This is a genomic window from Neoaquamicrobium sediminum, assembly GCF_013240295.1.
Classification (GTDB): Bacteria; Pseudomonadota; Alphaproteobacteria; order Rhizobiales; family Rhizobiaceae; genus Aerobium; species Aerobium sediminum.
Map to the genome: position 1 here is coordinate 170,028 of NZ_JABETK010000004.1, position 57,671 is coordinate 227,698.

Annotated in this window: 42 protein-coding genes, 1 tRNA gene and 10 pseudogenes (2 of these 53 cut by a window edge); 21 read left to right on the plus strand and 32 right to left on the minus strand. The window is 63.7% G+C overall.

The features are described 5' to 3' along the window. From HK436_RS26765 to HK436_RS26780, 4 genes and pseudogenes are all read left to right on the plus strand, one after another. Window positions 1–1,033 (plus strand): annotated as a pseudogene (locus HK436_RS26765) (chemotaxis protein CheA) (it extends 1,198 nt beyond the left edge of the window). Next, on the plus strand, window positions 1,030–1,506 hold the full coding sequence (locus HK436_RS26770; protein ID WP_173194701.1) for a chemotaxis protein CheW: 477 nt from the start codon (window positions 1,030–1,032) through the stop codon (window positions 1,504–1,506). The pseudogene HK436_RS26765 and the gene HK436_RS26770 overlap by 4 nt, the downstream one beginning before the upstream one ends. 95 nt (window positions 1,507–1,601) lie before the next feature. Continuing rightward, window positions 1,602–1,991: a response regulator gene (locus HK436_RS26775; protein WP_173194702.1), complete on the plus strand. Its 390-nt coding sequence runs from the start codon at window positions 1,602–1,604 to the stop codon at window positions 1,989–1,991. 90 nt (window positions 1,992–2,081) lie between these two features. After that, the gene (locus HK436_RS26780; RefSeq protein WP_173194703.1) at window positions 2,082–2,468 is read left to right on the plus strand and encodes a DUF8776 family protein; all 387 of its coding nucleotides are present in this window, start codon (window positions 2,082–2,084) and stop codon (window positions 2,466–2,468) included. 6 nt (window positions 2,469–2,474) lie between these two features. Here HK436_RS26780 and HK436_RS26785 read toward each other — a convergent pair whose 3' ends face one another. The 9 genes and pseudogenes from HK436_RS26785 to HK436_RS26825 form a co-directional block, all read right to left on the minus strand. Next, on the minus strand, window positions 2,475–2,804 hold the full coding sequence (locus HK436_RS26785) for a hypothetical protein (RefSeq protein WP_173194704.1): 330 nt from the start codon (window positions 2,802–2,804) through the stop codon (window positions 2,475–2,477). An 84-nt stretch (window positions 2,805–2,888) separates the two neighbouring features. Then, window positions 2,889–3,466, minus strand: a pseudogene (locus HK436_RS26790) (chemotaxis protein CheD). Between the two features lie 100 nt (window positions 3,467–3,566). Continuing rightward, a complete protein-coding gene (locus tag HK436_RS26795) occupies window positions 3,567–4,607 on the minus strand; it encodes a protein-glutamate methylesterase/protein-glutamine glutaminase (RefSeq protein ID WP_173194705.1) in 1,041 nt (346 codons plus the stop codon). Next, window positions 4,604–5,491, minus strand: coding sequence for a CheR family methyltransferase (locus HK436_RS26800; RefSeq protein WP_173194706.1), 888 nt, complete (start codon window positions 5,489–5,491; stop codon window positions 4,604–4,606). Before HK436_RS26800 ends, HK436_RS26795 begins: the two co-directional genes overlap by 4 nt. Then, window positions 5,488–5,958, minus strand: coding sequence for a chemotaxis protein CheW (locus HK436_RS26805; protein WP_173194707.1), 471 nt, complete (start codon window positions 5,956–5,958; stop codon window positions 5,488–5,490). Before HK436_RS26805 ends, HK436_RS26800 begins: the two co-directional genes overlap by 4 nt. Window positions 5,959–6,116: 158 nt before the next feature. Beyond that, window positions 6,117–8,099, minus strand: a complete 1,983-nt coding sequence (locus tag HK436_RS26810; protein WP_173194708.1) for a methyl-accepting chemotaxis protein — start codon at window positions 8,097–8,099, stop codon at window positions 6,117–6,119. A gap of 185 nt (window positions 8,100–8,284) precedes the next feature. Next, entirely contained in the window at window positions 8,285–9,544 is a 1,260-nt protein-coding gene (locus HK436_RS26815; protein WP_173194709.1) for an RNA polymerase sigma factor, read from the minus strand. Next, on the minus strand, window positions 9,541–9,909 hold the full coding sequence (locus HK436_RS26820; protein ID WP_173194710.1) for a YciI family protein: 369 nt from the start codon (window positions 9,907–9,909) through the stop codon (window positions 9,541–9,543). Before HK436_RS26820 ends, HK436_RS26815 begins: the two co-directional genes overlap by 4 nt. Window positions 9,910–10,005: 96 nt before the next feature. After that, window positions 10,006–13,431 (minus strand): indolepyruvate ferredoxin oxidoreductase family protein, encoded by a 3,426-nt coding sequence (locus tag HK436_RS26825; RefSeq protein ID WP_173194711.1) that lies wholly within the window; start codon window positions 13,429–13,431, stop codon window positions 10,006–10,008. 145 nt (window positions 13,432–13,576) lie between these two features. Here HK436_RS26825 and HK436_RS26830 point away from each other — a divergent pair, with 145 nt between their 5' ends. Both HK436_RS26830 and HK436_RS26835 read left to right on the plus strand, forming a co-directional pair. Beyond that, the gene (locus tag HK436_RS26830) at window positions 13,577–14,038 is read left to right on the plus strand and encodes an Lrp/AsnC family transcriptional regulator (protein ID WP_173194712.1); all 462 of its coding nucleotides are present in this window, start codon (window positions 13,577–13,579) and stop codon (window positions 14,036–14,038) included. Window positions 14,039–14,112: 74 nt separating this feature from the next. Next, window positions 14,113–15,288 (plus strand): GGDEF domain-containing protein, encoded by a 1,176-nt coding sequence (locus tag HK436_RS26835; protein WP_173194713.1) that lies wholly within the window; start codon window positions 14,113–14,115, stop codon window positions 15,286–15,288. A 13-nt stretch (window positions 15,289–15,301) separates the two neighbouring features. Here the strand turns inward: HK436_RS26835 and HK436_RS26840 are convergent, their stop codons facing one another. After that, on the minus strand, window positions 15,302–16,129 hold the full coding sequence (locus HK436_RS26840; RefSeq protein ID WP_173194714.1) for a ferredoxin--NADP reductase: 828 nt from the start codon (window positions 16,127–16,129) through the stop codon (window positions 15,302–15,304). Between the two features lie 176 nt (window positions 16,130–16,305). Here HK436_RS26840 and HK436_RS26845 point away from each other — a divergent pair. Then, window positions 16,306–18,367: pseudogene (locus tag HK436_RS26845) on the plus strand (hydantoinase/oxoprolinase family protein). Then, entirely contained in the window at window positions 18,364–20,070 is a 1,707-nt protein-coding gene (locus HK436_RS26850) for a hydantoinase B/oxoprolinase family protein (protein WP_173194715.1), read from the plus strand. Before HK436_RS26845 ends, HK436_RS26850 begins: the two are co-directional and overlap by 4 nt. Before the next feature lie 33 nt (window positions 20,071–20,103). On the opposite strand, the gene HK436_RS26855 is transcribed toward HK436_RS26850, so the two are convergent. Beyond that, window positions 20,104–20,661: a TetR/AcrR family transcriptional regulator gene (locus HK436_RS26855; RefSeq protein WP_173194716.1), complete on the minus strand. Its 558-nt coding sequence runs from the start codon at window positions 20,659–20,661 to the stop codon at window positions 20,104–20,106. A gap of 93 nt (window positions 20,662–20,754) precedes the next feature. Between HK436_RS26855 and HK436_RS26860 the strand changes: the two genes are divergently transcribed. Next, window positions 20,755–22,263 carry an MFS transporter gene (locus tag HK436_RS26860; protein WP_173194717.1) on the plus strand — a complete coding sequence of 503 codons (1,509 nt, stop codon included), beginning with the start codon at window positions 20,755–20,757 and terminating at the stop codon, window positions 22,261–22,263. On the opposite strand, the gene HK436_RS26865 is transcribed toward HK436_RS26860, so the two are convergent. The 6 genes and pseudogenes from HK436_RS26865 to HK436_RS31920 form a co-directional block, all read right to left on the minus strand. After that, the gene (locus HK436_RS26865; RefSeq protein ID WP_312860772.1) at window positions 22,256–22,675 is read right to left on the minus strand and encodes a MarR family winged helix-turn-helix transcriptional regulator; all 420 of its coding nucleotides are present in this window, start codon (window positions 22,673–22,675) and stop codon (window positions 22,256–22,258) included. The two genes, HK436_RS26860 and HK436_RS26865, sit on opposite strands and share 8 nt — an antisense overlap. Beyond that, window positions 22,672–23,256 (minus strand): amino acid synthesis family protein, encoded by a 585-nt coding sequence (locus tag HK436_RS26870; RefSeq protein ID WP_173194719.1) that lies wholly within the window; start codon window positions 23,254–23,256, stop codon window positions 22,672–22,674. The genes HK436_RS26865 and HK436_RS26870 overlap by 4 nt, the downstream gene beginning before the upstream one ends. After that, window positions 23,249–24,124 carry a UPF0280 family protein gene (locus HK436_RS26875; protein ID WP_173194720.1) on the minus strand — a complete coding sequence of 292 codons (876 nt, stop codon included), beginning with the start codon at window positions 24,122–24,124 and terminating at the stop codon, window positions 23,249–23,251. The genes HK436_RS26870 and HK436_RS26875 overlap by 8 nt, the downstream gene beginning before the upstream one ends. Next, window positions 24,121–25,645: pseudogene (locus tag HK436_RS26880) on the minus strand (6-hydroxynicotinate reductase). The gene HK436_RS26875 and the pseudogene HK436_RS26880 overlap by 4 nt, the downstream one beginning before the upstream one ends. A 242-nt stretch (window positions 25,646–25,887) precedes the next feature. Further along, window positions 25,888–28,914: a molybdopterin cofactor-binding domain-containing protein gene (locus HK436_RS26885; RefSeq protein WP_244649462.1), complete on the minus strand. Its 3,027-nt coding sequence runs from the start codon at window positions 28,912–28,914 to the stop codon at window positions 25,888–25,890. 128 nt (window positions 28,915–29,042) lie between these two features. Continuing rightward, window positions 29,043–29,477 (minus strand): annotated as a pseudogene (locus HK436_RS31920) (FAD binding domain-containing protein); the annotation flags it as partial. Between the two features lie 124 nt (window positions 29,478–29,601). Here HK436_RS31920 and pncA point away from each other — a divergent pair. Beyond that, complete coding sequence (pncA, locus tag HK436_RS26895; RefSeq protein ID WP_173194721.1) at window positions 29,602–30,201, plus strand: bifunctional nicotinamidase/pyrazinamidase; 600 nt, start codon at window positions 29,602–29,604, stop codon at window positions 30,199–30,201. A 4-nt stretch (window positions 30,202–30,205) separates the two neighbouring features. On the opposite strand, the gene HK436_RS31925 is transcribed toward pncA, so the two are convergent. From HK436_RS31925 to HK436_RS33275, 7 genes and pseudogenes are all read right to left on the minus strand, one after another. Next, on the minus strand, window positions 30,206–30,913 hold the full coding sequence (locus HK436_RS31925) for an ABC transporter ATP-binding protein (RefSeq protein ID WP_244649481.1): 708 nt from the start codon (window positions 30,911–30,913) through the stop codon (window positions 30,206–30,208). A gap of 228 nt (window positions 30,914–31,141) precedes the next feature. After that, window positions 31,142–31,651: pseudogene (locus HK436_RS31930) on the minus strand (ABC transporter ATP-binding protein); the annotation flags it as partial. Beyond that, window positions 31,639–32,593 (minus strand): annotated as a pseudogene (locus HK436_RS26905) (branched-chain amino acid ABC transporter permease). The pseudogenes HK436_RS26905 and HK436_RS31930, both read right to left, overlap by 13 nt. Next, window positions 32,590–33,471, minus strand: a complete 882-nt coding sequence (locus HK436_RS26910; protein ID WP_173194723.1) for a branched-chain amino acid ABC transporter permease — start codon at window positions 33,469–33,471, stop codon at window positions 32,590–32,592. Before HK436_RS26910 ends, HK436_RS26905 begins: the two are co-directional and overlap by 4 nt. A 229-nt stretch (window positions 33,472–33,700) precedes the next feature. Continuing rightward, window positions 33,701–35,005, minus strand: coding sequence for an ABC transporter substrate-binding protein (locus tag HK436_RS26915; RefSeq protein WP_173194724.1), 1,305 nt, complete (start codon window positions 35,003–35,005; stop codon window positions 33,701–33,703). A 159-nt stretch (window positions 35,006–35,164) separates the two neighbouring features. Further along, window positions 35,165–36,004, minus strand: a complete 840-nt coding sequence (locus HK436_RS33270; RefSeq protein WP_312860774.1) for a hypothetical protein — start codon at window positions 36,002–36,004, stop codon at window positions 35,165–35,167. Then, window positions 35,992–36,609, minus strand: a complete 618-nt coding sequence (locus HK436_RS33275) for a hypothetical protein (RefSeq protein ID WP_312860775.1) — start codon at window positions 36,607–36,609, stop codon at window positions 35,992–35,994. Before HK436_RS33275 ends, HK436_RS33270 begins: the two co-directional genes overlap by 13 nt. A gap of 222 nt (window positions 36,610–36,831) precedes the next feature. On the opposite strand from HK436_RS33275, the gene HK436_RS26925 reads away from it, so the two are divergent. Continuing rightward, window positions 36,832–36,921, plus strand: a tRNA-Ser gene (locus tag HK436_RS26925). 193 nt (window positions 36,922–37,114) lie between these two features. Here the strand turns inward: HK436_RS26925 and HK436_RS26930 are convergent. Together HK436_RS26930 and HK436_RS26935 are read right to left on the minus strand one after the other, a co-directional pair. Further along, window positions 37,115–38,482 (minus strand): amidohydrolase family protein, encoded by a 1,368-nt coding sequence (locus tag HK436_RS26930; protein WP_173194725.1) that lies wholly within the window; start codon window positions 38,480–38,482, stop codon window positions 37,115–37,117. A 9-nt stretch (window positions 38,483–38,491) separates the two neighbouring features. Continuing rightward, complete coding sequence (locus HK436_RS26935; RefSeq protein WP_173194726.1) at window positions 38,492–39,865, minus strand: amidohydrolase family protein; 1,374 nt, start codon at window positions 39,863–39,865, stop codon at window positions 38,492–38,494. 309 nt (window positions 39,866–40,174) lie between these two features. Here HK436_RS26935 and HK436_RS26940 point away from each other — a divergent pair, with 309 nt between their 5' ends. The 9 genes and pseudogenes from HK436_RS26940 to HK436_RS26980 all read left to right on the plus strand — a co-directional run bounded on the left by HK436_RS26940 (window position 40,175) and on the right by HK436_RS26980 (window position 49,468). Next, window positions 40,175–41,050: a dioxygenase family protein gene (locus HK436_RS26940; protein WP_173194727.1), complete on the plus strand. Its 876-nt coding sequence runs from the start codon at window positions 40,175–40,177 to the stop codon at window positions 41,048–41,050. 9 nt (window positions 41,051–41,059) lie between these two features. Then, window positions 41,060–41,812, plus strand: a complete 753-nt coding sequence (locus tag HK436_RS26945; protein WP_173194728.1) for an SDR family NAD(P)-dependent oxidoreductase — start codon at window positions 41,060–41,062, stop codon at window positions 41,810–41,812. Beyond that, the gene (locus HK436_RS26950; protein WP_173194729.1) at window positions 41,809–42,750 is read left to right on the plus strand and encodes a beta-keto acid cleavage family enzyme; all 942 of its coding nucleotides are present in this window, start codon (window positions 41,809–41,811) and stop codon (window positions 42,748–42,750) included. Before HK436_RS26945 ends, HK436_RS26950 begins: the two co-directional genes overlap by 4 nt. 20 nt (window positions 42,751–42,770) lie before the next feature. Next, window positions 42,771–43,777 (plus strand): annotated as a pseudogene (locus HK436_RS26955) (quinone oxidoreductase family protein). Then, window positions 43,774–44,118 carry a cupin domain-containing protein gene (locus HK436_RS26960; protein ID WP_173194730.1) on the plus strand — a complete coding sequence of 115 codons (345 nt, stop codon included), beginning with the start codon at window positions 43,774–43,776 and terminating at the stop codon, window positions 44,116–44,118. Before HK436_RS26955 ends, HK436_RS26960 begins: the two are co-directional and overlap by 4 nt. 186 nt (window positions 44,119–44,304) lie before the next feature. Then, a complete protein-coding gene (locus HK436_RS26965; protein ID WP_173194731.1) occupies window positions 44,305–45,810 on the plus strand; it encodes an ABC transporter substrate-binding protein in 1,506 nt (501 codons plus the stop codon). A gap of 80 nt (window positions 45,811–45,890) precedes the next feature. Continuing rightward, on the plus strand, window positions 45,891–46,835 hold the full coding sequence (locus tag HK436_RS26970; RefSeq protein ID WP_173194732.1) for an ABC transporter permease: 945 nt from the start codon (window positions 45,891–45,893) through the stop codon (window positions 46,833–46,835). Window positions 46,836–46,871: 36 nt separating this feature from the next. After that, the gene (locus HK436_RS26975) at window positions 46,872–48,665 is read left to right on the plus strand and encodes a dipeptide/oligopeptide/nickel ABC transporter permease/ATP-binding protein (RefSeq protein ID WP_173194733.1); all 1,794 of its coding nucleotides are present in this window, start codon (window positions 46,872–46,874) and stop codon (window positions 48,663–48,665) included. After that, window positions 48,662–49,468 carry an ABC transporter ATP-binding protein gene (locus HK436_RS26980; RefSeq protein WP_173194734.1) on the plus strand — a complete coding sequence of 269 codons (807 nt, stop codon included), beginning with the start codon at window positions 48,662–48,664 and terminating at the stop codon, window positions 49,466–49,468. Before HK436_RS26975 ends, HK436_RS26980 begins: the two co-directional genes overlap by 4 nt. Window positions 49,469–49,471: 3 nt before the next feature. Here HK436_RS26980 and HK436_RS26985 read toward each other — a convergent pair whose 3' ends face one another. The 5 genes and pseudogenes from HK436_RS26985 to relB all read right to left on the minus strand — a co-directional run bounded on the left by HK436_RS26985 (window position 49,472) and on the right by relB (window position 55,726). Continuing rightward, complete coding sequence (locus HK436_RS26985; protein WP_173194735.1) at window positions 49,472–50,539, minus strand: LacI family DNA-binding transcriptional regulator; 1,068 nt, start codon at window positions 50,537–50,539, stop codon at window positions 49,472–49,474. Between the two features lie 82 nt (window positions 50,540–50,621). Continuing rightward, window positions 50,622–52,169 (minus strand): acetolactate synthase large subunit, encoded by a 1,548-nt coding sequence (locus tag HK436_RS26990; protein ID WP_173194845.1) that lies wholly within the window; start codon window positions 52,167–52,169, stop codon window positions 50,622–50,624. An 87-nt stretch (window positions 52,170–52,256) separates the two neighbouring features. Then, window positions 52,257–53,704, minus strand: a pseudogene (locus HK436_RS26995) (NAD-dependent succinate-semialdehyde dehydrogenase). A 68-nt stretch (window positions 53,705–53,772) separates the two neighbouring features. Next, window positions 53,773–55,068 (minus strand): 4-aminobutyrate--2-oxoglutarate transaminase, encoded by a 1,296-nt coding sequence (gene gabT, locus HK436_RS27000; RefSeq protein WP_173194736.1) that lies wholly within the window; start codon window positions 55,066–55,068, stop codon window positions 53,773–53,775. 76 nt (window positions 55,069–55,144) lie between these two features. Next, on the minus strand, window positions 55,145–55,726 hold the full coding sequence (gene relB, locus HK436_RS27005; RefSeq protein ID WP_173194737.1) for a type II toxin-antitoxin system RelB family anti-toxin: 582 nt from the start codon (window positions 55,724–55,726) through the stop codon (window positions 55,145–55,147). A 665-nt stretch (window positions 55,727–56,391) separates the two neighbouring features. On the opposite strand from relB, the pseudogene HK436_RS27010 reads away from it, so the two are divergent. Next, window positions 56,392–57,044, plus strand: a pseudogene (locus HK436_RS27010) (LssY C-terminal domain-containing protein). 141 nt (window positions 57,045–57,185) lie between these two features. On the opposite strand, the gene HK436_RS27015 reads toward HK436_RS27010, so the two are convergent. Next, window positions 57,186–57,671, minus strand: partial view of a sensor histidine kinase gene (locus tag HK436_RS27015; RefSeq protein ID WP_173194738.1) — the 3' portion only. 891 nt of this gene lie beyond the right edge of the window; 486 of the gene's 1,377 nt are visible here — the last part of the coding sequence; its start codon lies off the right edge, out of view — the gene reads right to left on this strand; the stop codon is at window positions 57,186–57,188.

The following is a 57,671-nucleotide window of genomic DNA, read 5'->3' on the forward strand; positions in this document are numbered from 1 at the left end:
TTCGGTGATGGCTATCCGCGCCCAGCCGGTGCGACCGATCTTCCAGCGCATGGCCCGCGTGGTACGTGAGGTCGCCGACATGACGGGCAAGTCGGTCCGCCTCGTCACCGAAGGCGAGAATTGCGAGGTCGACAAGACCGTTATCGAACGGCTGGCCGATCCGCTGACGCACATGATCCGCAACGCGATCGACCATGGCCTCGAAAAGCCGGAGGATCGCGTGAAGGCCGGCAAGCCCGAGCAGGGTGTGGTCAAGATGGTCGCGGCACACCGCTCCGGCCGCGTGGTGATCGAGGTGTCTGACGACGGCGCCGGCATCAACCGCGCCAAAGTGCGCGAGATCGCGGTCAACAAGGGCATCATCGATGCCGACGCCCAGCTCACCGATGCGGAGATCGACGATCTGATTTTCGCACCGGGCTTCTCGACTGCGGCAACCATCTCGGACGTTTCCGGTCGCGGCGTCGGCATGGATGTCGTGCGCCGCTCCATCCAAGCGCTCGGCGGACGCATCACCATTTCCTCACGTCCCGGAAACGGCACAACCTTCTCCCTGTCGCTGCCGCTGACGCTGGCCGTGCTCGACGGCATGGTGGTCACGGTTGCCGGGCAGACGCTGGTCGTGCCGCTGTCGGCCATCGTCGAGACCCTTCAGCCGAAAGCCACCGATGTTCACGGGCTTGGCGAAAAGGCACGCGTGATCGCCATCCGCGGGTCTTTCATCCCGCTTGTCGATGTCGGCAGCGTGCTCAGCTACCGCGACGAGGAGGCCGATCCGCTGCAGGGCGTGGCGGTGATGGTGGAGACCGAGAACCAGTCGCAATGCGCGCTGATGGTCGACGGCATCATCGGCCAGCAGCAGGTCGTCATCAAAAGCCTGGAAACCAACTACGGCCATGTCTTCGGCGTGGCGGCAGCCACCATTCTCGGCGATGGCCGCGTGGCTGTCATTCTTGACGTCGATGCAATTGTTGCCGGCTCTCGCAGCGATGTCGCGCGAGCCGACGCAAACCGAAAGAGGAGCGCAGCATGATCCAGGTCAGGGAACAGGACGCCACGGCGAGCAACGAGCTGATCGCTTTCCGCCTCGGCGAGCAGGAGTTCTGCGTCGACATCATGTCGGTGCGCGACATTCGCGGCTGGACGCAGACGACGCCGCTGCCCCATTCGTCGGCCTATGTGAAGGGCGTGATAAACCTGCGCGGCGCTGTGCTGCCGGTTGTCGACCTGGCCGCCAGGCTGGGTTTCGAGCCGGCGGAGCCGAGTGCCCGCCACGTCATCATCATCACGCAGGTGGGACACCAGACGATCGGTCTGCTGGTCGATGCCGTCTCGGACATCCTGACCGTCGATTCCGGCGCGATCCAGGCGACCCCCAACGTCGCCTCGGATCTGGCACGCACCTTCATGAAGGGCGTGATCGCGATGGAAGGCCGCATGATCAGCCTGATCGCGCTCGACAACGTGCTGACACAGAACCAGGCAGGACAGGGCCTGCTGAACTGACAACCCAGCCGCGCGGGGACCGGGAACGCGGCGACACACAGGGAAATCCCGCGCGAGCCGGCATTCGCCTCGGCGGGCAATAAGGAAAACGAGCTATGTCACTTCTTGCTCAGTTGAAAATCCTCGTCGTCGACGACACGACAACCAGCAGGCTTCTCGTCAGGGATGCGCTCGAAACGCTCGGCTTCCGCAACATCCAGGTGGCGGCCGACGGCGAACAGGCGATGAAGATGATGATGACGACACCGTCGCATCTCATCATCTCCGACATGAACATGCCCAAGATGAACGGGCTTCAGCTCCTGCATGCGATCCGGACGTACAAGCCGACGTCGCGTACGCCCTTCATGATTCTCACCGGCAGCCCAGACCGGGCTGTATTGGACGAGGGGCGCAAGCTCGGCCTCAACAACTATCTGACGAAGCCTTTCAACCCCGACCAGCTTCGCAGGGCGCTGGAAGCGATCGTGGGCAAGCTTCACTGAGGATCTTCTTGCGGGCAGTCCGCACGCAAGGGGCAGAATGCCGGTCGCGGTTTTGGCCGGAAGTGCGAGTAAAGCGTAGGGTTGAGTATCATGAGCCATGCACAGCGCGAAGACGCGGCAGAAACGGCCGAGCTTGTGGCCGACGTTCTTGCCCGCATCCAGTCCGAGCTTGAAGATATCGCGCGCCGTATCGACCGCAACCAGGCCGCCATCGCACGGTCGACCTGGGATGTAGGGGCGGCAGACGCTGCATACGTTCAGGCCATGCAGGATGCCGACCTCAGCGCCCAGCGTATTGCCGGCGTGGCGGATTTCCTGCGCGCCATTGGCGATGCCGCGCATCCACAATGGCGGATCGATACAAGCGCCGCGACAGGTGCCCTCAAGCTGACTGAGCTGGCGCGCTCGATCGGGCAGACAGGTTCCTCTGTCCAGGCTAAGGACGAAGCCGCTGCCGGCGAAGTCGACCTGTTCTGACAGGTTTCAGCCGAACACGGGCGTCCCTTCTACAAAGACCCTCATAGACGCTCCAAAAAGCAGGGTTGCACCCGTTACCGACATCGCGGCCGACGTTGCAATGTCGACACGATGCAACGGGTTTAGGACGATGCCGGCCGACGCCTCGTCAGAAACGCGTTTCATGGCGCGGACGCGCCACCACTGCAGCAACGACACTACCGCCAACGGCATTGCCCCGACCGAGTTGATAGGCAACGTCGAGGGCATGATCAGTCCGCTGGCCGCAACAAGGGCGGCAAGCAGCAGCCGCGTCACCGCCGACAGCAGACCAAGCCAATGCGCAATATTCTTCACGCCGCGACTCTAGCGGGCTGCAGTCGCGAACGCTATCGCAGCTCGACGCGCCTGCGTTGCTGCCCGCGACAACAACGCTTCAACCTAGAACAGCTCGACTGAGCCCTCGCTTTCGACCGGCGGCACCGGCCGGGTACGGCGCTCGACATCGAACACCTGGATGCTCTCGCGTTCCATCAGCGATTGCCGGGCACGCCCGGAGACTGGCCAGAACTGCACCTTTCGCCCATGCTCGCCAAGCAGGCTTCCGCCCACATGACGAATGCGTTCGGCAGCGAGAAAGCGCTCCGCAAACTCCGCGTTCTGCCGGCCGACGTCGGTGAGACCGTCGATAAGCCGCGCTCCCCCAAAAGCTTGGCTTCGAGCCGCTCGCGCCGCGCTCCGCGCGACAGAAGCGCGTTGACGAGCAACTCCATGGCATGAACGCCGTGGCGCTGCGCCTGGGAATCCGTGCCTTGCGATCGATTGCCCGGCAGAAGAAAGTGATTCATGCCGCCGACACCGGCGACGGGGTCACGCATGCATGCGGCCACGCAGCTTCCCAGCAGCGTCGTCAGCACGGCTTCAGGATCGTCGGTAACGAACTGCTCGCCCTGCACGACATGGACGCGGAGCCCGCCGGTGACGGAAGACGGTACGCCGGGCGGGCTTCGCTCGATCATGCCGCGTGTCATCGCCATGCACTCCGCAGGCGAAGTCCGGTCGATCCCGACCCATCAGGTGGTGTTTCGGTGATTGCGTGCATATGGCCCCCTCTGCACATCAAGCTGTTTCCCTAGTCGCGTTGCACCGGTTGATGATTTCCGCACCGATGCGTTCCAGCGGCAATTGCCGCTCGACCGCCCCTACCTCGAATGCAACCCTCGGCATGCCGTAGACCACCGATGTCTGTTCATTCTGGCCGATTGTCGCCGCGCCCGCATTGCGCATGGACAAAAGCCCATTGGCCCCGTCGCGCCCCATGCCCGTAAGGATGACGCCGACAGCGCCCTTGCCGGCAACGCGGGCGACAGAATCGAACAGAACATCCACAGAGGGGCGGTGCCCGTTGACCGCAGGCTCAGGAACCAGCCTGCATCGAAGCTGCGTCGATCCGACGACCTGGAGATGGTTGTCGCCTCCTGGCGCCAGATAAATCTGGCCGACGCGGAGCTGTGCGCCTTCGCTTGCTTCCTCGACATGGGCGGCGCAGGTCCGGTTGAGGCGCTCCGCGAAGCTTCTGGTGAAGGTGCCCGGCATATGCTGGGTGATGACAGTCGGCGGACAGTTGGCCGGAAAGGCCGACAGGACAGACAGTAGCGCTTCCACGCCACCGGTCGACGAACCGATCGCGACGATCCGACCGTCGGGTTTGAAATCGCCACCGGCGGCATGGCTGGGTGCGCGATCGGAACCTGGACGCACCCTTGCCCGCGCGGCCGCCTTCACTTTGGCCGCCAAACTGGCAAACGCCTGCTCGGCGGGCACGCCGGCGGATGGCTTACCGACACAATCGATGGCGCCGATTTCCAGCGCCGCAAGGCTTACGTCGGCTCCGACCTGCGTCAGAGTGGAGACCATGACCACCGGCATTGGCCGCAGGCGCATGATCTTTTCCAGGAACGCCAGGCCGTTCATGTTCGGCATCTCGACGTCGAGCGTGATGACGTCCGGATTGAGCTGCTTGATCGCCGCCTCTCGCGCTTCGAGCGGGTCGCCGGCCTGCCCGACCACGGAAATCTCCGGATCCCGACGGAGCACGGCGGAAATGAGGCTGCGCATCGTCGCACTGTCGTCGACGACGAGAACCCTCACCGAACTCATCGAGCACCGTCCTTGAGACGATATGTCGTGAGACCATCGGTTTCAAACTTGACCATGTCGGTGACGCGCTCCGAATGGCCGACATAGAGCCGTCCGCCCGGGTTCAGCAGCGGCCCGAAGCGCCCCCAGATCCGCGCCTGTGTCGCCTCATCGAAATAGATGACCACGTTGCGGCAGAAGATGGCGTCGAACCTGCCCTTCATAGGCCAGTTGCCCATCAGGTTCAGCTCGCGGAACGAGACCAGACGCCGCATTTCCTCGCCGGCACCCCAGGCATCTCGTGCCCCGTCCTTGACCCTGACCATCCAGCGATCGCGCAGGGCCGAAGGCACCGGCTGTACGGCTTCGTCGGAATAGACGCCGGCACGTCCCGTCGCGACCACGTTGGGGTCGATGTCGGTCGCGAGAATGCGCACGTCGTATTGTGCCGCATCCGGCAGCATGTCGAGTAGTGTCAGCGCGATCGAATAAGGCTCCTGCCCGGTCGAGCAACCCGCCGACCAGATGCGCACACGCCCCCGCGCCTTGGCACGGCTGACGAGTTCCGGCAGAACCCGGCTTTTCAGATGCTCGAAATGATGCGGCTCACGGAAATAGCGTGTCACGTTGGTCGTTAGCGCGGCCAGCATGTTCTGGCGCTCGCTGGTTCCTTCGGAGCCGCCGACGAATTTGCAGTAATCGCGGAAGCTCTCCAGCCCCAGCGCCCGCAACCGCTTCGCGAGCCTGGAATAGACCAGCGAGGCCTTGCTTTCGGTCAGCGCAATGCCGGCGTCGTCGTACAGCATCCGCGCGATGGAGAGGAAATCATCGTTGGTGAAGAGGAACTCGCCCTCGACCAACGCCTGCTGGCGTGCACCCGTCGCAGGCCTGATGGCGGTCGTCATGCTGCCTCGGCTTCCTTTTCGGGCAGAATGCGCTCCAGGCCGATCTCGCCGATCATGCGCCCTTCGACGGCAAGGATGCCGCGAATGAAAGAGCGTACCGTTTCGCTCGCAACATTTGGCGTGGGCTGAAGCATGTCTTCCGTTACGCTGAGAATGTCGCAGACGGCATCGACCAACAGTCCAGTCTCCTGCTCGCCGACGCGCACAACGATGATGACGTGGCGAGCTTCCGGCGTTGTGAAGCCGAAGCCAAGGCGGGCCGAGAGGTCGATGATCGGCAACACGGTCCCCCGCAGGTTGATGACGCCGCGCATGAACTTCTGCGCATGCGGCAGCGGGGTTGCCGGTGTCCAGCCGCGGATTTCGCGCACCGACATGATGTCGACGCAGAATTCCTGCGCGCCCACACGAAATGCGATCAGTTCGCGGCGGCGGTCGGACGCCCTTCTATTCAGATGTTCGCTCATTTTTTGTCCTGAGACTCCGCCGGTACACGAAGCAACAGCAGAAACTGCACGTGCCGAGAATGTGCTGGACGGCGTTAATTTCACGTTTAGTGCAGCCAGCACGTTCGGTTGCCGAAAGATGAGACCGCCGCTGTTCCAGCGACGGTCTGATTGTCTGGTCAGAACTCTTCCCAACCGTCGTCCTGCGGCTGCGCCGCAAGCAGGGCGGCGGCGTGGCCGCCACCGGCAGAGACTGTCTTGAGAGCAGGCCGCGCCGACTGAGGCTTTGGCGTCACCGCAGCAACAGGGGCCGAGTTGTTTGCAGCCACGGCAACCTTGCGGGGTGCTGTCTGTGCTCCGGCCTGGGTGCCGAGGCGGAACTTCGACACCAGTCGTGCCAGTTCGTCGGCTTCCTGTGCCAGATGGTGGCTGGCGGCTGTCGACTGTTCGACCATCGCCGCGTTCTGCTGGGTAACCTGGTCCATCTGGTTGACGGCCGTGTTCACTTCGCCGAGCCCGGTCGACTGCTCGCGTGCCGAAGCAGCGATCTCCGTCACCAGACCGGTGATCTCTCCCACCTGTGCCACGATCTTCTCCAACGCCGAGCCTGTCTGGCCGACGAGGTCGACACCCTGATCCACCTGCTGGGTAGAGGTCGAGATCAGATCCTTGATCTCCTTGGCGGCCTCTGCCGAACGCTGGGCCAGCGCGCGCACTTCCGACGCGACCACAGCGAAGCCCTTGCCAGCGTCGCCCGCACGCGCTGCCTCCACGCCGGCATTGAGCGCCAGCAAGTTGGTCTGGAAGGCGATCTCGTCGATCACACCGATGATCTGGCCTATCTGCTGGGACGATTTCTCGATCTGCGCCATCGCCTCGACCGCCTCGCGCACCACCGCGCCGGACTTCTCGGCGCCGACACGCGCCTGATCGGTCACCTGCGATGCCTGATGGGCGCCTTCGGCGGTCTTCTTGACCGTTGCGGTGATCTCGTCCAGCGCCGCCGCGGTCTCCTCCAGGCTTGCAGCCTGCTGTTCGGTGCGCCGTGACAGGTCGTCCGCTGCCTGGCTGATTTCGCCGGTGCCGGAGCGCATTCCCTCGATCGCCCCGGTGATCGTCACCATCGTGTCCTGAAGCTGCTGCGCGGTGGCGTTGAAATCGTCCTTCAAACGCTGCGCTTCCGGGGAGAAGGTATCGGTGATGCGATAGGTCAGGTCGCCATTTGCAAGCGCCGACAGACCGGTCGCCAGCGCCGAGATCGCGACGTGATCTTCCTCGGCTTTGCGGGCCTTTTCGCTCTCATTGCGCGACCGCTCGGCCTCCGCCGTGCCGCGCGCGTGCTCCGTTTCGCCTTCGAGCCGAATCTTCTCGATCGCCGCGTCCTTGAACACAAGCACAGCGCGAGCCATCTCGCCCACCTCGTCCTTGCGCTCCACGGCGGGCACTTCCACCGAATGATTGCCCGAAGCCAGTTCGCCCATCACGCCCGTCAGGGCATTGACTGGCGCCGCAATCATACGCGAAAGCAGCCAGCCAAGCGCGACAGCGATGAGAACCGACAAAGCCAGGCCGACGATGATGGCCATCTCGGTCTGGCTCATCGCTCTGGAACTTATAGAGGCAACCTCGGCAAGCTCGAGCCGCTCGCCTTCGGAAAGCCCCGCAAGGATGTTTTCAACGGCTTCCATGTAGCCGTCGGCAGGACCGCTCTGGCCAATCATCTCGATGGCCCTGAACCGGTTGATCGGATCCGCGTAATACTTCAGGCCGACATCGACGATATTCGTCTGCCATGCCTGCATCGCCGCCTCGGCGGTCTGGATCGCTCCGAGCATGTCTGCTTCGTTGCCATGACCGGCCTGCGATGCCTTCATCTTGTCAAGTGCTTCGTAAAAGCCCTTGCGGTGCTTATCGAGAAGACCCAGGTAGAAATCGTCGCCCGACACCAAAAACCCGCGATAGCTATTTTCCTGACGGGCCAGCTTGAATTCGGCCTGCGTGATGAGGTCGATCGCGGTCCGCGCGCCGTTCTCCTCGGCTGTTGCTTGCCTAAGTGTCTGAAGGTTCAGGTAAACCGCCGCACTCATACCGATGATGGTTGCGATAACCGCGAAGAAGCCGATCGCCAGCTTCCGTGAAATTTTCAGATTCTTGAACGACACGGTGACCCCCAAAATCTCGTGCAATCGCCCCGGCCCCGCGCCGGGCACAGCACCTGTCGCCCCAAGCAGAGGTGCTTTGGTAGTCATGTCCGCACAAGATTAATAAGCCGCTAATACAAGCGCGCCCAGTCGGCTAAAAGTTAAGGCAACGACCGCTACGTTTCGCCCAAGGCAGGCCCCGTCCCTCAGGCCGGCATACCCTCGGCACCCTTCTGCAACCTGTCGAGATGCCGTCGGATGTGGCTCGCCTCGGCGGTCGTATTGGCGCATGAAATCGCCTTCTCGAATGCAGCCCTTGCTTCACGCGACCGACCGAGCTCAAGCAGCAGCGCGCCCCGCACGCCGTGGAAATGGAAGTAACCCTCGAGTGAGCCGGACAGGGGCTCGATCAACTGAAGCGCGTCAGTCGCTCCGGCATGCTTGGAAACCGCCACAGCGCGGTTCAGAGTGATGACCGGTGAAGGCTGCAGGGTCTCGAGCATCTGGTAATATTGATCGATCGCGCGCCAGTCGGTGTCGACAGCCTGCTTCGCCTTGGCGTGCTCGTAGGCGATAGCCGCCTGAAGCTGGTAAGTGCCGGGCCGGTTATGGCGTGCCGCCTTCTCGATCAACGCCGCTGCTTCCGCCATAAGCGAGCCGCGCCACAGGCTGCGGTCCTGCTCGTCGAGCAGCACGATCTCGCCCTCCGCGTCCAGACGCGCAGGCACACGGGCATGCTGGAAAAGCATCAGCGCCACCAGACCCATCAGCTCCGGCTCGCCGGGGTACATTCTCAGGAGCAGGTAGCCGAGCCTTATCGCCTCGTCGCACAGCGGCTCGCGGATGTGGGCCTCGCCGCCGCTGGCGGAATAGCCTTCGTTGAAAAGCAGATAGACCATCGCCGTCACGGTCGCGATGCGTTCGACACGGTCGACCGCGGAAGGCGTCTCGAATTCGACCCCGGCGGCAGCCACCTTGCGCTTGGCGCGGGTGATGCGCTGCTCCATCGCGGCTTCGGAAACGAGGAAGGCCCTTGCGATCTCCGGCACGGTGAGGCCGGATACGATCCGCAGCGCCATGGCAATCTGCTGCGTGGCCGGCAGGTCCGGATGGCAGCAGATGAACAGCAGCCGCAGCACGTCGTCGCGGTAGTCGGCATTGTCGAGGCGTTCCGCCATCGACGGCTCGGTATCGTCAAGATCGGACAGCGTTTCTTCGTCAGGCAGCGCCTGCTGCCGGCCGCGCTTCCTGATGTCGTCCACACCGGCATTGCGTCCGACGAAGATCAGCCAGGCCGCGGGGTCGCGCGGAGGGCCCTTCTGCGGCCAGTTCTTCAGCGCGCGCAGGCACGCCTCCTGAAAGGCCTCTTCTGCCGTGTCGAGGTCGCGGAAATACCGCATCAGCGCGCCCACAACCTGCGGCCGTGCCGCCGAAAGGGCCTGATCTATCCAGGAAAGGTCGTTCACGTTGCCTCCGCAGGGGGTACATAGGCCGAGATGGGTCTCACCTCGACACCGCCGAATTCGCGTTCTCGCGCCAGATGCTTCCCGGCCTCGATGGCATCTTCGAGCGAGGCGCAGTCGACGATCCAGAACCCCAGCAGCTGCTCCTTGGTCTCGGCAAAGGGACCGTCAATGACCAAAGGATCCTGCCCCGCCTTGACGAAGGTGGCGGCGGTGGTCGGCATCAGCCGCAACCGTGGACCGAATTTGCTCTTGGCAACGATCTTCTCCTCGGCTGCGCGGACGCGGCTCATCATGGCCTCGTCGTCTTCCTTGGAAAGGCCGCAGACGGCTGCCTCGTTGTTGTAGCAGAGAAGGGCATAAAGCATGACGCTTCCTCATCGTTCGGTTCAAAGGACGCGCGACTATGCTACCGACCGACAGTCGGGTTCAATTTCTTTCGGAATAAACGTCGAGGTCGGGGCCTATCCCGCCAAGGCGGTGTCGACCTCGGCACGGATACGATTGGCCGCCTGTTCCTTGACTGGGCCGTAGCCGCGAATCTGCATCGGCTTTTCCATGGTCGAGCAAAGCGCGTCGTGGCTTTCAGATGAAAGGCGTGAAAGGCAGTGCTTCACCGCCTCCTCGTACCAGCCGATCAGTTCGCGTTCCATGCGGCGCTCGGCAGTGTAGCCGAACAGGTCGAAGTGCGTGCCCCGCAGCCGCTTCATCCGCGCCAGCGCGGTGAAAGGCAGCCTGATCCAGGGGCCGAATTCCCGCTTCAGCGGGCGCCCGCGCGCATCCTTTTCGGAGGCAAGGAATGGCGGCGCGAGGTGATGGACAATGCGGAAGTCGCCGTCGAACAGCTCCTTCAAGCCGTCGGCAAAGCCAGTCTGCGTGTGCAGGCGCGCCACCTCGTACTCGTCCTTGTAGGCCATCAGCTTGAACAGCGAGCGCGCCACGGCCGTGGTCAGTCGGTCGGATCCGAGCGATGCCTCCGCTTCGCGTACCCTGTCGACAACTTCTCGGTATCGCACAGCATAGGCGGCATCCTGATACTGCGTGAGGAAATCGGCGCGGCGGCCGATCATCTCGTCAAGCGTTTCGGGCTTCGGCTTTTCCGGGCGTAAAAGAGCGACCAGCCGTTCCGGGTTGGCGGCAGCAACCCGACCTACCAGAAACGCGCGATGGTTGGCCTCGACGGCGACGCCGTTCAGCTCGATGGCCTGTGCAAGCGCAGCAGCGCCGACGGGCACGAGCCCCTTCTGCCAGGCAAAGCCAAGCATCATGACGTTGGCGAAGACCGCGTCGCCCATAAGCGTCTCGGCAAGCTGGTTGGCATCGACTGCCGACAACCGCTCGGCACCGATGACATTGGTGATCGCCGCGACGCGTCGGTCGACCGCGAGGTCGGCGTCGCGCCGGCGCACTATGTCGCCGGTCGGCATCTTGGCGAGGTTCACCGCAGCCCGCATTTCGGGCCGGTAGCTGGCCGAAGCCTTGGGCGACGAGGAGACAACGATATCGCATCCGATGAGCGCGTCCGCTGCGCCACGGTCGATGCGAACCTGGTTGATCGCGGCGGGTTTCGAGGCGATGCGCACAAAGGACAGCACAGGGCCGAATTTCTGCGCAAAGCCGGTGAAGTCGAGCACCGACGAGCCTTTGGCCTCCAGATGCGCCGCCATGGTGACGAGCGCGCCGATGGTCACGACTCCGGTTCCGCCGACGCCGGTGATCAGCAGGTCATAGGGCTTGCCCAGGCCCGGAAGTTCCGGCTGTTCGAGATCGCTTGCCAATGTCGCGAGATCGAGCTCCCGCCCGGTCCGCTTACGCCGAACCGCCCCTTCCAGCGTCACGAAGCTGGGGCAGAAGCCGTTCACGCACGAGAAGTCCTTGTTGCAGGACGACTGGTTGATGCGTCGCTTGGTCCCGAACTCCGTTTCGACCGGTTCGACGGACAGGCAGTTGGATTCTACCGAGCAATCGCCGCAGCCTTCGCAAACCAGTTCGTTGATGACGACCACCTTGCCGGGGTCGGCCATCGTGCCGCGCTTGCGCCGCCGGCGCTTTTCCGTGGCGCAGGTCTGCTCGTAGATGAGTACGGATACGCCCTCGACGTCGCGCAGTTCGCGCTGCACCGCATCGAGTTCGCGGCGATGATGAATGGTCACCCCGTGCGGGAAGTCGCCCGAATGAAACTTGGCCGGATCGTCGCTGACCAGCGCGATGCGCTCCACGCCTTCGGCACGCACCTCCTGCGCGATCGCCTGCACGCTGACCGGCCCGTCAACCGGCTGGCCACCGGTCATTGCGACGGCATCATTGTACAGGATCTTGTAGGTGATGTTGGCCTTTGCCGCGATGGCCTGCCGGATCGCCATCGAACCGGAGTGGTAATAGGTCCCCTCGCCCAGATTCTGGAAGATGTGCCCCTTGCCGGTAAACAGCGACGAAGCCGCCCAGTTGACGCCCTCGCCACCCATCTGGATCAGCGAACTCGTTTCGCGATCCATCCAGCTCGCCATGAAATGACAACCGATCCCGGCCAGCGCCTTTGAACCCTCGGGGACCTTGGTCGAGGTGTTGTGCGGGCAGCCGGAACAGAAATAGGGCGTGCGCGTCGCACCCTCGACGCTGATGGAAATCGCTGGCTCGCCGGCGATGCGCGCCGCGCGTTCGGCAAAGCCCTGCCCCGGAAAGATCCCGTCCAGCCGCTTTGCCACCAGAGGCACGAGCTGGCGCGGCGATAGTTCGCCGGTCCACGGGATCAGCCTTTCGCCGTTCTCGTCGCGCTTGCCGACCATGCGCTTCGGCTTGTCGCCCGGCCAGTCGTAGAAATATTCCTTGAACTGGCTTTCGATGATGCCGCGCTTTTCCTCAACGACCAGCACTTCCTCCTTGCCGCGCACGAAGTCGAGCGCGTCGCGCCTGGCCAGCGGCCACACCATGCCGACCTTGTAGATGTCGATGCCGAGTTCGCGGCATTCGCTTTCACCAATTCCGAGCAGGCGCAGCGCCTCCATCAGGTCGAGATGCCCCTTGCCGGCGGTGACGATGCCGAAACGGGCGTGCTTCACGTCGTAGATGTGACGGTCGATCGGGTTGGCCTCGGCAAAGGCGAATACCGCCTGCTTCTTGGCCTCCATGCGCTCCTCTATCTGCGGTCCGGGCAGATCCGGCCAGCGATAATGGAGCCCGCCGGGCGGCGGCATGAAATCGGGCGTATTGAACAATCGGTGGGGTTTCAGCTCGAACGACGCGGCCGATTCCACCGTTTCAGATACGGCCTTGAAGCCGACCCACATGCCGGAAAAGCGCGACAGCGCGTAGCCGTATTCGCCGAACTCCAGATATTCGGCAACGCTCGCCGGGTTCAGCGTCGGCATGAACCACGCCATGAAAGCGACGTCGGACTGATGCGGCATGGATGACGAGACGCAGCCATGATCGTCGCCGGCAACAACGAGCACCCCGCCATTCGGCGACGAGCCATAGGCGTTGCCGTGCTTGAGCGCATCGCCCGCCCGGTCGACACCGGGTCCCTTGCCGTACCACATGGCGAACACGCCATCGACCTGCCGGTCCGGGTTGGTCTCGACCTGCTGCGAGCCCAGCACGGCTGTGGCCGCGAGGTCCTCATTGACGGCAGGCAGGAATTCGATTCCGGCGTCGGCCACCAGGCGCTTGTTGCGCCATATTTCCAGATCAAGCCCGCCCAGCGGCGAGCCGCGATAACCGGAGATGAAACCGCCCGTCTTGCGGCCCTGCGCACGGTCGCGTCGCGCCTGGTCCAGCGCGATCCGCACAAGCGCCTGCGTTCCGGTCATGAAGACGCTGCCATCTGTCTGCGTATAGCGATCTTCGAGGCGATAGCGTGTGAGTTCATGAAGCGGCGCGTGCGCGGTCATGGGTGCCTCCCTGAGGTGCCTTTCCCCATTCTAACGCGGCTGAAGCGGTAGAACTTGCCAGTTTTCTGGAAAAAGGCCACAAATCCGGCAAGAATGACCAAATCGATATAAAAATCGAAAGAATCTGCCGACAAAAGGAAATGATATGGAGGAACTGACGGAACAGGATCGCCGTCTCCTGCGCATTCTCCAGGACAATGCGCGTATCTCCAACCAGGACATGGCGGAGCAGGCTGGCATGTCGCCATCAGCTTGCTGGCGGCGTGTGAGGGCCCTGGAAGATGCTGGCGTTATCAGGCGCTATGCGGCGATCCTCGACGCCGCGCGCGCCGGCCAGAAGTTCCACGCAATTGCCCATGTGTCTCTGACCCGGCACGACCACAGCCACGTCGACACTTTCATCGCCGAGGTGCGCAGGCGTCCGGAAGTGCTCGACTGCTTTGCCACCACAGGCGAGGCCGACTATCACCTTCGCGTGGCCTGCGAGAACCTCGACGCCTATAACCGGTTCCTGGAAGGCTTCCTGTTTCGCCTGCCGGGCATCGCCAATGTCCGCACCAACCTCGTGCTCAAGGACATCAAGCAGGAGACCGCGCTGCCGCTTTAGCTTGGCTATGGATAAGACATTTTTCACCACGCGGCGAGCTTTCGCATGGCCGATACCCTTTGGCAGGCAACCGCATGGTAGAAGCGCCGAAATCCGTGGGGTGTGCGAAGTTGATCGACCGGGATTCGCTTTTCATTGCCGCAGGCCTCTGTGCTGCGGCGCTGGCTCTGCCCATGCTGAGCGTCTGGATTCACAATCGCTCCGACCGCTTTCTGGTAGGCTGGGCGGCGGGAATGCTCCTGCTCGCAACCGGCGTGATCCTTTATTCGACGCTGCCGCCGGACAATATGGCGATCGCCGCCACCGCCTTCACCATGGAAGCAGTCGGCTTTGTGATCGTGTTCATCGCCGCAAGGCAGTTCGCAGGCGCGGCGACATCGTTCTTGCAAATCGTGCTGCTACTGCTGATGGCCGTCCCCGTCGGATTGCCGATCGCGCTCGGCTATGACGGCTTCGGCATCATGGTCTACAATTTTCTCGCAGGCTGGTTTCTGGTCGCGAGCGCAGCCCAGTATTGGAAGACCCGTTCCGAAGCGCCATCGTCCATGGCCCTCCTTTGCCTCCTCTATATCCTCGCAGCTATTTCGTTCTTCGCGTGCGGCGCCGTTCTCCTGCATGAGGCCGAGTGGAGCATGGGCCGCAGGCCGGACAACTGGGCAGAACAGTTCAACGCCATCATGTGCATAATCGGCATAACCGGGGTCGGCGCGCTTTCCCTCGGCCTCAACCATGCGCGCGCAGCGCGGCGGCACAGGCAGGAGGCCCGCACCGACATTCTGACCGGCCTGCTCAACCGCCGCGCCCTGTTCGACAGCATGTCGGCACAGGACCTTCAACCCGGACACGCCGTGGTGGCTTTCGACCTTGATGACTTCAAGGCCATCAACGACCGCCACGGTCATGCGATTGGCGACGAAGTGCTGCGCCGTTTCGCCGACGCGATGCGCATGAACCTGCGAGATGGCGACCTGGCCGCCCGGATCGGCGGAGAGGAGTTCGTCCTCGTATTAAGGAATGCATCTTGCCTGCTTGCCACCAGCACGGCGGAGCGCATTCGCGCCATCTTCGCGCAGAGCCGGGTCGAAACAGCGAACGGATTGATTTCCGGCACCGCCAGCGCCGGTGTCGCGCTTGTCCAGATCCAAAGCGAAAGCTTCGAAAGCGTGCTTCACCGCGCGGACACGTCGCTCTACAGAGCCAAGGACAGCGGACGCGACAAGGTGGTGGCCGAGCTTCAGGCTGTCGCCTGAAAACCCGACAAGGTCAGCCGACGAAGGCGCGTTCGACCACGAATTCCGCAGGCTTGTTGTTGGCCCCTTCGGTGAGCCCGAAGGCTTCCACGAGCGCCTTGACGTCCCGGATCATATCCATCGAGCCGCAGATCATCACGCGGTCGACAGCCGGATCGAAGGGCTGCACTTCGAGATCGGTGAAGAGCTGCCCGCTTTCGATCAGCGTGGTGATACGGCCCATCTTGGGGTGGTTCTCACGCGTCGTCGTTGCGTAGTGCGTGAAGCGGCCGGCCGCCAGTTCGCCGATCAGCGGGTCGTCGACCAGTCCTTGGGCGAGGTCGTTACCGTAGACGAGTTCGGCCACGTCGCGACAGGTGTGGGTCAGGATGACCTGATCGAACTTCTCGTAGGTCTCGGGATCACGCATCAGGCTGGCGAACGGCGCGATGCCCGTGCCCGTCGAGATCATCCACAGCCGCTTGGCGGGCGTCAGCGCGTCGAGCACCAGCGTGCCCGTCGACTTCTGGCGCATCAACACCGTGTCGCCAGGCTGGATCTTCTGCAGGTGCTGGGTCAGCGGACCGTCCGGAACCTTGATCGAGAAGAACTCGATCTCCTCGTCCCATGCAGGGCTGGAGATGGAGTAGGCGCGGAACACCGGCTTCTCGGCGTTGGGCAGGCCGATCATGACAAATTCGCCAGATCGGAAACGGAAGGCCTGGGGACGTGTGATCCGGAACGAGAACAGCCGGTCGGTGTAATGGCGGACCGACACCACGCGCTCGGCATAGACACCGGCGGGAATGGGAAACTCGGTCGGCCGTGCTGAACCGACTTCCTGGCGCGCGGCTGTGTTCATTCCTTTGATCCTGCTGCTTGAAATGGTGCCGGAGAAAAGAGGTCGCGGCTGTTGCAAGGTCTGTGCTTGCCAGTCAAGTTTATTAGTATACAAATGATTATTACGTCAAGGCAGCACAGTAGGGCGGCTTTCCAAATTGCGCGTCTTCAGCAGATTCTCTATCCCGGAATTGCGCCATGATTGAGAAAGATGCCGCAGCAGGCACGGTTGCGGGGATCGACGTCGGCGGAACCTTCACGGACCTGCTCCTAATCGACGGCGCCGAAGACGGCCGGGTGCGCATCGCCAAGGTGCCCACCACCGTCGACAACCAGGCGTTCGGCGTGGTCGCGGCGCTCGAGGCCACCGGCAAGGCCGTTTCCGACATCGACCTCATCGTCCATGGGACGACCACGACGACCAATGCGGTTCTGGAGCGGCGCCTTGCCAGGACCGGCATGATCACCACAGCCGGCTTCCGCGACGTGATCGAGCTCGGCCGGCGTACCCGCCCGCAGCCCTACGGCATGACGGGTGTGTTCGTGCCTGTCATCCCGCGCGACCTTCGGCTGGAGGTTCCAGAGCGGATGGAGGCGTCCGGCAACGTGCGCATTCCGCTGGATGAGCAGGCCGTGCGCAAAACAGTCCAACACCTGCTGGACGCTGGCTGCGAGTCGCTGGTGATCCATTTCCTTCACGCCTATGCCAATCCGGCGCATGAGCTGCGCGCAGCCGAAATCGCGCGCTCGATGTGGCCGAACGAACACGTTACGACGGGTCATTCGCTGTTGTCGGAGGCCCGCGAGTTCGAGCGCGGCGTGACCGCCGCCGTCAATGCCTCGGTACAACCGATCCTGAAACGCTACATCGGCAGGCTTGCCGATGAACTGGACGCGCGGGGCTACGCGCGCGACTTCCTCGTCATGAACGGCAATGGCGGCATGATCTCGGCGCGTTTCGTCACCGAGGAGGCGGCAAAGACCGTCATGTCGGGGCCGGCCTCCGGCGTCATGGCCGCCGCCTATACGGCGCGCCGCGCCGGTTTCCCGCATGTTGTCACTTACGACATGGGCGGCACCTCCACCGACGTCGCGCTGATCCGCAACGCCCGTCCGGCGGTCTCCAATGAGATCGAGATCGAATATGCGATGCCGATCCATGTCCCGATGGTCGACGTGCATACGGTCGGTGCCGGGGGCGGTTCGATCGCACGCATCGATGACGCAGGCCTCATCCGCGTGGGGCCGGAGAGCGCAGGCGCGACCCCGGTCCGATCTGCTACGGCCGTGGAGGCACGGAGCCGACCGTTTCGGACGCAAATCTGGTGCTCGGGCGGCTGAACCCGAACCGGCTGCTGGCGGTCGACAAGCCGGTTTCGGTCGAAGCCGTCACCGATATCTTCGCTGAACGGATCGGTCGCAGGGCCGGCCTCGACGGCGTCGGCGCCGCAGGAGCGGTGTTAAAACTTGGCAACCTGAAAATGGCCGGCGCGATCCGCATGGTCTCGGTCGCCAAAGGGCACGACCCGCGCGACTTCGCGCTCTTTGCTTTCGGCGGCGCCGGGCCGCTGCATGCGGCCGCCCTCGCACGCGAACTCTCGATCCCGAAGGTGATCGTACCGGCGCGCCCGGGTATCACCAATGCGCTCGGCTGCGTGGTGGCGGACATGCGGCACGATTTCGTGCGCACGGTAAACGTTCCCGTGGCCGAAATCGATGAAGCCGAGCTTGCCGCCATTCTCGCAACACAGGCCGACGAAGGCCGCGCACTGATCGCGAAGGAGGCGGTGAAGCCGCAGACGCTACGCTTCGTGCACTCCGCCGACATGCAGTTCGTCGGCCAGACACATCTCATCAACGTCGCGCTCCCGAGCGCGTCAGTGTCGGCCGCCGAGTTGCAATCACTGTTCGAGACCGCCTATTTCGCCCGGTTCAGGGTGTCGTTGCCGGAAATCCGCGCCAATCTCGTCAACCTCAACACCTCGGTCATCGGCGAGCGCCGCCAGATCGACCTGTCGCTGCTGATCGACCCGCGGGCCGGAAAGCAACGCTCACTGAGGCGCAGACGGGAACGCGACCCGTCTGGTTCGACGGAAGCTGGATCGAGACCCCGGTCTACGCCCGCGAAAAGCTGCCGCTCGACGCAACAATCACAGGACCTGCGATCCTTGAACAGCTCGATGCCACCACGGTTGTGGAACCCGGCGACCGTGTCACCCAGGACGCCGACGGCAATCTGATTATCGAGGTGGGAGCATGACCCTCGACGCCATCACGCTTTCGGTCATCGAGGCCGCGCTGCAGCAGGCGTGCGACGAGATGGACCTCGCCTTTTCCCGCTCCGCCTTCTCGCCGATCATCGCCGAGGCGAACGACCGGTCCGACGGCATCTATGCGGCAGACGATGGATCGCTGATCGCACAAGGTGTCGGCGGCCTGCCGGTGTTCGTCGGCGTCATGCAGTATTCCACCCGGACGCTCATCGAGATGATCCGCGACGGCCGCTGCCTGCCGCCGGAGGAAGGCGACATCTATATCGTCAACGACCCCTATCTTGGCGGCACCCACCTTATGGACGTGCGTTTCGCCATGCCGGTATGGCGAAACGGCGAGATTTTCTGCTGGCTGTCCAATACGGGCCATTGGCCCGACATCGGCGGTGCGGTGCCGGGCGGCTTCTCCGCCTCAGCCACTGCGGTCGAACAGGAGGGCCTGCGCCTGCCGCCGGTCAAGCTATTCAAGAAAGGCGCGCTCGACCCCGAGATCTACGCGATCATTACGTCCAACATCCGGATTGCCGAACAGCGCATCGGCGACATCAAGGCCCAGGCCGCCGCTCTCCAGGTCGGCCAGTCGCGGCTGTGTGAAATCCTCGACCGTTACGGCGACGAAACTGTCAACGAGGCCATTGCCGAACTGCGCCGCCGCGCTGCCGTACAGATGCGTGCCAGGATCGCGGCCATCGAAGACGGCGTCTATCATGGTGTCGCTTTCGTCGATTCCGACGGCGTGGTGGATGAACCGCTGGAGATCAGGCTCGCGGTCGAGAAGCAGGGCGATACGCTCACCTTCGACTTCGCCGGCTCCAGCCCGCCCTGCATCGGCCCGATGAACTCGGTGCTGGCAACGACACATTCCTCCGTCTACCTCGCCATGCGCCACATCTTTCCCGATGTTCCGATCAGCGCCGGCGCGTTCGAGCCGCTGGTGATCCGCCGGCCCGAAGGCACATTCCTCGACGCGCAGTACCCCCGCCCCGTGTCGGGCTGTGCGGCGGAAGTCTCGCAGCGCATCGCGGAAGCGGTTTTTTCCGCGATGGTACAGGCACTACCGGAACAGGTGACGGCTGCACCCGCAGGCTCGAGCGGCAATTTCGGACTTGGCGGGTTCGACCCGGTGCGCGGCCGACCCTTCGTGCTCTACCAGCTCTCCGGCGGCGGCTATGGCGGCAACGCCGACCATGACGGCCTATCCAACGGCTGCTCGACCATCGGCATCTCCAAGTCGCCGCCAGTCGAGATCATGGAGCAGTCCTATCCCATCCTCTACAACCACTATCGGCTCCGGGAAGGCTCGGGCGGCGCCGGCAGGCATCGCGGCGGCATGGGCCTCGACTACGAGATCGAGCTCTTGCGCGGCGAGGCGCGGGCGTCCTTCGTCATGGATCACGGCCGCTATGGCCCTCAGGGCGCACTGGGCGGTCAGGACGGCGCGGTCAACACCGTGACCGTGTATCGCGACGGACAGGCCCACGTGCCGAAGCACCTTTCCAAGGAGCAGGACATTCCGATGAAGGCGGGCGATCGCGTCCGCGTCGGCACGCCTGGCGGCGGCGGCTACGGCCTTCCGTCGGAGCGCGATCCCGGGACGGTGCGCCGCGACGTGCGGCTGGGCTACTACACCGCCGAAGAGGCCGAGCAACTCTTCGGCGTTGCCGCGGGCGACAATGAGGTCGGCAAGTAGCGGTCCCTGTCGCCGGCGCGACTACTTTCGCGGCTACTTTTCAGCGCTATCCGGCCCTGCCAGCGCCAGAATGTCACCGAACACCTCCTCCCACGCCTCGTCGTCGAGGTCGATGAGGTTGAAGGACTTCAGGAAGAACACCCCTTCGCTGGCCAGAAAGGCGAGACGCGCCCTGCGCGCGTGTTCGCTCGACGGATCGAGCCCTTGCAGCCTGCTATTATACCATTCGCGGCTCTCGGCGACCTGATCCGGCTGCTGCAGCAGCGCTGTCATCATCACCGCCGAACGTGAAGCCTCGTCCTTGTCGGTGCGCCGCGACGCTTCTATATGCCCGAGGATCACCGTTTCCGGCGTCGGGTTCTCGCCGGCAAAGGCCATCACTTCCTCCTCAAAGGTTTCGCCCCACCGCCGGATCATCGCGCGGATGAGGTTCTCCTTGGAGCCGAAGGCGTATTGCACGCCACCCTTGGTGATACCGGCCTCTTTGGCGACGGCATCGATGGTCAGCCCGGAAGCACCCTCGCGCGTCACCACGGCCTCCGCTGCATCGAGCACCTTGTCGCGATCGATCGTTCTCGGTCGGCCTGCCATTGTTACCTCTTTAATTTCAATACGAATGTATTTATATAGGTCGCTCGATATGTCCAAACTGCCATTTGCGGCAGCAAGACCGAGGCCACACCAATGACTTCCAACAACCGCTGGTTCGTTCTGGCGATCGTATCGAGCGCTCTTTTCCTCATCGTTATCGACATGACGGTGCTTTACACCGCACTTCCCCGGCTGACACACGACCTTGGCGCCACCGCGTCGGAAAAGCTCTGGATTGTCAACGCCTATCCGCTCGTCGTGGCAGGGCTGCTGCCCGGTCTCGGCGCCCTGGGCGACCGTCTCGGGCACCGGCGCCTCTTCATGGCGGGTCTGGTCGTCTTCGGCGCCGCATCGTTGATGGCCGCATTTTCGTCAACACCCGCCATTCTCATCGCTGCCCGTGCGCTGCTTGCGGTCGGCGCCGCGATGATGATGCCCGCCACACTCTCGATCATCCGGTTGACCTTCACGGACGAGAAGGAACGCGCCTTCGCGATCGGCATCTGGGCGGCGGTCGCCTCGGGTGGCGCGGCGCTCGGCCCGGTGATCGGCGGCGTGCTGCTCGAATATTTCTGGTGGGGCTCGGTCTTTCTCATCAACGTGCCGATCGTCGTCGCGGCCTTCTTTTTCGCGGCCCTGCTGCTGCCCTCGCGGCCCGGCGACGCCAGCAGGCCGTGGGACCTGATCGGCTCGCTGCAGATCATGGTCGGCCTCATCGGCCTTGCCTATGCGATCAAGGAAGTGAGCAAGCGCGAAGCATCCATCGAGGCCGCGCTGGTTGCCGCAGCGGTCGGCATTGTCGCGACAGTTCTGTTCGTCAAGCGTCAGCGCACAAGCGCCGCACCGCTCGTCGATTTCTCGTTGTTCCGAAACAGGCGCTTTTCCTCGGGCGTTGCGACTGCTTTGGTCGCTTCGGCCGCGCTCATGGGTGTCGAACTGGTCTTCAGCCAACGGCTGCAGCTCGTTTCGGGCTTCTCGCCGCTGGAAGCCGGCCTGCTCATCCTTCCGATCCCACTCGCATCGTTCGTCGCCGGCCCTCTCACCGGTCTCGCCCTGCCCCGGCTGGGCAGCGAGCGCATCCTTTCGGGCTCGCTGGCGATCTCAGGTGTCGGCTTGGCGGCATTTCTTCTTTGCTACGACGCCGATCCTGCGATCTGGCTGGCCGCAATGGGTGTCATGGGCTTCGGCATCGGCTCGGCCATGACGGCAGCTTCGAGTGCGATCATGTTGAGCGCGCCGGAAAACCGGGCCGGCATGGCGGCTTCGGCGGAGGAGGTTTCCTACGAACTCGGCGGCGCGATGGGCATTGCCGTTCTTGGCAGCGTGATGTCGGCACTCTATTCGGCCACCCTTGTGCTGCCGACCGACGCCAGCGTGAGGCCGACTGCGCGTGACAGCCTCGACGAGGCGCTGCTGGCTGCCGAAAGCCTCGATCCAGCGCTGGCCGAGCAACTCGTCATGATGGCGCGCACGGCTTTCGACAATGCCTTTGTCGGGGTCGTTGGACTGGCGGTGATAATGCTGCTTGCAACGGCCGGAACCGTGTGGTGGGCGACGCGACACGCCGTCGCGACCGATCCCGCGCCCGCGCCGCTCAGGTAAGCTTCGACAGAAGCCGCATCAGCGTAGCCAGTTCGCGGTCGTTGAGCGGGGAGGCCGTCTCGATCGTGATGTCCTGCGCAAGCGGCAGCAGGCGTTCCACGGTCGCCTGCCCCTCGGAGGTCAGGCTGACCACCAGCCGCCGCCTGTCCCCGTCATGCCGGGTGAGTGCCACAAGGCCCCGCGCCTTCAGGCGGTCGATCACGCCCTTGATGGTCGCCGCATCCATCGCCACCAGCGTGCCGAGCTGGTTCTGCGAGGTGTCGCCAACCTCGGCAAGCTTGGCGAGCGCTGCGAACTGCGGCGGCGTCAGCTCGCCGATATGGCGGGCAAAGATCGCGATATGCCGCTGGCTGGCCTTGCGCAGGACGAAGCCGATCTGGTCTTCCAGATGATAGGGCGGTTCCCCGCTCACCTTAGCCCGTCCTCGCCCTTGACTTGCCACGCTTCCAGCCCGCCCATGCGGGAATGGATGCGTCCGCCGCAGGCCATGGCCAGGCAGAACAGGATCTCGTTCGGTCGCGGCCCGTCCGGCATGCCCACCACCATCGCGTCGAAGTGGCTGCGCACATAGGCGGCGTTGGTGTGTCCGAGTGGCACGTCGAGGCTGGAGCCGAACGCGCCGACCTTCATCGCCGATGGCACGATCGCCTTGGAAGCGCCCAGTCGCTCGCGCATCGCATAGCCGCCCGGCACGTGCCAGAGCGCGCCGTGCTCGATCTCGCCGTCGCTGCCGACGATCGCACCTTTGCCGTAGCTGTCGATGACCGACACGTCGCCACCAAGCGCGGCAACCAGCCGGTCGGTCAGCTCCAGGCCCAGCGGCTTCAGATCGTCCATCGCGGGCTGAATAGTCTCGACGAAAGTGCCGGCGAACGGGTTCTTCACCAACGCCAGCGCAGCAGCCCTGCGCCGAGGCTCTTCCGGCACCGGCCCGCCATCATGATGGATCTCTTCGGTCAGCACCGCGATCTTGCGGATGGTGAAATCAGCCATATGCCGGCTCCTCAATGCTGGTGTTTTGTTCGAGAGCAAGCGCGGCGACGACCCGGCTCCGGCCGTTCAGAAACAGCGCCGCGGAAACGATCAGGCCAGCGGCAACGAACTCGTCGGCGACCCGCACGCCCCCGCGCAGTGCCTCATCCGTATCCGCCGAAGACAATCGCCCCACGGCAACGGTTACCGGTCTATCTCCGAGATCGCTGTCGGGCGCCAGTTGGCTGGCCGGTTGCCGCTCGATTGCCGGGTGGCCGGGCAGGTCGACGGCGTTGGCGATCAGGGTTGCGGCGACATCCGCCGCCGCCGCGGTGCGTGCCAGCACAGTGACCGCATCGGCGATGCCGAGCGAATGGCTGCGGCCCCGCCAGCCACTGGTTGCGATGCCGCGCACTGGATCGGAGGCAGCGATGGTCACACGGTCGACGACACCATGGCGCGTACCGGCGATGGCCGCCTTCATCGCCGTTCCGGGTGCAAGGTGCATGGCGATGTCACCACCATCGTTGACATAGGCACGCGCAAGCCGCCGCCCCTTCACCATTGCCGCCAGCATCTCATCGGCCACCGCCCCTGCCACCGCCGCCATGGGCGTTACAAACCTATCTGAGAACGGTAAAGCTGCCGTCTCCATGCGCCGTGCCGTCGCGCCGCGAAACCCGCGTGGCGCGACTGTGGTCGGCTGTCGCAGTTCCGCCAGTTCGGAAACCAGTTCTTCCAGAACGGTATCGAAACGATCCTTCGCCTGCGCGTATGCAGCCGACACCTCGTTAGGTTCGCCGAAGGCTTCGACGATCAGGTCTATCGGACCTTGGTTGAGGTGCAGCCGCCGCCCATCGGGCAGCATTGCCGCCTGTGCGCCGCTCATGTCGACCGCTCGCGCCGAAGCTGCTGAAGCAGGGGCCACGGATTGTCTGGCATCGCGCCATGAACGGCGCGTTCGTTGAAATACTCGCCGCCTGCACGCTGCACGTCGTCGACCGAACGCACGTGTTCGGCATAGCCGCCCAGCGCCTCATAATGCTCGCGCCGCAAGGTGAACTCGATCGGCGCGACGAGCGCCGGCGTCGGCACATAGCCGAAGGCGTTTTCCGGCAGGCGCGTCACGTCGACCATGAGCGTGATGCCGCCCCCGGCCACACATAGGCCGGTGCACCGCCACAAGTGACGTAGGTCTGCAGGCGCTGCACGGAGCGCGTCAGGTTCACCGGGTTCTCGGTCACGCCCGCGCGCAGGCTCCCGCCGGCACCGCCCATGAAAAGCACCGTGCACAGCGCCGGCTCGCAATTCTCCTCGATCAGTTCGACCGACCGCCGCAGCCTGTCCGGAAACGGCTTTTCCACCGGCGTCAGCGTCTCGTCGAGCTCATAATAGGCGAATTGCTCGCCCGTGGTAGAGACCATCAGCAACGACAGGCCGGGGCGCGCGCCTTTCTTTTCGTTCCAGGGTCCGAGGATTTCAAGCGGATCTGAGATGGTCGTGCCACCCCATCCAAGCCCCGGCTCGGAAACCTTGAAATAGCGCCCAGGCGTCGAACGGCGGCCGAGGATCTTGATGCCGGTGTCGGGCCAGTCAATCACCTTGCCCGCCTGATGCTCGGAAACGACGCCGGTGATGTGATCGTCGACGACAACGACCTCGTCGACCAGACCTTTCCACTGCGTGGCGAACATGCCGATCGTCGCAGAGCCGCAGCCGACCCGCATCCGGTGCTCAACCGCGCCGTCGATCACCGGCGGCTTTCCCGCCTGCACAACAATCGTCGAGCCTTCATCGATCGTCAGTTCGACCGGCTGGCGATTGCACAGCGCCAGCAGCGTATCGCAGGTGATCCGGCCCTCCGGCTTCGAACCGCCCGTCAGGTGCCGCACGCCGCCCAGCGACAGCATCTGCGACCCGTATTCGGCGGTGGTGACATGGCCGACCGGCTCACCCTGCGCGCGAACGGTCGCGGTCTCCGGGCCGAGATGGCGGTCGGTGTCGATCTTCACCTTGACGCCGCAATAAGAGAAGATGCCTTCCGTGACGACCGTCACCAGATCGACGCCCTCAACCTCCTGGCTGACGATGAAAGGCGCGGGCTTGTAGTCCGGATAAGTCGTACCAGCCCCGATGCCGGTCACGAAGCGTCGGGCGCGGTTGACGGGATTGCCATCCCATTCTTCGCCGGCGAAGGACACGACCTCGCCACCGCTTTCGGCCCGGTGTTCGAGGTCGTCACCGGATCGCACCGCACGATCCGGCCGCCGAAATTGCCGTAGCGATCGCAGGCACCGGTGCGCCCCTCGGCGATGTAGCACATTACCGGGCAGGCATCGCAGCGCAGCTTCTCGCCAACCTTCGGCTCGCCGGGATCGTGTGTTTCGAAACGTTCGGACAGCTCGCTCATGACGCGACCGGCGCTGTTGCTGTGCTTGCATGGCAGAGAGACGATGATGCCCTACGTTGCCCCCTCTGTCCTGCCGGACGTCTCCCCACGAGGGGGAGATTGGCAAGTTCGCCGCTGGCATTCGTACTGCCGCGTTGGCTATTGGCGAAAACTGCTAGGCCGCCTGATCTCCCCCTCGTGGGGGAGATGTCCGGCAGGACAGAGGGGGCGCGAAGGAACGCAAGGTTCTTTGCCGAAAGCTCTCATCCTCTTGCCGCCTTGATCGCCGCCAGAACCCGGTCGGGGGTGGCCGGTACTTTGGTGATCTTCGCGCCCGAAGCATCGCGGATCGCGTTGAGTATCGCCGGTGCGGTGGGTATCAGCACATGCTCGCCAAGCCCCTTCGCCCCGTAGGGACCTTCGGCATCGGGCACCTCTACCAGGATCGTCTCGATCGGCGGCACGTCGCCGATGGTCGGGATAAGATAGTCATGCAGGTTCTCGGTGCGGCCTGGAACATATTCTTCCATCAGCGCCAGGCCGATGCCCTGCGCGATGCCGCCCTCGACCTGCCCCTCGGCGAGCAGCGGGTTGATTGCCCGGCCAACATCGTGCGCGGCAGTAATCTTGACGAGCTTCACCGTGCCGAGGCGCATGTCGACTTCCAGTTCCGCCATCTGCGCACCCCAGCCATAGACGGCGTAAGGCTTGCCCTGCCCCTTGGCGTCGAGCGGCACCGTCGGCGGATCGTAGCTTTCGCAGGCAGCAAAGACGAAGCCGTCGGCATCCGTGGGCAGATCGCCAAGCGCGATGGTGCGGCTCGCCTCGCCTTCACGAACCGTCAGCTTTCCATCCTTCAGCGACAGCTCGGCTGCATCGGATACATTGGCATAGCGCAAAACCCTCTCGCGTAGCGCCTTGCCCGAAAGTTCAGCCGCGCGGCCGGAAATGTAGGTCTGCCGCGAACCCGAGGTCTTGCCGGCATCAGGCGTCAGCGCGGTGTCGCCATAGATGAAGTCGAACGCGTCGAGCGGCAGGCCAAGCGCCTCGGCCGCGATCTGCGGGATGACGGTGTTGGAGCCCTGGCCGATATCCACGGCGCCCTGATGCATGACCACGCGGCCATCGGCGGCAATCCCCATCTTGATGGTCGACGGGTTGGCGATGCCGGTATTGCCGCAACCGTACCAGCATGACGCCACGCCGACGCCCCGCCGGCGATGTCGGTTTTCGGCGTTGAAGGCGTCGGCGTCGTTCATCGCCCGCGCCCAATGCGGTTCCAGCGCTTCCAGACAGGCCGCAATACCGATGCCGCTGTCCATCACGTGGCCGCAGACCGTCGGCTGGCCGTCGCGCAGAGCATTCCGCAGCCGGAATTCGAGCCGGTCGATGCCGAGCTGCAAGGCAAGTTCGTCGTAGAGCGTTTCCTGCATCAAGGCGGCCTGAGGCACGCCGAATCCCCGGAACGCACCTGAGATCGGACCGTTCGTGTGGATTGCGCGCCCGAGCGCGCGGTAGCTCGGCGTGTAGTAGGGTCCCGAGGCGTGCACGGGCACGCGGGTGGCAACGGTCGGCCCCCAGCTTGCGTAGGCGCCGGTGTTGAAGTCGCCCTCGAACACCATGCCGACCACGCGGCCCTCCGCGTCCGCACCGATGGTTGCCGACATCACTGCCGGGTGCCGCTTGGTCGTCGATGCCATCGACTCCTGCCGCGTATAGGTGAGCCCCGCCGGGCGACCGGTTTTCAGCGCAACGAGCCCGATCAGCGGCTGCACCGAAAGATCTAGCTTCGAGCCGAAGCCACCGCCGGTAGCGGTCGGGATGATACGGACTTTTTCTGCTGGCAGGCCGAGGATAGCGGCGGTGTCGTCGCGATCCATGATCGGCGACTGCGTGCACGCCTTGATGACCAGCACATCGCCATCCATGAATGCATAGCCGGCTTCCGGCTCGATATAGGCGTGTTCGACATAGGAGGTCTCGAGCGAACCGGCCGCGGTAACCGCAGCCGACGCGAGCGCCGCATCCGCGTCGCCGCGTTCCACGGTGCCTTCGAGCAGCACATTGCCCTTGCGATCTTCATGCAGCGCCGCGAACCCGTTCCGGGCCTCGGCAACCGTCAGCGCATGCGGCAGTTCCTCCCAGGCAATCGGAAACGCAGACAAGTCCAGGGACGCGATGGCGTCCCGTTCCCCGGCAATCGTGGCAACCGCCTCGCCGCGGAACAGCGCGGTGCCGTCTGCGAGCGCCGGCTGGTCGGCAAAGGGCGGGATGACGCCGAAGCGGTTACGGCCGGGAATGTCGGCTGCGGTGAAGACACCAATTATGCCGGGATGCGCTTTCACGAATGCGTCGAGGTCGCCGAAGGTGAAGCGTGCATGCCAGTAAGGCGAGCGCACCACCGCGACCGAGAGAGCGTCGTCGGGCCGCTCATCGGCCCCGAAAAGATCGTCGCCGCGCACCTTGGGCTCGCCGTCGAGCCGGGGGATCGCTGCCCCGACGCCAGCGAGCGCGACCGGTGGCGGTGCCCCGGCAGTGCCCACATCCATCACCGCCTTGACGATCTTGCGATAGCCTGTGCAGCGGCACAGCACCCCGCCCAACGCGTCCTGCACTTCAGCTTCGCTGGGCCTCGGGTTGGCTTCAAGCAGCGCCGTGGCGGTGACCAGCAAACCTGGCGTGCAGATCCCGCATTGCGCCGCACCATGGCGCAGGAACGAGTCCTGCAAGGCGGAAAGCCGGCCATTGGCCAGCCCCTCCACCGTGCGCACGCTAGCGCCTTCCATACCGGCCGCAGGCACCAGGCAGGCGCAGACCGGTGCGCCATCCACCAGCACGGTGCAGGCGCCGCAATCGCCGGCGTCGCAACCGACCTTCGTGCCGGTCAAACGAAGTTCGTCGCGCAGCACCGACGACAGCCGCGCAAGCGGCGGCACCTGAACCTGCCGCGCTTCGTCATTGACCGTGAAGCTGACGGAAAGACGGTCCATGCTCATGCCGCGACATCCTCGGTCTTGCCGCTGGCGGCGAGCGCCCCCTAGCGCGCGCAGGACGATCTCGCGCGCTGCTTGTCGGCGATATTCGGCACTGCCGCGCACATCGTCGATCGGCGTCAGCTCCGCAAAATCGTGAGCCTCGATCACGCGGGCGACATCACCCGGAGCACCAGCTTCGCGCAGCCGTTCTTCGAGCGCCTGAAGCCGCGTCGCCACGGCCGAACAGGCGCCGACCGACAGCACGACATCCGACAGCTTGCCTGCCTCGTCGACGACGACGCGGGCCGCCGCCATGGCGATCGAGATGACGAGATAGCGCCGCGCGCCAAGCTTGACGAAATACGAATTGCCGGTGGCGGCCTCCTGGGCACCCGCACGGCCGTCAGCAATTCGCCCGGTGCACGCGCCGTCCGCCGGTTGCCAAGGATGAAGTCGGCCAGCCCGACCACGCGCTCGCCGCTGGCCGAGCGCAGCACCACCTCGGCTGAAAGCGTGAGCAGCGGCGGCACACCGTCCGCGGCCGGCGAGGCGTTGCAGAGATTGCCGGCAATCGTGCCGCTGTTCTGGATCTGGATGGAGCCGACTTCCCGCGCCGCGAGCTTCAGCGCGTCGAAGGCGGGCGGCAGGTCGGCACGTATGATGTCCGTCCAGGTCGCGCGCGCGCCAAAGACGAAATGGCTGTCGGTCTGCGAGATATGCCGCAGTTGCTGCAGCCCGTTGAGATCGAGCACATCGTCGCGGACGGGGCGATTGCCTTGTGTTGGATAAAAGTCCGTCCCCCCGGCCAGAAGCGTCCAGCTTCCATCGGCCAGTAGCGCGAGTGCCTCGTCAATCGACTTCGGTTTCGCGTATCGCATCGTTCCTGCTCCCGGTGGTAGAATGCGCCGAAATTAGTTCGTATGCAAACGATATCGAGAAGCCGCCCTTGCCATTCCATCATTTCGTCGCCAGCTTGTGCCGCCAGGCAAACGGAGAGAGGCCATGAGTGAGAAGGCGCTGATCGTCATCGACGTCCAGAACGATTTTTGTCCCGGCGGCGCGCTGGCGGTGACGGGCGGCGACGAGATCGTGCCGATGGTCAACCAGCTGATCGGCGAGTTCGATCACGTGGTGCTCACCCAGGACTGGCATCCCGCCGGCCACTCGAGTTTCGCATCCGTCCATCCCGGCAAAAAGCCGTTCGAAACGACAGAAATGCCTTACGGCACGCAGACATTGTGGCCGGACCACTGCGTGCAGGGCGCGGATGGGGCGGCATTCCACGCGGACCTCGAGTGGACCAAAGCCGAGCTAGTCATTCGCAAGGGGTTTCGCCCTGCGATCGATTCCTATTCGGCCTTCTTCGAGAACGACCGGAGGACGCCGACGGGCCTCGCTGGTTACCTGCGCGAGCGCGGCATTTCCGACCTGACCCTCGTCGGCCTCGCCACCGATTTCTGCGTTGCCTATTCCGCCCTCGACGCCGTCCGCTCGGGTTTCAAGGCAACCGTGCTGCTCGATGCCTGCCGGGCGATCGATCTCGGCGGTTCACTGGCGGCGATGAAGGACGAGATGGCCAAGGCCGGCGTGACGCTCGCCTGAGCGATCAACTGACGCCCACATAGCGATGCACATAGGCGGGATCGGCGCGCACTTTTTCCACGTCGACGGTCTCGCGGTTCTTGCCATTCTCGATAAAGGCCACGCGGTCGGCGAGCGACAGCACCGCATCGACACGCTGCTCGACAAGGATGGTGGATACCCCGCGTTCGCGCAGCCCGGCCACCGTCTCGCGGATGCGCGCGATCATCGACGGCATCAGCCCTTCCGTCGGCTCGTCGAGCAAAAGCACGTCGGGCTCGATGCACAGCGCCCGCGCCATCGCCAGCATCTGCTGTTCCCCGCCTGAAAGCGTGCCCGAGCGTTGCGACAGGCGTTCGCGCAAGACCGGAAAAAGGTCGAGCACGGCTTCGCGCGTGGCGCGGCCCTTGCCCCGCGCCATCAGGCCAATCTCGAGATTTTCGGCAACCGTCAGCTCGGAGAAGAGCCGCCTGCCCTGCGGTACATAGGCGACACCTGCCTTGGGCACCTCGTGGGGAGCGAGCTTCGACAGGTCGGTCCCGTCCTTCATGATCGTCCCGCCGCGCACCGCGACCAGCCCCATGATCGCCTTGAGCGCGGTAGTCTTGCCGGCGCCGTTGCGCCCGAGCAGGCACAAAACCTCGCCCTTGGCCAGCGCCAGGTCGAAGCCGCGCAACACCTGCACCTCGCCGTAATAGGCATCGACCGCGGAAAGCGTGAGCACGTCAGCCATCGCTGCCGGTCCCCAGATAAGCGTCCTGGACGGCCTTGTTGGCGCGATCTCGTCCGGCGATCCTTCGGCAAGCACCTGGCCGAAATTCATCACCGTTATCCTGCGCGCAAGATCCATAACCACCTGCATGTTGTGCTCGATCAGCAGCACGGTGGCGTCGGCGGCGATCTCGCGAACCAGCGCAATGAAGCCCTCGACCTCGCCGTCCGATAGTCCCTGCGTCGGCTCGTCCAGGATCAGCAGCTTCGGTTCCAGCGCCAGCCCCATCGCGATTTCGACGAGCCGCTGGTGGCCGTAGGCGAGGTTGCCGGCAAGCGTACCGGCCCGCTCGGTGAGGCCAACGCGCTCCAGCGCTTCGCCGACACCCGCCTTCAGCGCAGATGGCTTCGGTCGCCCGGCCGAAAGCAGCCGACGCTGCACCGACAGGGCGACATTGTCGAAGACCGTCAGCCGCGGAAAGATGCTGGTGATCTGGAACGTATAGGCGATACCGGCGCGCACGCGCCTGTGCGCCGGCAGCGCGGTGATGTCGCGTCCCTCGAACACGATCGCGCCGGAGCTTGGCGCGATGCGTCCGCAGATCAGGCTCACGAAGGTGGTCTTGCCGGCGCCGTTCGGCCCGATGATCGCCCGGATCTCACCCTTGTCGAGCCTGAAGTCGACGCCCTCGACGGCCTTGAGCCCGCCGAAATGGCGCGTCAGCGCGCGTGTCTCGACAAGCGCCGTCACGGCAGCCACCTCAGCCAGCGCTCGCGGACCGACCCGAGCAAGCCCTTTGGGAAGAACAGGACCAGCAGGATCAGCGCCACGCCGACGACAAGCAGATAGGCGGCGGTGTACCCCGAGCTGTAGTCGATGATATAGAACATGAAGAGCGTGCCGAGCAGCGGGCCCAGCGTAGTCGCCGCGCCCCCAGCAGCACCCACAACAGCGGGAGGATCGAGTACTGGATCGAGGCGAAGCCGGAACCGACATAGCCGAACAGCAGAGCGTAAGCCGCACCTGCCGCCGCGCAGAACAGCCCGGACACAACCACCGCCGTCAGCTTGGCGCGGAACACGTCGTAACCAAGCATGCGCATGCGTTCCTCGTTCTCGCGGATCGCCACCAGCGTGCGTCCGAATGGAGAGCGCACGAGCCGCAGCATGGCAAGCAGCACGACTGTGAAAAGCGCCAGCGCCAGGATGTAGCGTGTCGACGGGTCGGAGAGATTGAGGCTCCACCCGCCGAATTCCACACTGCGCATTGCCTGTGACAGCACCACCCCTCCTCGCCCCGTGTCCATGTGGTGAAGTAGAGCGTGCCCAGATAGAACACCTGCGCGAACATCATGGTGACGATCATGAAGGCGACGCCGGTGGTGCGCAGCGCCAGCACGCCGACGACGGCCGCGACGGCTATTCCAGCCAACAGACCGGTGCCGAAGGAGACGGGCACGCTCCAGCCAAGATGATAAAGTGGCAGCCCCGCCCCATAGAGCCCGGCGGCGAAGAACATCGCATGGCCGAGGCTGAGAAGGCCCGTATAGCCGAAGAGCAGGTTGTAGCCCATCGCGAACACCGCCAGCACCAGCACGCGGGAGAAGACGCCGCGGTGATACTCCGGCAGCAGGAAGTTAGCTGCAAGCAGAAGCGCGATCACGCCGAGATGCAGCGCCCAGTCGCGCGTCGTGATGGTCATCGCGCCGGCACTCCGAACAGGCCCTGCGGCCGGAAGACGAGCACCATGGCGACCAGTCCCGTCGCCAGCATCTTGGCGAGCGTCGGCGAGAAGAACACGGAAATGATGCCGTCCGAGAGGCCGATCAGCAGCGCCGCGATGACAGTGCCGCGCAGCGAGCCGAGCCCGCCGATGATAACGACGATGAAGGAGAGCAATAGCGGATCGCGCCCCATCAGGTAGTGCGCCTGCTGGATCGGCACGATCAGCACGGCGGCAACCGCTGCAAGCATCGCACCGAGCGCGAAGACGCCTGCATAGACGCGGTCCACCGGGATGCCGAACGCCTGCGCCGTCTCCCTGTCGTATTGCGTGGCGCGCATCACCAGGCCGATCTTCGTTCGCGTCAGCACGAACCAGGCCGCGAGTATCAGCACGATCGCCGCGACGATCACGAAAAGCTTGTAACCAGAATAGCCGAACCACGGGAGCTGGATACGGACGTTGAAGGGTGCCTGCACCGGCCGCGCATCCGCACCGTAGAAGGTCAGCGCGAGCTGCTGGATGATGTAGAGCATGCCGATCGTCGCGACGATGGTCGCCTCGGGATCGTAACCAAGCCTTCGCAGCACCAGCCGCTCGGACAGGAGCGCCGCGCCACCCACGACCAGTGGCGCGACGAACAGCGCGGCGACGAACCCCACCGACGGATGGCCCGCAAAGGCGGTCGAAACCGCCCAGGCCAGCACCGCGCCGAGCATGAAGAACTCGCCATGCGCGACGTTGACGACGCGCATCACCCCGAACACCAGCGAAAGGCCTAGTGCCGTCAGCGCCAGCACCGCCGCTGTGACGAGCCCCTCAAGCGAGGCGAGCAGGAAATAGGGTCCGAAGGCCATTCAGAGGTAACCGGCTGGCAAGGAAGGTTCTCCACGTTGCCCCCTCTGGCCTGCCGGCCATCTCCCCCACGAGGGAGGAAATCAGCACTTGGCATGTCTCGTCCACAAGACAACGTTAGCAATTGGGCTTCCGGTGGAAGGGATCCGATCTCCCCCTTGTGGGGGAGATGGCCGGCAGGCCAGAGGGGGCAACGTAGAACGCCACGCTGACATCACGACCGGCCGAGGATCAAAGCGGCTGCGTGGTGTAGTCGGCTTCCGGCTCGTAGCGACCGTCCTCGATGGAGGTGCGGTGCACGACGTTCAGCCGCCCGTTCTCCACGACGGAGATGTTCTGGCTGCCGAAGACCTGATGGACCTTGCCGTCGAAGACCTTCGCGCCCTGCGGATGCTCCGCTCCTTCCGGAAACTCCGTCATCGCCTCGGTCGCCTCGACCAGCTTGGCACGGTCCTCGGGACCACGGTAGCCGGCAGCTTCCATCGCTGCCTTGATGATGTAGAGCGTCTCCCAGCAGCCGAACATGTGGGCCGCCGTGGACACGTCCTTGGCATCGTTCACCGAAGCGCCGTTCTCGTCGAGGCCGACAGCTTCGCGATAGGCTTTTTCATGCTCCGATGCGCCATCCTGCAGATAGCGCGGCATGCCTTCCCAGAAATGGCTGCCCTCCAGGAATTCGAGGCCGGGGCTGTTGATGTCGACTGCCTCGAGGCTGTCGATGAAACCGAACAGCTTCGGCCCGCTGCCGCCGTAGAACTCGCCGAGTTCCTTGACGAAGGTCAGCACGGCCGGCCCCACCATCACATGATAGATCACGTCCGTGTCCGGCGGAATCTGCGGCAGGTAGCGCGTGAACGACGACTCTGTCGGCGGGATCGGGATCTGCGCGATCACGTCGCCGCCCTGCTCGGCGGCTGCCGGCGCAAAGAAGTCGCGGTGGTCGTGGCCGAAGGCGTAGTCGGGATAGATCATGGTGATCTTCTTGCCGACATTCGACGTGATCCAGGGCGCCACGGAGCGGCATTGCGCGCGTACATCGGTGATGCCGGGCTGGAGCACGTAGCGGTTCATCTTGCCGGAAGCGACGTGGTAGCCCTCGCTGACCACGTAATACGGCATCTTGAGTTCGCCGGCCGCCGGCGCGGAACCGACCACCACATGGCTGAACAGCGTTCCGTAGACGATGTCGGTCTTGTGCTGGTTGGCGAATTTCTCGACCACCTCGGCGCCGCGCGCCGCATCCGTGCCGTCATCCTCGGTGATTATCTCCACCGGACGCCCGTTGATGCCGCCGGCATCGTTGATGCGCTTGATGGCGGCAGCGGTCGTCCGCTCGTACCAGCGCCCGTAAGCCGCGCCGATGCCGGTGCGATGCGCCTGGAAGCCGATCCTGATCGGCTCCGACGATTGCGACTGCGCATAGCGCACGAAGCCCGGCGCCGTGCCGAGCGCGGCGGCAGCACCGAGCCCTTTCAATGCGCCACGTCTGGAAATGCCGGTCGTGAGAAGGCTGGAAGGCTTGGTTCGATCGTTCATCTGGGTTCCCCTTGACGATAAGCCTGCTGGCGCAGCGTTCCGCCATTATCTGCTGCAGTTTCCGATGCTGAAATTGCATGTGTACAAACTAAATCACCAATCCCGGGGACTGGCAACCGGACAATTCCGTTGCGGAAGGATGCGTATCTTGGACAGGGCTCACGCCCCGGTTGGGGACGACAACAACCATAGGCCGAAAACAGTGTATGCCACCATCAATACGGCCAGCGGCACCTGGCTGCGCGCCGTGGCCCTCGCACTTCCGTGCAGGCGAAAGGCGATCGTGTGCGCGACCAGCACCGCCAGCACATGGCCGCCGATGATTGCGGCCGCCTGCATGTTCCAGAGCATCCACGCCCGCTCAGCGCCCATCAGCACGCCCGCCTGCACATGCAACCCGGCTGTCCCGAAAAGATCCGCGCCATTCATCAGCGGGTCGGAGAGCGCGGCCAGCGCATACTGCCCATTCACCACCAGCGCGGCGAGATAGTGGGAGAAATGGTAGGCCATGGAGATCGGGATGATCGACCAGACCAGCGCGCCGGCGGCTGGCAGCATGTTGCCCGCCGCGCCCGCCAGCCGCTCGCCGAACCCGATGGATGTGAAGAATGCAATTGCGAGCACGGCAAAGGTCGCGACCAGCCCGAACGTACCGAGCCCCATCACGGCGCTGCGGCCGGGAAACTCGAGCGGGTTGATGCCGAACAGCCCGAGCCAGAAGAAAGTGCGCATCAACCCGTCGAACGAGACCGAACCCAGCGCCAACAGCAGAAAGAGCGTGCCGCTTGGCGGCAACGGTTCCGCGTTCACCAGCTTCGCCCCCGGCAGGCAGAGCGCGACACCTTTGCGGGCATCGACGGTGGGGCCGGCCTCCACAACGCCGAGCCGGGCTATCATGCGCATGAAGACGGACAGGCACTCGCCCCGCCGCGACCATTGCTCGTGGCCGAAAACCAACATCGCGGCGAGGTTCGTCAGAAAATACCCTATAAGAGCCACCGCCAGCCGTTCCGGTCGTCAGGCGCCGGATAGATGAGCTCGAACCACGCATAAGCGAAGAACAGAACGACCGCGGGCCAGTAGCCCAGCCACGCCGGCAGCGCGACGAAACCGTGTTCTCGCCCGGTGACCGCCGTCAGAGCGCGCCAGGGCGCATACCAGGGATCGATCCACCACCAGAGATTTCCGAACATGCCCTGGATAAGCGTCAGGCCGACCCAGAAGACGGTCCACACCATCAGCGGCAGCGGATTGGAAAGCGGGTCGCGACTGCCGAGGAAGCCTGCGGCCACCAGCGCGCAGACCAGCAGCAGGCAGGCGGCACTGCCCACAAGTCGCGGCCACACCGGCACGCTTCCAAGCGGCAGCCTTTGCCGCGCCAGCCGGTCGAGCGCGGGCAGCGGTGCGAAGGCCAGCAGGATGAAGGTCAGGATGACGGCTGCAGCACCACCGACAAGGTAATGCCCGGTCGGCAACAAAAGCACGTGACCGCGGTCCGCCGCATGCGCGAACGCCTGACCAGGCATCAGAGCGAGTAAGGCGAGCGTATAACCAGCCGCGGCAGGACCGCGCCGGGACAGTCGCCCAAGCCGCTCAATCGCCATCGTCGTCGCTATCCCCTCATAAGTGTCCGATGCCAGCGGACACTAAGCGAGCCGGGGCGGGGCTTGCAATCGCGCACCCTGCCGATCGTAACTCGGAGCGCTTTGGGACCGTGCGCCTGCATTCACGTAAGGCGTAGGAAAACTTCGTCCAGTTTGCTCTTGTCGCACGCCCCGACAATCGCTATGTGTGCGCCCGCGCCGGCAACGGCCCACGCGCCCCGCGGAGAGGTGGCAGAGTGGTTGAATGCACCGCACTCGAAATGCGGCATGGGTGCAAGCCCATCGGGGGTTCGAATCCCTCCCTCTCCGCCAGCTATTTTCACCCCATATTTTGTTATATATCCCAGATAATGCGCCGCGATTGCCGAGCAAGGCGCGTGGACCATTATCCGTCCTATTCCAAGACGACAACCGCCCCGCATCCATCCAACTTGCCACAGTTCGCATATGGATGAGAATTTACGAGGCGGTCACCCAGGCGACAGCCGGAACCGGTTGCGCTGCCTTACGTGGTAACCGAAAAGCCCGATTCGCGGATGATGCGTTCCGAGGATTCGAACAGGCGCGTGCGCACCGACCTCACCTTGTCCCTGCCATAGAGTAGGGAACCGCCGCTCTTGCGCATTTGTCCGGCCACCATAACCGTGTCGACGTTACCCGAATGGGCAAACTCGACCACCGAGAACAGCGGATTGCGCACCGGAAACAGGTTGAGGTCTGTAGCGCGCAAAAGCACGATGTCGGCCTGCTTGCCCGGTGTCAGAGAGCCTATGCGGTGGCCAAGGCCAAGTGCTTCGGCGCCGCCCATGGTAGCCCATTTCAGCGCGTCAATCGCGTAGATCGGCTTGTTATCGACCGGGCTTTCCGGCTTCACGATGTCCTCGCGCACGCGCTCGTTGAGCGCATAGGCCAGCGCCAGCTGCATCTCGCGAAACATGTCGCCTGGGATCTTCGGCTCGACATCGACGCCAAGCGAAGGCAGACCGCCGAAATTCACCACGCGACTCACTGCCGGCGGGCGGCCATAGCCGCGGATTTCCGTCTGTACTGTCGAGGTCACGGTGATGCCCGCATCCACCATCAGCTTCAGCTCGTCGTCCGGCAGGTAGTTGCCGTGGACGATGTTGTGCTCCGGCCCCAATAGCCCCTCGTTCGTCAGGGCCGTATAGCCGTCCGGCATCAGCTCCTGATTCTTGCGCATCGTCGCATGCGAAGATGTGCGCAGACCCAGCTCCTTCGCCAGCTTGAGGTTGGCGCGGATCGACGGCTCCTCCGCCCAGTGCGGTCCAGGGATCGCAAGCGACATGGTGACGAGACGTTCTTCGTTCGAAAGCCGGTTCCGGATCGCCATCGCCCGGTCGCGGGGGTGGATGCGCTGCAATTCCGAATCGGTCGGCTTTTGGTCCTCTCTGTAGACGCCGGTGCCGAGGCAAAAGACGGCGCGGATGCCGGAATCCTCCAGAGCATCCACCGAACGCTCCGCCTGCTCCGTAGAACGCACGTTGTGGCAATAGTCGAGTAGCGTTGTGACACCTGCATCGAGGCGGCTTAGCGAACCCGCCAGCGTCGCGATATAGTTGTCCTCCGGCTCGAAATAGGTGCTCATGCCGGCGAACACATCGCGCAGATATTCGCGTCCGCGCCAGTCGCAGCCGATCGCCTTGAGCCCGGTCTCCCAGGTGTGGAGATGAGCATCGACCAAGCCGGGGATCGCGATCATCTCGCTGGCGTCGATCACCTGGTCGGCGGGGCCGAGGTCCTTGCCGATAGCGACGATCTTTTCGCCCTCGATCAAAATGTCCTCGCCGGCGCGATTGCCGATTTCATCGTCCACCGAGACGATCCAGCCGCAGCGGATAAGTGTCTTCTTCATCTTGTTCTCCTAAGCGGCCTTGACCTTGAAGCTTGCTTCTTCCATCGCGCGCTCGGCGGATGCGCGCATCTCTCTCATGCGGTCTGCCAGCAGCTTCTCGTCGACGAGCAGCTTGCCCCCGCGCTTGCGCACCACGCCGTCGATGATGACGGTATCGACGTTCTTCGCGCCCGCCTGCTCGACGATCGTGTAGATCGGGTCGTGCACCGGGAAGACGTTGAGATCATTGGCGCGCAGCATCACGATGTCGGCTTTCATGCCGGGTGCAAGCGTACCGACATTCTTGTCGAGACCCATCACCCTGGCATTGCCGACGGTGGCCCATTCCAGTGCCTCGCGGGAGCGCACTGGCATTGTGGCCATCGAGGGCTTGCCGGCCGCCTCGTTGTCGCGGTGTGCCGACCAGCGCGCGTGCAGGAGCGCCGCGTGCATCTCACGGAACATCTCGCCTGTTACGATGGGCTCCACGTCGATGCCGATGGACGGCATCCCGCCCAGTTCGCGCACGCGCATCACCAGCGGGTCCGGCGCGTGGCCGTGCAGCTCGACCAGCACCGTTGCGGTCACTGTCGCGCCATTGTCGACGATGGCCTTCAGCTCCTCGTCATCAATGTAGTTGCCGTGCACGATGTTGTGGTCTGGCCCGAGCAGTCCTGCCCGGGCAAGCGCGAGGTACCCGCGCGGCGTCACGCACTTGTCGTTGGGCTTGGTGGCATGGGATGTCGAGAAGAGGCCGAACTCACGCGCCAGGCGAATGTCGGCCTCGGCCACTTCTTGCGTCCCGTAATGGGGGCCGAGCACGGCCATTGCCAGCGTCACCAGCCGGTCGTCCGAAGCCATACGCCCCTTGCGCAGTGCCTCGATGCGGTCACGCGGGTGGGGAACGTGGGTGAACGGAACCTCGCCTTCCTTCGCTGGCGGCTTGGCGGTGCCATGGGCAAACACGGCGCGGATTCCGGTCTCTTCCAGCCCATCGATGGCCGCTTCCGCCATCTCAAGCGATTTCAGATTGTGGCAGAAGTCGATGACGGTGGTCACGCCACTGTCGATCTGCGCCTGCGCGCCGACGAAATTGCCGAGATAGTTGTCGCGCGGGCCATAGCGTGTGGCGATGTTGGCGTGGATGTTGGAGTGGTAGTCCGGGCCCATCCATTCAGAGCCGATGCCACGCAGGCCGCATTGCCACACGTGGATGTGGCCGTTGATCAGCCCCGGCATGACTATCATGTCGGACGCGTCGATAACCTCGTCATGTGCGGCGTCGAGCGACTTACCCACCGCCAGAACGCGGTCTCCATGCATCAAAAGTTCGCCGTCTGCGAAATCACCGGTCGCGGCATCGAGCGTGACGAGCCAACCACATTTGATAAGCGTTTTCTTCAAGATGTCAGCTCCAGGTTTCCACGGCCGATTCACACCGACACGCCAATCTCCAAACAAATCCGTCACCCTCGCCCCAGCCGGGGCATGCCAGGCTCGGCATTAACGGCGCATATCCGATCACCCCACTTGTATGTGCTAGGCACGTCCAGGCAATCGATTGCATCTTATTCAGCCGAAACCAGCCAAGTCAATTAGGCGAATAGCCAGAACTGGCGCATAAATGCGTAGATTGGACATGCCAGCGCGAACTTTCGCAATTGACATTATGCAATCGTTTGCTGTTAGTTTGCCGGAAATGTGGAGGCTCGGATGATCATCGACACCGAAAGGGCTGCGACCGAAGCGACGCTGAATGCCGTCGCTCAGTCATCGGACGCGCGCCATGTCGAGCTGCTTTCATCGCTCGTGCGGCATCTGCACGCTTTCATCCGCGAAACCCGCCTCAGCGAAACGGAGTTGGAATTCGCCTTCGATTTCCTCAACCGCATCGGCCAGGCCACAAATGACAGTCACAACGAGGCTGCGCTCTTTTCCGACGCGCTGGGCGTATCCACTCTGGTCTGCCTTCTAAACAACGGCGCGGGCGGCGCGACGGAAACCGCCTCTGCGCTGCTCGGTCCCTTCTGGCGCATGAACGCGCCGGAGCTTGAAAACGGTGCCAGCCTGCTGCGTTCGCCCACGCCCGGTATGCCTCTGCTGATGCGCGGCCTCGTGCGCGATCTGGCGGGCAATCCAATTCAGGGCGCGCGCGTCGACATATGGCATGCTTCCCCGATCGGTCTCTACGAGAACCAAGATGCCGGGCAGGCCGATATGAACCTCCGTGGCGTCTTCACCACGGGCGCGGATGGCCGCTTTCACTTTGAAAGCGTGCGACCGGCAGGCTATCCGGTGCCGACCGACGGGCCAACGGGCGACATGCTGCGAAAGCAGGAACGCCAGCCCTTCCGCCCCGCGCACCTGCACTTCCTCGTTTTCCGCGAGGGCTTCAAGACGCTCATCACGCAGGTCTTCCCTGGCGACGATCCACATCTGGAAGACGATCCGGTCTTCGGCGTCACCCCTTCCCTCATCGGCAGCTATCGCATCGAGAACGAAGGCACCGATAGCGCACGCTGTGTGCTCGACTACGACTTTGTCATGCAGTCCGGCGAAGCCCGGCTGCCGGTTCCCCCGATCAAATAGGCCAACGCGATGTACGACCTCTCCAATAAGATAGCCGTGGTCATCGGCGGCAATGGCGGCGTCGGCGCCGCGACTGCGGCAGCCTTCGCGGAGGCTGGGGCAACCGTCGCGGTGACATGGCGGCGCGGCGAGCGCGACGAGGCCGGTGCCGCGCAGCTTCGCGACGAGTTGGAAGCGCAGGGCTACGCCGCGGTCGAGGCGGATGTCGCCGATACCGCCTCGTTGAAGCGCCTTCGTCGGTCTGTCGAGGAGCGCTTCGGGCGCATCGACATCCTCGTTCACGCCTCCGGTTTCACCAAGGCGATCCCGCACACCGACCTCGATGCGCTGGACGATGAGTTCATCGACCGCATGTTCGCGGTTAACTGGCGTGGCCAGTTCGCTACGATGCGGGAATTGCTTCCGCTGCTTCAAGCCAGCGGCGACGCGCTGAGCGTGTTCATCTCATCCATCGCTGCCTCCAACGGCGTGGGCTCCAACATCGCCTATTGCGCGGCAAAGTCCGGCACGGAAACGCTGGTCAAGTCGCTGGCCCGCGCCTTTGCGCCGGGCATCCGGGTCATGGGCGTTTCGCCCGGCGTCATTGACACCGGCTTCGTGCCGGGCCGCGGTGCGGACTTCAACAACAAGGTCGCCCAGTCCATTCCGCTCAAACGGGTTGCGAGCGCCGGCGACGTGGCAGGTGCCGTTCTCGCCTGCGCGACGCATCTTCGCTACGCCACTGGGACGACCCTCGTGGTCGACGGCGGGCGCTTACTGTGAGCGCCGCCCTTCATCAGGGTAGGGTCATTCTCACCTGTGCGGTCACGGGCAACCTGACCAGGCCGGAGCAGACACCCTATCTGCCGATCACGCCTGCGCAGATTGTCGATTCGTCCCTCGAGGCTGCCGAAGCCGGCGCGTCGATCGTCCACATCCACGTGCGCGATCCAGAGACAGGGCGGCCATCTATGGAGCTCGATCTTTACACCGAGGTGGTGGTGGCGCTGCGCAAGGCGCGGCCTGACCTTATCCTCAACCTCACCACGGGTCCAGGCGGCCGGTTCGTACCCTCCGAGGAAGACCCAAAGGTCGCGGGGCTGGGCACCACGCTGATGCAACCGGAGCTGCGCGTCGCCCATGTCGCGGCACTGAAGCCCGATATCGCCACGCTCGACCTCAACACCATGAATTCCGGCGGCGAGGTGGTGATCAACACACCGCGCAATGTGCGACGCATGGCCAAGGTGCTGCGCGACGCAGGCGTGATGCCCGAGATCGAACTTTTCGACAGCGGAGACATTGCACTCATGAACGACCTGATCGCAGACGGCACGCTCGCTGCGCCGGTGCTGTGCTCCTTCGTGATGGGCGTCAAATACGGCTTCCAGCCATCGCCCGAAACGATGCTCTACGCACGCAACCAGTTGCCGTCCGGCGCGCGATTTACCGGCATCGGCATCGGCCGCTCAGCCTTTGCGATGGTCGCGCAGTCGTTCCTCGCCGGCGGCCATGCGCGTGTCGGGCTGGAAGACGGCGTCTATCTCTCGCGCGGCGAACTCGCCCCATCCAACGCGGCGCTGGTCGCCAAGGCGAAGCGCATCGTCGAAGACCTCGGCGGCGCGCTCGTCAACACGGCGGAAGCTCGTACGATGCTGTCCCTGCCTCAGGCCTTCACAGCGCACGTTCAATCCTCAAATCATCCGGGAGCCTTGTCTTGAACCTCGCAGCCCCTACCGGCATCCCGTTCGGAAAACCAGCTACACGCGTCCGCCTTCAGGAAAAGGCCAGCGATGTCGCCTCGCTTCGTCCGGCTATCGAAACTGGCCCACTCGTCATGGCCAATGGCGACGAAGTCGTCGTTCAGATCAGCGCGGCGGCCGTCAATCCTTCCGACGTGAAGGCCGCCACCGGCCTGATGCCCTATGCCGTGTTTCCGCGCACGCCGGGCCGCGATTTCGCAGGTACGGTCGTCGCCGGTCCTGCGGACCTGATGGGCAAGAGCGTCTTCGGCTCGTCGGGGGATCTCGGCATCCGCCGCGACGGCAGCCACGGCACCCATGTCGTCGTTCCGCGCGACGGCCTGGTCGCCAAGCCCGCCGGCATGAGCTTCGCGGAAGCCGCAGGCATCGGCGTTCCTTTCGTTACGGCGATCGAGGGTTTTCGTCGCGCCGGACTGCCCGAGCGGGGGATGTCGTGCTCATCATGGGCGTCAACGGCAAGGTAGGACAGGCCGCTGTCCAGATCGCGGCATGGCGCGGTGCGCGCGTCATCGGCGTGGTGCGGCGCGCGGAGCCCTATGAGGGCCATTCCGACGCGCCGGTCGAGATCATCAACGCCGCCGAAGAAGACGTCGCCGCCCGCGTGCGCGAAATGACCGGGGGCCACGGCGCGGACATCGTGTTCAACACCGTTGGCGACCCTTATTTCGCCGCGGCCCACAAGAGCCTTGCCAAGCTAGGGCGTCAGGTTCTCATTGCGGCGATCACCCATGTCGTCGACTTTAACATATTCGAGTTCTACCGGGGCAGGCACAGCTATTACGGCATCGACACGCTGGCGCTTTCCTGCGCGGAGACCGGCAAAGTGCTGCGTGAACTGCTGCCCGGTTTCGAGGACGGCGCGTTGAAGCCGTTCCCCGTCACCAAGGACGCGCAGTACGGGCTCAACCGCATCGCGGATGCCTACGCCGCGGTCATGACCTCCAGCCGTCAGCGCGTGTTCATCGTCCCGGAGGCTGAACTGTGAACGTTACAGCCTTCCAGGACGCGCCGGAGTACCACCCGCCCGAGCATTACGGCATGCGATGCTTTCGCTTACAAGGCATGGAGGCCGGGCCTTCAGACACGCTCTGGATGGGTGTTTCGGAGATCGCGCCGGGCGGCCACACGTCTCTTTCCGCCTCGTCACACGAGAAGCTCTATCTGGTGCTGGAGGGCGAGGTTGCCGTCAGCAACGGCGAGACGGAAGCCGTGCTTCGCCGGTTCGACAGCTGCCGCATCGCCCCCGGCGAGGCCCGCGCGCTGACGAACCGATCGAACGCTAAGGCGCTGATCGCGCTGTGCATGCCGCTGGTGGCACCCAAATGATGATCGGGACGAGCGCTAACACCTCGAAAAGCAGGCTTCGGAGAGCACTCTTGCAATCGTTCGCATGATGCCATACGAATTTAAAGAAAAAGCAACAACAACACTGGTTGCGTACCGGGAACACAGAATGGGCGAATCCCCCTTTACAACAGGGGATCTTCAGCCGCTCAAAAGGAGAAAGTGCCAATGCTTCAGAAGGCAATCGATTGCGCAAAATACGCCATTGCGGCCAGCTGCATCGCGACAGCAGGGTTGAGCGGCACGGCGTGGGCGGAGCCTGCCGGTACGCTCAAATGGGGCATCGGTTTCGAGCCGCAGGGCTGGAACCCGCAGCTTCCGCCGAACACCACCTACACGCAGCTGGTCTATGAAGGCCTCCTGCGCATGGCGCCGGACGGCACCACGCTCGAGCCTGCGCTTGCCACCGAATGGACAGTCACGCCGGAAAACATAACGTTCGTCCTGCGCCAGGACGTCCAGTTCCATGACGGCACACCATTCAACGCGGATGCGGTCATCGCCAATATCGAGAACGTTCAGAAGGCGTCCAACCGCTGGCGAGAGGCTATCGGCGGCATCGCGCAGGTGGTGAAGGTCAACGACTACACCGTCCGCTTCGAGCTCGACCGTCCGAGCCCGTCCCTGCCCTTCACGCTTTCGCAGCGCGGCCTCAACATGATCAGCCCGAAGGCGATCGCGGACGGCATTTGGGAGCGTGAGCCGGTCGGCACAGGACCTTACACCTATAACCAGGCTGACACCGTGTCGGGTTCCACCTATGTCTTCGACTTCTTCCCGGACTACTACGATCCTGAGTCGGTCGGGCCGGAGCGGGTCGAGATATCCTATCTGCCGGATGCCGCGTCACGCTACAACGCGCTGCTGGCAGGCCAGGTCGATGCTATCGATGGCGACCCGACGCAGATGGCCACGGCGGAATCCCAGGGCTTCTCCAATCAGGTCTGGCGCACGCTGCGCTATCACCTCTTGATGTTCGATCGCGCCGACGCGCTCGGCGACGTGCGGGTCCGCAAGGCTCTCTGCATGGCTATGCCCCTCGAGCACATCAACGCGGCGCGTTACGACGGCCTGCTGGAGTTCCCGAGCCAGCGCTTCGACGAGGGCGACCCCGCCCATGTCGCCGGGCTGGAACCCTACCCATACGACATCGAGGGCGCGAAGGCGCTGCTGGCCGAAGCCGGCGTGTCGAACCTCTCGCTGCAGTTCCCGAGCCCGGACTTCATGCGCATCATCTCGGAGCTGACGAAGGAAAGCTTTTCGATGATCGGCGTTGACGCCGAGATCATGATGATGCCGACGCCGGAATACTTCCAGAGCTTCTATTCCGGACGCTATCCGTTCATCGTCAACACGATGACTCCAGAAAATGGCGGCATGTTCAACTACTATCCATTCCGCTTCGCCCTGGATGGTCCGGCCAACACCTTCAAGGTCGAGCCGCCGGCACGCCTGGAAGAACTGTATCAGCTGGCGCTGACCGCGCCTGAAGCCGAGCAGCCAGCGCTTCTCCAGGAAATGACGCAGATCATCCATGACGAAGCTCTGGATTGCGGCTACTTTGATACGGCCGGCGTCGTGCACTACAACAGCGAGCGTATCGCGCAAATCGCCACCACCACGTGGGAGCCTTCCGCGCTGCGTTACAAGGACGTGCGCATGGTCGCCGAGTGATCCGAACGGGGGTGGCCTCGCGCCGCCCCCTTTCACTGTCTAATGGCAGTACCCTACCCTTGCACCTGCGTGAGGCCGGCATGTGGAAACTGACATTCGCTAGAACCATCGCTGCGGTTCCCGTCATCATCCTTGTCGCGCTCGTCGCCTTCATGCTCTTCCGGTTCGTGCCCGTGCAGGCGCCCGCCGCCATCCTCGGCGATGGCGCGACGCCCGAGGCCGTGGCCCGACTCACCGCGGAGATGGGGCTCGACCGACCTGCTCCCGTCCTATTCCTCGAATGGGTTGGAAACGCGCTGCAAGGCGACTTCGGCCGCTCCTACGTCACCAACCTCGAAGTCTCCAGCGAGATCGCTCACCGCCTGCCCATCACGCTTACGCTTGCTCTGGGCGGCATAGTCATAGCGGTGCTTCTCGGCGTTCCCACCGGCGTGGCGGCGGCGCTCTACCGCAATTCCTGGATCGACCGCGCCCTCACCGGCGTCGTCTCGGTTCTCCTGGCGATGCCGGGTTTCTGGCTTGCGCTCCTGCTCGTACTGGCCTTCGCCGTTCAGCTGCGCTGGCTGCCCGCTGCCGGCTACACGCCGCCCTCGGCCGGCCTCTGGCCATGGCTGCGCGGCTTTATCCTGCCCTGCCTAGCGCTGGGCCTCGGCGCCACGGCCAACATCGCCCGCCACACACGCTCCTCGATGCTTCAGCAGCTCGATTCCCAATATGCCCGCGCATTGACGGCGCGCGGATGCCCCCGCGGGCGTCTTGTAATGCGCTACTGCCTCAAGAACGCGATGATGCCAGTTCTGGCGATCATTGGAATGCTGACTGCGCTCATGCTCAGCGGCTCTTTCGTAATCGAAAAAGTCTTTTCGGTGCCGGGACTCGGCTCGCTGATCCTCGATTCCATCAATCGTGGCGACACCCCCGTGCTTCAGGCCGTGGTGGTTGTGGTCGCGGTTTTCATAATCGTGGTGAACCTGCTGGTTGATATCGGCTACGGCCTCATCGACCCCAAGGTGCGGCCCGAATAGTGCCGCGCGACAAGTAATGATCGGACGTAAGTTGAGATGAGCGATCAGGCAACGAATACGCTTCAGGCGCCTCTGGAGACAGCGCTCGCCGACACGCAGCAAAAGCGCCCTGCCTTTCTGGCGCGGCTGCTGGCGCAGCCTTCAACCGTACTGGCCCTCTTCTGGGTGCTGCTGCTGGTCGTCGTCGCTATCTTCGCGCAATACGTCTCCCCTTATGACCCCAACGCATCGAGCGTCATGCGACGGCTGCAAGGCCTGTCGCAGGAGAACCTGTTAGGCACCGACGACCTCGGCCGCGACCTGCTTTCTCGCGCCATGTGGGGCGCGCGGGTCGCGCTGCTGGCCGTCACCCAGGCCGTCCTTCCCGCCATGCTGGTCGGCGTGCCCATCGGCCTCTTCGTCGCCTATCGCGGCGGTTGGTGGGACCGTGTGGTGATGCGTCTGGTCGAAGTCGAGCAGGCGATCCCGATGCTGCTCTTCGCCTTCACCTTCATTGCGATCTTCGGGCGCGGCCTCACCAATGCGATGCTGGCCGTCAGCCTCGGTTTCGCAATGTCGTATCTGCGGCTCACGCGCGCCGTTGTTTTGGCCGAGCGGCCCAAAGCTTACGTGCAGGCGGCTGAGATACAGGGCTACTCTACGCTTCGCATCCTGTTCCGCCACATTCTGCCCAACGCCATCGGCCCGATCGCGGTGCAGACGTCCATCCTTGCCGGCGTCGCGATCCTTATCGAAGCAATGCTGAGCTTCCTCGGCCTCGGTGTCTCGACGGGCAGCCCAAGCTGGGGCGCGATGCTCGACGATGCCCGCCGCTTCCAGATTCAACAACCGCTGCTGTCCCTGGTACCCGGCGCCGCCATCACGCTAACCGTGCTGTCCTTCAATCTTCTGGGAGACGGTTTCCGCGACGCCTTCAACAGCGATCTCATCATCCCGAAGCGCAAGAAGGGCTCCATTCCTGCGGCCGTCGCTCCGGAACCGGATGCGCCGCTGACGCAGAATTCCACCGCGACTTCAGATGCGGTCCTTGCTCTCAACAATGTCAGCGTCGAATTCCCCAGCTACAGCGGCAGCTTTCAGCGGGTGGTCAGCAACATCTCCTTTTCTATCGCACCGGGTGAAATCTACGGGCTCGTGGGCGAATCCGGCTCTGGCAAGTCGATGACCACGTCAGCCATTCTTGGTCAGGTGCCGAAGCCGGGCCGCATCGCCGGCGGCAGCATCGTGCTCGCCGGCCGCCAGCTCGTGGGTCTGCCCGAGCGGCAGATGAGCCGCATCCGTGGCCGCGAGATAGGCGCGGTGTTCCAGGATCCGATGATGGCGCTGTCGCCCGTCCACAAGGTTGGCGACCAGATGATTGAGGGCCTCGTCCGCCACGAAGGCATATCGCGGAAGCAAGCGCTTGCCCGGGCAGCCGAGCTGCTCGACCTCGTTGGCGTCACTGATGCCCGCAACCGCCTTGACGATTATCCGCACCAGTTCTCCGGTGGCATGGCGCAGCGCGCGATGGTCGCTGCCGCCCTCATCTGCAAGCCGAAGCTCTTGATCGCCGACGAGCCGACGACCGCGCTCGACGTCACCGTCCAGAAGCAGGTTCTCGAACTGCTGCTACAGCTACGCGGGACGCTCGGTATGTCGGTGCTGTTCATCACGCATGATCTTGCCGTGGTTGCCCAGCTCTGCGACCGCGTCGGCGTCATGAAGCTCGGCGAACTGGTCGAGGAAGGTACGACCGCGCAGCTCTTCGCCAATCCCGAACATCCCTATACGCGGCAGCTCATGCTCGCCCGCGAGATGCTTGACGGCCCGGCCGGAAAGAGCGCGTCATGAGCACCAGCGACATCCTGCGCGTCGAAGACCTGCGTATCCGCTACGAAAAGGGCCGTTCCATCTGGGGCATCCCCCGCTACGGCGATGTCGTGCACGGCGTGTCTTTCTCCGTGAAGCAGGGCGAGACGTTTGGCCTCGTCGGTGAATCCGGCTCAGGCAAGAGCACCATCGGCAAGGCGATCCTGCGCCAGATCCCGGTCATCGGCGGCACGATCACCTTCGACGGGCAGCGCGTCACCGACTGGCCGGACGGCCGCACACCGCTTTCCTATCGCCGCGCCGTGCAGGTGGTGTTCCAGAGCCCGCGCCTCTCCCTCAACGCCCGCATGCTGGCGCGCGACACCGTTGCCGAGGCAGTCGCATTCCATCTGGGCTACAAGGGATCGCAGCTCGACGGCCACGTGGCGCAACTATTCGACGATGTGGGCCTGCCGCGCCATTTCGGCGAGCGCTATCCGGACGAACTTTCGGGTGGCCAGCAGCAGCGCGTCGCTATCGCGCGTGCGCTCGCCTGCGATCCGAAACTCGTTATCTGCGACGAAGCCGTCAGCGCGCTAGACGTGTCGACCCAGGCGCAGGTCATCGCGCTGCTTCGCCGGCTCCAGCAGGAACGCGGCCTCAGCTATGTGTTCATCTCTCACGATCTCGGCGTGGTGCGGAACTTGTGCCATTCGGTCGGCGTGCTCCAGCATGGCCGCTTCACCGATCTGGGCAGCACGCAGAAGGTGTTCGAACGGCCCAAGAGCCAGTACACGCGCGACCTGCTCAGCGCGATCCCGCGCGTCCCTGGCAAGGCAGCCTGAACGTCAGACCCTCCGGGTCGATCCTCTAACGACCAGCTCCGGTGCCAGCACGATGCTGCGTCGCGCGCCGCCGTCGTGGTTGATTTCACTCATCAACAGGCGCGCAGCCTCGCGGCCCAATTCGCGATGGCTGATGCGGATGGTGGTCAGCGGCGGGTGCACCATGTCGACCAACGGCATGTCGTTGTGGCCGACGATCGAGATATTGTCTGGCACGTCCAGCCCGGCCGCGTACACGGCATCATAGGCGCCCAGCGCGACGAGATCGTTGGATGCGACGACCGCCGTTATGCCCGGATGATCCTTGAGCATGGTCTGCATGGCCTCCTGCCCGGCCGCGCGCGTATAGCCTGCACATTCCACGACAGGCGCATCGTTCGCGGCCAGGCCTACGTCGGCAATGCCCTCGCGAAACCCCTTGTTGCGCAGAAAGCCCGTCGAAAGGTTCTGCGGCCCGGCCAGATGTCCGATCCGGCGGTGGCCCGCCTCGTAGAGATGGTCGATCGCCAGCCGCATGCTGTGCACGTCGTCGGTGGTCACCGATGACACGCGCATCAGGCTTTCTGCCCGATTGACCAGCACCACCGGCAGCCTCTCGTTCATGCATTGCTGCACGAGATCGTCGTTACGGCTCACGGTCGCGAGGATCAGCCCCTCGACGCGCCGGGCGACCAGTTCGAACATCATCTCGGTCTGGCTGCGCGCCTCTGTGCCGACATCCGCGACGATGGTGGCGAAGCCTGCCTCGGAGGTCACTTCTGCAATGCCGCTCAAGATCGGCGAGAAGACCGGATTGCTGATGTCAGGCAGGAACACGCCGATCAGTTTGGAGCGGCCGGTGCGCAGGCTTGCCGCCGCCGCGTTGGGATAGTAGCCGAGCTTCTTGGCGGCCTGCTCGATGCGTTCGGAGGTTTCCTTGCGGATCAGCCCGCGCGTCGTTGGGTTGAGCGCGCGCGAAACCGTCGACGGATGCACGCCGAGCTCTTCCGCGATTTTCTTGATCGTCGTTGCCCCGCCGCGCTGCACGATGCTCTCCTCGCCAAGCAGCGCACCAAGACTTGCGCCGCGCATAGCTTAACGCATTCGATTGCACGGGGAAATATAGCGAACTCCTCCATCCCGCCCAATCGCGGGATAGAGGCGTTTTATTTGCTTAGATTACAGCTTCGATAAGGAACGGGCCCTTATTCGCCAGCGCGCTGTCGAGCAGGCGAGCGAATTCTTGCGCCGTGGTGGCGCGGCCTGCCTCAACGCCCATGCCGCGCGCAATCTCGCACCAACTCAGATTCGGACGGTCGAGGTCGAGCATGGCGCGGGCGTTCCTGCCGAACTGATTGACGCCGACATTGCGCATCTCGCCCTGCAGAATTGCGTAGGAACTGTTAGCGAAGACGATGGTCACGACATCGAGGTTTTCGCGTGCTTGCGTCCACAAACCCTGCACGGTGTACATGCCGCTGCCGTCGGCCTGCAAAAGTACGACCTTGCGCTCCGGGCACGCGATAGCCGCGCCTATCGATAGGGGAATGCCCTCGCCGATCGCGCCGCCGGTCAGCGGAACGTGGTCATGCGGCTGCATGATGCTGGCGAATTGCGCGAAGCCACGTCCCGACGTGATCGATTCGTCGCAAATTATAGCGTTCTCGGGCAGGCGGCGGGCCACCATTTGTCCGATACTGTCGGGATGGAGCGCGTCGGTCGGCTCCCCGATCTCGTGCGTCTTCAGGCTCGCCAGAACCGGTTTTGCCGTGTGCGCACCAACTTCCGAGCATAGCTGCTCTAGGGACAGACGCAGGTTCGAGGCAGAATCGCCCAACTGGATCACAGCACAGTCCTTGGGCAGGAGCGTGCTCGGCTTGCCGGGATAGGCGAAGAACGCCACCGGCTCGCCCTTGCCGACGCATATGGCGACCTGGATGTCGGCCAGTGCAGCAACGGCCATTTCGAGCACATAGGGGACCGGGCGCACGGCGACTCGGCCTGCGCCGCGCTCGCTGCGACCCGACGTCTGCGAGAACAGCACGGCACCCGTCTTTGCAGCCAGCTTACCTGCCAGTTCCAGCGCATCGGCGCGCAGCGCCGTGCCGGAAAGGAAGATGCCAACTTTCTTGCCGCTCGACAGAGCCACCGCCGCTGCCATGATGCTTTCGGCGGAAGCAGCCGGAGCGTCGGGTACCGTCTGCGCATTCAGCTCTTCGGGCTCGACCTCGCCCCACGCCGCATCGGCGGGGAGTATCATGGTTGACACGCCACGCCGAGCAATGGAGGCCAGATAGGCCTCCTCCGTTACTCCGCGCACACGCTCCGCCGCCGTCGCACGGCCGACCCAGGCCGACATCGGGCGGGCGAGCCCATCGATATCGCTCGTCAGCGGCGCGTCATACTGCAGATGATAGGTCGCATGGTCGCCCACCACGTTGATCATCGGCGTGTGGGCACGGCGTGCATTGTGCATGTTGGCAAGGCCGTTGGCGAGGCCAGGGCCGGTGTGCAGCAGCGTTACCGCGGGCTTGTCGGCCATGCGCGCATATCCGTCGGCGGCTCCGGTCACGACGCCCTCGAACAGACCGAGCACACAGCGCATCTGGGGCTTGCGGTCCAGCGCCGCGACGAAGTGCATCTCGGAGGTTCCCGGATTTGCAAAACACACGTCCACGCCATTCACGAGCAGGACGTCACAGAGCATGTCCGCGCCGTTCATCATGTTTCCCTCATATTCTTGTCATTGTATGATCGTTCGCTCCCGACAGCGGACCTTAGGTCTCCGGCAGGCCCGTGTGCGAAGGGCTCAGGGCGACGCGTTCGTCACGAATTTGGTGACCAGGTAGGCGTTGATAGCCTCCGAACCGCCCTCGGTGCCGTAGCCGGAATCCTTGATGCCGCCGAACGGCACTTCCGGCAGCGCCAGACCGTTGTGGTTGATCGACGTCATTCCCGCCTCAATGCGCACGCCAAGTTGCTGGGCGGTGTTGGCCGAGCCGGTGAAAGCGTAGGAGGCGAGGCCAAACGGCAGGCGGTTCGCCTCGTCGATCACCTCGTCCAGCGTCGAAAAGGGAGAGAACACCGCGACGGGACCGAACGGCTCCTCGTTCATGATGCGCGCGGTTTTCGGCACGTTGGACAGCACCGTCGGCTCGAAGAAATTTCCGACATTGCCGATGCGGCGGCCGCCCGTCTTGAGCTCGGCCCCGTGGTCCACCGCGTCCTGGATCAACGCTTCCAGCGCCGGGATGCGACGCTCGTTGGCGAGCGGGCCCATCTGCGTGCCCTCCTCGAAGCCACTGCCGACCTTGATCGCCTTCGCAGCCTCGGTGAACGCATCCACGACCTCGTGGTAGACGCCTTCCTGCACGAGGAAGCGCGTCGGCGAAACACAGACCTGTCCGGCGTTGCGGAACTTCGAACCGGCCAGCACCTTCACGGCGTTGTCGAGATCGGCATCCTCGAAAATAATAGCAGGCGCATGACCGCCCAGTTCCATGGTCGACAGCTTCATGTGCTGCGCGCGAGCGCTGCAAGCTGCTTGCCCACCGGCGTCGATCCCGTGAAAGAGATCTTGCGGATCACCGGATGCGGGATGAGATATTCCGAAATCTCGGCGGGAACGCCGTAGACGAGGTTGATCACACCTGCAGGAACGCCTGCATCGACAAAGGCACGGATGAGTTCGGCGGGCGATGCCGGCGTTTCTTCAGGTGCCTTGACGATGATCGAGCAGCCGGCGGCGATCGCCGCCGAAAGCTTGCGCACCACCTGGTTGATCGGGAAGTTCCACGGCGTGAACGCTGCAACCGGGCCGACCGGCAGCTTGAATGCCATCTGGGTCACGCCCGGCATGCGGGCGGGGATGATCTGGCCGTAGGTGCGGCGGGCCTCCTCGGCGAACCAGTCGATGATATCCGCCCCAGCCATCACTTCCATCGTCGCTTCGCCGACAGGTTTGCCCTGCTCGCGCGTCATCATCTTCGCGATTTCGCCGGCGCGCTTACGCAGAAGCTCGGCGGCTTTGCGCATCACCTTGGATCTTTCGTAGGCCGAGGTAGCCCTCCACACCTTGAAGCCACGATCTACAGCGGCAAGGGCTGCATCCAGGTCGGCCCTTGTCGCGTGCGCGACCGTACCGATCTTTTCGCCCGTCGCCGGGTCGAGAACCGGGATGGTCCTGCCTTCGACGCCATCGCGCCATTCGCCGTCAATCAAAAGCTGAGTGTTGGGATAGGTCTTGCCGTCGGCCATGATCACGCTCCACAAGAGCAAGTGGAGGCGACGCCATCGCGCCGCCTTGTTTTGGGTGTCCGGTCTGCTTAGACGGCAGACGCCGAGATTGCAGCTTCGATCGAAGCCTCCAGAATATCCAGCCCTTCAGCCAGAATGTCTTCCTCAATGGTCAGCGGGGTCAGAATGCGCACGACATTCAGGCGGGTGCCGCAGGACAGCAGGATCAGACCGCGCTTTTCCGCTTCAGCGACGATGGCGTTGGTCAGCGCCGGGTCGGCGTCCTTGGTGTCACGATCCTTGACGAGCTCGAACGCCACCATCGCGCCCAGCCCGCGCACGTCGCCGATGGCCTCCATGCCCTGACGCTCGGAGATAACCGTGAGACGATCCTTGATGCGCTGCCCCACGAAGGCGGCGCGCTCGCAAAGCTTCTCCTGCTCGATCACGTCGAGCACTGCATTGGCGGCGGCGACGGAGAGCGGATTGCCACCATATGTACCGCCGAGTCCGCCCGGATGCGCGGCATTCATGATCTCAGCGCGGCCGGTGACGGCCGAAAGCGGGAAACCACCAGCGAGACCCTTGGCCATGGTGATAAGGTCGGGCTTCACGCCGGCATGCTCGAAGCCGAACATCTTGCCGGTGCGGCCCATGCCAGCCTGCACTTCGTCTGCAATCAGCACGATGCCGTAGCGGTCGGCCACTTCGCGCAACGCAACCAGGAATTCCGTCGGCGCGACGTTGAAGCCGCCTTCGCCCTGCACCGGCTCGACGATGAGCGCCGCGACACGCTCCGGGTCAATGTCCGACTGGAAAAGACGTTCGAGACCCGCCAGCGAGTCCTCCAACGAGACCCCCAGATAGGTGTTTGGGAACGCTACGTGGTAGATGTCGCTTGGGAACGGGCCGAAATTCTTCTTGTAGGGCGAGACTTTGCCGGTCAGCGCCATGCCCAGCATGGTGCGGCCGTGGAACGCGCCGGTGAAGGCGATGACGCCCGGGCGCTTGGTGTAGGCGCGCGCGATCTTTACCGCGTTCTCCACCGCTTCCGCTCCGGTGGTCACCAGCATGGTGCGGTTTTCGGCGCCCGTTGGCGCGATTGCGTTGAGCCGCTCGGCCAGACGAATATAGCCTTCATAGGGCGCGACATGAAAACAGGTGTGGGTGAAATGCTCGGCTTGATGGCGCACGGCCTCCATCAACGCGGGATGGCGGTGACCAGTATTATTAACGGCGATGCCTGCTGCAAAGTCGATGAATCGACGGCCAGCTACATCCCATAGTTCTGCATTAAGAGCTCTTTCCGCGTAGATGGCCCGTGTGCCGACACCCGTGGAAACGGCGGCAAGCTGACGTGTGGCGAGTTGGGATGCGGCTGTCATGGAGGGTCCTCAGAATACAAGTCCAGACCTCATATCACTGTATAAAATATTGAACAACCGCTTCCTTTGCGGACTCTCATAGATAGGGTGGCGTGCACGCGGATATGACGATGGTTCTTTTGGCTGAAAGGTTGCGAAAGCGGTGAGGTATCCGACTGTCGAAAAGATAAGCTTCCCCCGCCGCGAGAACGCGGGTCACGTCTCCGACAGTTAGCTCCAACTCGCCCTCGACCACGTAACCGCCCTCGTTGGAGGGATGCTGAAGCAGCAGTTCTCCCGTATCCGCACCGGGCTCGTAAAGCTCGTGGAGGATCTGCAGATTGTGCGAAACTGCATCACCGATCTGGCTGAGATAAACACGCCCGCCTCCAAGGGCGTTGGCGGCAATACGCGAAGTCAAATCGACAAACTCGCCAGGGGCAAAGAACGGCCCCTTGGGCACACCACGATCCGATTCGAAGAAATCCGCCATGCTTACGCCTAGGCCGCTCAATATTTTGCGAAGCGTAGATACGGAAGGGCTGTTGCGGTTCATCTCGATATTGGAGATTTGAGCGTGAGGCACGCCGGCAAGCCCTGCAAGCTGTCGCTGCGAAAGCCCTGCCGATAAACGCATCGCCTTGAGCCTGCTACCTACATCGAATTCTTCGGCAATCATGCCACTGCATCTCCATCTGTCGTCTCCAAAGCAGACAATATTTTATCCGCTCCACTTTCCATCTAATTCGATTCTTGCTGGAGCGGGGCAGCATTCGTGCGTTTGGTCGTTCAGGATCTGCACACGCTGCACGGTTAAAAGCTTTGAGATCGTTGGTCTGGCCTTCGGGCGATGTCACATAAACAGGGATGAGCCATAGTTGCAGGCGTCCTGGCCAAGCGACCCAGAATGGTGGCGCATCATCCACTCATCACGCAAGCAGGGCTTCATAGCCGCCATCGTCTCGCCGGCCTGAGATATCGGAGCGTTTTAGTTGCCGTGTGCTGGCCGCTCGATCGGTCCGGCAAGCGATTGTTGGCTGCCTTCGGTAAGCTTGTCATAAGCAACCGGAATGGGGAGTTACTGGCTTCAATTCTGATGGTTTAGGCCAGCGGAAAAGCCGATAATGACGGAAAACGCCCCCACCTTTGTGGAAACACATCGTTATGAGTGAGCAGCTTCCTAGACCGATGCGTGCCCGACGTGGACGAAAAGAACACAGGCTCGTTCGCTGTCTAGCGCTTAGCGTCAGTGCAATCGTAATTGTTTGGGCGGGCATGGGTTATCTTATTCTGCCGTTCGCCCTGCGCCACTATGAGCATCAGACAGCGCTGGACGGCCTTCAGATGGTGACACACACCTCGGACGGCTTGGCGGGCGACCCTTTAAATGTTGGAATTGTTGGAACTCGTGACGAACTCGTAACCGCCATGGCAGCGGCAGATTGGTCTCCGCGGATCCCGTGACGCTGCGCACCAGCATCGAGATCATCGGTAGCGTGGTTTTTGACGAAGCCTATCGCCAAGCGCCCGTCAGTCCACTGTTCTACCAAGGGCGGCGGCAGGACCTCGCTTTCGAGAAGGAGGTCGGCCATAGCGCAGACCGGCGCCAGCATGTACGCTTCTGGACTGTCCTTTCCGCTGGTATGGAGGGTCGACCGGTCTGGCTCGGGTCCGCTTCGTTGGATGTCGGCGTAGGGCTCAGCCACTACACCGGCGCGGTGACCCACGCGATCTCTCCGGACGTCGATGCCATGCGCGACAAACTGGCCGCGGACCTCGCTGCGACCGGACATGTAGCCGAGGTCTACGAGGTGACAGGCGTCGGCTTCACCGTCAACGGACGCAACGGAGAGGGTGACCGCTACTATACCGATGGCGAGATTCGCTTCTCCGTTCTTGCTGGCCCAGGAGCAGAGGGACGCCAGCCGCCGCCGGTTCGGCCCAACCCGCCGCTTGTCGATCTCAAGAACGCGTTGTGGCATGCCGCCTCTAATTGACTCCCATGGCGAAGCGTTATGATGTTCCATGTGCACGTGATCCCGGCCGACGCGGCGCGCGCTGACCCTCGAGGTCGCCGCTTGAGCGCGCATAGGTGACGAAACCAAAAACGGCATGACGGAACGTGGTTCATTTCTGGCTCATGGACGGTCACCGATGGGCGATGCACGTGTGTCCGATGCGCTGGGCAGCCGGATCGCCACTTCAAAACCATCGACACGGCCGGTGGCCGGCGATCTGAATTCAATTGTTCCATCCATTGTTTTGACAAATGAAATCGCAATGGCGAGCCCAAGACCGGACCCAGCCGCGCCGGTGCGACCGCGCCTGAAGCGCTTTACGAGGTCGGTCAATTGCTCCGCCGGAATAACCTGACCGCCATTTGCGACAGTTATGACGCCGGCTTCCGATAGAGCGACTATTACCGGCGTTTCCTCGGCCCCATGGAACAGTGCGTTTTCAATGAGATTGCGCAAGACAATTCCAAAAGCATCTACATCGATCCGCCGCATCATGGACAAGCCCTTCGGCGCGTCGAATTGAAGACGCCCCACATAAGCCCGCATGCGCTGAAACTCCTCGACGACCAGCTTGATGATCGGCACGAGATCCGCCTCCACATCGGA

Bases quoted from the DNA above. Each gene is read 5' to 3' on its own strand.
- HK436_RS26770 (WP_173194701.1), top strand. From the start codon at position 1,030: ATGATCCAGGTCAGGGAACAGGACGCCACGGCGAGCAACGAGCTGATC.
- HK436_RS26775 (WP_173194702.1), top strand. From the start codon at position 1,602: ATGTCACTTCTTGCTCAGTTGAAAATCCTCGTCGTCGACGACACGACA.
- HK436_RS26780 (WP_173194703.1), top strand. From the start codon at position 2,082: ATGAGCCATGCACAGCGCGAAGACGCGGCAGAAACGGCCGAGCTTGTG.
- HK436_RS26795 (WP_173194705.1), bottom strand. From the start codon at position 4,607: ATGAGTTCGGTGAGGGTTCTCGTCGTCGACGACAGTGCGACGATGCGC.
- HK436_RS26800 (WP_173194706.1), bottom strand. From the start codon at position 5,491: ATGACGACCGCCATCAGGCCTGCGACGGGTGCACGCCAGCAGGCGTTG.
- HK436_RS26805 (WP_173194707.1), bottom strand. From the start codon at position 5,958: ATGAGCGAACATCTGAATAGAAGGGCGTCCGACCGCCGCCGCGAACTG.
- HK436_RS26820 (WP_173194710.1), bottom strand. From the start codon at position 9,909: ATGCTTTATGCCCTTCTCTGCTACAACAACGAGGCAGCCGTCTGCGGC.
- HK436_RS26825 (WP_173194711.1), bottom strand. From the start codon at position 13,431: ATGACCGCGCACGCGCCGCTTCATGAACTCACACGCTATCGCCTCGAA.
- HK436_RS26830 (WP_173194712.1), top strand. From the start codon at position 13,577: ATGGAGGAACTGACGGAACAGGATCGCCGTCTCCTGCGCATTCTCCAG.
- HK436_RS26835 (WP_173194713.1), top strand. From the start codon at position 14,113: ATGGTAGAAGCGCCGAAATCCGTGGGGTGTGCGAAGTTGATCGACCGG.
- HK436_RS26840 (WP_173194714.1), bottom strand. From the start codon at position 16,129: ATGAACACAGCCGCGCGCCAGGAAGTCGGTTCAGCACGGCCGACCGAG.
- HK436_RS26850 (WP_173194715.1), top strand. From the start codon at position 18,364: ATGACCCTCGACGCCATCACGCTTTCGGTCATCGAGGCCGCGCTGCAG.
- HK436_RS26855 (WP_173194716.1), bottom strand. From the start codon at position 20,661: ATGGCAGGCCGACCGAGAACGATCGATCGCGACAAGGTGCTCGATGCA.
- HK436_RS26860 (WP_173194717.1), top strand. From the start codon at position 20,755: ATGACTTCCAACAACCGCTGGTTCGTTCTGGCGATCGTATCGAGCGCT.
- HK436_RS26870 (WP_173194719.1), bottom strand. From the start codon at position 23,256: ATGGCTGATTTCACCATCCGCAAGATCGCGGTGCTGACCGAAGAGATC.
- HK436_RS26875 (WP_173194720.1), bottom strand. From the start codon at position 24,124: ATGAGCGGCGCACAGGCGGCAATGCTGCCCGATGGGCGGCGGCTGCAC.
- HK436_RS26885 (WP_244649462.1), bottom strand. From the start codon at position 28,914: ATGGCGGCGGCCCGCGTCGTCGTCGACGAGGCAGGCAAGCTGTCGGAT.
- pncA (WP_173194721.1), top strand. From the start codon at position 29,602: ATGAGTGAGAAGGCGCTGATCGTCATCGACGTCCAGAACGATTTTTGT.
- HK436_RS31925 (WP_244649481.1), bottom strand. From the start codon at position 30,913: ATGGCTGACGTGCTCACGCTTTCCGCGGTCGATGCCTATTACGGCGAG.
- HK436_RS26910 (WP_173194723.1), bottom strand. From the start codon at position 33,471: ATGGCCTTCGGACCCTATTTCCTGCTCGCCTCGCTTGAGGGGCTCGTC.
- HK436_RS26915 (WP_173194724.1), bottom strand. From the start codon at position 35,005: ATGAACGATCGAACCAAGCCTTCCAGCCTTCTCACGACCGGCATTTCC.
- HK436_RS33275 (WP_312860775.1), bottom strand. From the start codon at position 36,609: ATGGCGATTGAGCGGCTTGGGCGACTGTCCCGGCGCGGTCCTGCCGCG.
- HK436_RS26930 (WP_173194725.1), bottom strand. From the start codon at position 38,482: ATGAAGAAGACACTTATCCGCTGCGGCTGGATCGTCTCGGTGGACGAT.
- HK436_RS26940 (WP_173194727.1), top strand. From the start codon at position 40,175: ATGATCATCGACACCGAAAGGGCTGCGACCGAAGCGACGCTGAATGCC.
- HK436_RS26945 (WP_173194728.1), top strand. From the start codon at position 41,060: ATGTACGACCTCTCCAATAAGATAGCCGTGGTCATCGGCGGCAATGGC.
- HK436_RS26965 (WP_173194731.1), top strand. From the start codon at position 44,305: ATGCTTCAGAAGGCAATCGATTGCGCAAAATACGCCATTGCGGCCAGC.
- HK436_RS26970 (WP_173194732.1), top strand. From the start codon at position 45,891: ATGTGGAAACTGACATTCGCTAGAACCATCGCTGCGGTTCCCGTCATC.
- HK436_RS26975 (WP_173194733.1), top strand. From the start codon at position 46,872: ATGAGCGATCAGGCAACGAATACGCTTCAGGCGCCTCTGGAGACAGCG.
- HK436_RS26980 (WP_173194734.1), top strand. From the start codon at position 48,662: ATGAGCACCAGCGACATCCTGCGCGTCGAAGACCTGCGTATCCGCTAC.
- HK436_RS26985 (WP_173194735.1), bottom strand. From the start codon at position 50,539: ATGCGCGGCGCAAGTCTTGGTGCGCTGCTTGGCGAGGAGAGCATCGTG.
- HK436_RS26990 (WP_173194845.1), bottom strand. From the start codon at position 52,169: ATGAACGGCGCGGACATGCTCTGTGACGTCCTGCTCGTGAATGGCGTG.
- gabT (WP_173194736.1), bottom strand. From the start codon at position 55,068: ATGACAGCCGCATCCCAACTCGCCACACGTCAGCTTGCCGCCGTTTCC.
- relB (WP_173194737.1), bottom strand. From the start codon at position 55,726: ATGATTGCCGAAGAATTCGATGTAGGTAGCAGGCTCAAGGCGATGCGT.